Raw genomic sequence first — 56817 nt, 5'->3', positions numbered from 1 at the left:
ACGCCCACGACCTGGCCTTCGGCACCTCCCGCTGGAGCTCGAAGCTGATCCACGGCGGGCTGCGCTACCTCGCCTCCGCGCAGTTCGACGTCGCGCACGAGAGCGCGGTCGAACGGGGGGTGCTGATGACCCGGACCGCCCCGCACCTGGTGGCCGCCCAGCCGTTCGTCCTCCCGCTGACCCCGCTGGTCTCCAGGGCCCAGGCCTCGCTGGCCTGGGCCGGGTTCCGGGCCGGGGACATGCTGCGGCTGGCCGCCCGGACCCCCCGCCAGGCGCTGCCCGCGCCGCGCCGGCTGTCGGCTACGGAGGCCCGGCACCTGGCGCCCTCGGTACGCCCGGCCGGCCTGCGCGGCGGACTGCTGTCCTGGGACGGCAAGGTGACCGACGACGCCCGGCTGGTCACCGCCCTGGCCAGGACCGCAGCCGCACAGGGCGCCCGGGTGCTGACGCGGGTCAGGGTGCTGGAGCTGACCGGCACGGGCGCCCGGATCCGCGACGAACTCACCGGCGAGGAGGGCGAGATCAGGGCCCGCGCCGTCATCAACGCGACCGGGGTGTGGGCGGGTGACCTCGTCGAGGGCATCCGGATCCGGCCGTCCCGCGGCACCCACCTGGTCCTGCGCTCGGAGCGGCTCGGCGCGCTGCCGGCGGGCCTGCACATCCCGATCCCCGGCGAGACCAACCGCTTCGTCCTCGTCCTCCCACAGGGCGACGGGCGGGTGTACGTCGGCCTCACCGACGAGCCGGTCGAGGGCGGCATCCCGGACGTCCCCGACGTGCCCGAGACGGACATCGGCTTCCTGCTGGACGTGCTCGGATCGGCCCTGGACGTGCCGGTGGCCCGGGAGGAGGTCGTCGGCGCCTTCGCCGGCCTGCGCCCCCTGCTGGACACGTCCGCGGACGACGGCCGCGCCGGCGCGCCCGCCCGCACCTCCGACATCTCCCGCCGACACGCGGTACTGACGTCCGCCGACGGGGTCACCACGATCGTCGGCGGCAAGCTCACCACCTACCGGCGGATGGCACAGGACGCCGTGGACGCCGCGACCGCCGCCCGGGGCCTTCCCGCCGGCCCCTCCCCCACCGCCGCACTGCCCCTGGTCGGCGCCGCCGCACCGGCACGGCTGCGCACCCTGCCGGCACCCCGCCGCCTGGTCCGCCGCTACGGCACCGAAGCCGCGGCCGTCCACGCCCTCACGGTGCAGGATCCCGCCCTGGCCGAGCCGGTCCTGCCGGGCCACCCGGTGACCCGCGCGGAACTGCTGTGGGCGGTCCGGCACGAGGGCGCACTGGACGAGTCGGACCTCCTGGACCGCCGCACCCGCATCGGTCTGGTACCGGAGGACCGCGCCGAGGCACACGCCGCGGCACGGGAGGCACTGGTGGAGGCGGCGGCTCCACGTCCCTGAATCCCCCGGCCACCGGCCGACGGCAACGGGAGCCGCAGACCGCCGCTGGCGGCACAGCAGGTCGGCGGTCGGCGGTCGGCGGTCGGCGGTCGGCGGTCGGCGGTCGGCGGTCGGCGGTCGGCGGTCGGCGGGGAGACGCTATCGGAGCCGCCGACCCGCGGCGGCGGGCCATGTGCCGGCGGACCGACGGTGGCTGGGGCAGTGGACCAGCAGGGGCCGGACGGGAGGCAGCCTGCAGCGGAACCGCACGCCTGCGGCGGCGAAGCCGCAGACCGGCGGGCGGGCAGGCGGCAGCACGACCCGCGCAACGTCGGCCAGGCCGCAGCCTGACGGACCGACGACAGCGCGACCCGCAGACCAGCGGCGACAGGGCGACAGGGCGACAGGGCGACAGGGCGACAGGGCGACAGGGCGACAGGGCGACAGGGCGACAGGGCGACAGGGCGACAGGGCGACAGGGCGACCGTAGCGCGAACCACACGCCTGCGGCCGCGACACCGCACACCAGCAGACCGACCGCGGCGCGGCCCGCGCCCCCACGGCCACGAAGCCCCGGCCCGACGGGCCGACCGCCGGCGGGGGCTGCACCCCTGCCGTCACGAGAGCTGTCACAGCAGGCGGCGGATGTCTCCGCGGACGCGGTAGAAGCCGCTCGCCGCCGGGTGCAGAGCGTCCACGACGTAGCGGGCGCCCGGCTGGCGTATGGCGCGCGGGAACTGGACGTTCCAGGAGGCGTCGTAGCCCTCGGACACCACGTGCACCCGCAGCCGGCCGCCCTCCTGCACGCACTCGACCACGACGGCCCCGGAGGGGGCCCGGTCGACGGTGGCCACCGCGGCCACGGCGGTGGCGGGTGCGTAGGTGGGCAGGGCGGCGGCGAGCTTGACGTCCCGTGCCACCGGCACCGTGCCCTGCTGGGCCGCGGAGATCGCCGTCTCGCTCGCGTCGACGCACACCAGCGAGCCGTCGGTGGTCACCAGGTACAACCGCTCGTCGCGGTACTGCATCGACAGCGCCGAGCCGCCACCCGTGCCGAGCTTCCACAGACGCGTGCCGTCCCGGTCGAAGCAGTAGACGGACGACGCGGCGTCCCCGGCGAAGACGAACCGCCCGCCCGGCGACGTGGCACACGAGTAGACCGCGCCGTCGCAGTGGTACGTCGCCTCGATCGCGCCCGTCGCCTTCGACAGCCGCTGGACCACGCGGTGCCCCGTGCCCGCGTACACGGCGTCGTCCTCCTGCCAGCCGAAGAGCACGCTGCCCTTGGTGGCCGTGTGCCACAACTCGCCGCTGCCGTCGGGCGCGTAGGCGGTGACGCCCGTGAGATGGCCGTGGTAGACGGCCCGGTCGTCGGCGCGGACCATCCAGGCGTGTTCGCCCTGGCTGCGGCGGGCCCACTGGTGTTCGTCCTCGTGGTCGATGACGGTGAGCCGGCCGGCGCGGTCCGAGACGTTCAGGATGCCCTCGTGGATGTCCAGCCAGAAGATGTCGACGTCCGCGGCGATGTCGTACGCGGCGAACGGCAGTTTGGAGGAGAGGTCGTAGACCTTGCCGTCGTCGCAGCCTGCGTAGATCCAGAAGTCGTCGGCGACCAGGCACTTCACTCCGTCCGGCAGGCTGAACCGCGCGAGGACGGAGCCGTCGTGGCCGAGGGTGTAGACGTCCCCCGCCTGGTTGCCGACCCAGCAGTGCTCGTCGTCGACATGGATGCCGAACGCGGCGGATCCGGTGCTCAACCGCCACAGGACGGGCGCCACCGCACGGGCGGTGGACGGGGCCGAGCTGACCTGACGCCGGGTCACCGCGCGCGGCGCACGCTGCCCCCGGACGGCCGGGGCATAGCCCTTGCGGACCTTCTCCCCCACCTTCTTCGCGGCCGCCGCCCTGGCCTTCTCGGCGGTCGGGAAGGTCGTCGTCTGGATCTGCCCCGCGGCACCGATCCTTCCGTACCGCACCGTCACCACCTTGCCGTCGACGGTCACTTCGTAGAACTTGTGGGCGCCGCCGCCCTCCTGTGACAGCTCCAGGTACGTCGTCGACACCGCGGCAGCCGTGGTCATGGCAGGCCCCTCCCCAGGACGGACCCGCGGCCGTTCCGGCAGGCCCTCACTGACCGAACCGTAAGGGCGACCACTGACAACGCCCCCGCACCGGGGGCGCAGCCGGCCTCTGCCCGGCGGACAGGCAGGCGCCCGCCGGCTAACCGTCCCCGGCGCTGTCCGGCGTCAACGCGCTCATCCCGCCGACCAGTTGACGCAGACAGTCGACCGCCAGCGCGGCCGGTGAGGCCTCACCGGTGACCCCGGCCTCCGTGGCGGCCCAGGTCTCCAGCGCGATCCGGATCGCATCCGTGGCCGCCGCGGCGACGAGGCGTACCTGCACCGTCTGGAGACGTCCGTCCGCGAGCCGGGCGACGACCGGGACGAGCCGTTCCTCCGACTCCTGGTTGACGCGGTACCACACCGCGCGCAGCGCCGGATCGCCCTCCGCCGCCCGCAGCAGCCCGCGGGTCCGCAGCAGCGCCCGGGCGGCCTGCGCGTCCGGTGCCGCCAGGGACTGCTCCACCGCCGTCTCCAGCGCCCGGGACACGTCCGCGCCCGGCTCCGCCGCCTCCAGCAGGGCCCGCCACCGGTCGGCGCCGTCGGCGAGCAGCGGGCTCACCGCGTCCTGCTTCGAGCGGAAGTAGCGGTAGAAGGTCCGCAGCGCGACGCCCGCGTGCCGGGCGATCTCCTCGGCCGTGGTCGCGTGCGGTCCCTGAGTGGCGAACAGCTCTGCCGCCGCGTGCGCGATCTCGAGCTGGGTGGCGGCCTTGCGGCGCTCGTTCAAGGAGGAGGGCGGCTTGGTGCTCACCCCAGAAGGGTACGGCCCCACACCGGAGAGTGGCATGCACTGCCTGGATGGCAAAATGTGCCACTCCGGCGTAACGTGAAGCGCCGAGAACGTCGGCAGTCAAGCGATCCGGCGTCACGGAAGGCCCCGCCGCACACCGGCGGGGCGGGCAGGAGACCACATGAACCGCTACGAAGGCCGCCGCGCGCTGATCACCGGGGCGGGCTCGGGCATCGGCCAGGCCACCGCGCTGCGCCTGCTCGCCGAGGGCGGCACCGTGGTGGCCGCTGATGTGAGCGAACGGGGGCTGAAGGACACGGCCGGCAAGGCCGGCGCGCACGCGGACCGCCTCACCACGGTCGTCGTGGACGTCGCCGACGAGACCTCGGTGCGCGAGGGCGTCGCCGCCGCGGGCGCCGCGCTCGGCGGACTGGACGTGCTGGTCAACGCGGCCGGGATCCTGCGCTCCTCGCACACCCACGAGACGAGCCTCCAGGAGTTCACCCGCGTCCTGCAGGTCAACCTCGTGGGTACCTTTCTCGTGATCCGCGCGTGCATACCGGCGCTGCGGGCGGGCCGCGACGCGGCGGTCGTCAACTTCAGCTCCACCTCGGCCGAGTTCGCGCACCCCTACATGGCCGCGTACGCGGCCAGCAAGGGCGGCATCCAGTCGATGACGCACGCCCTGGCCGCCGAGTACGCCAAGCAGGGCATCCGGTTCACCGCCGTCCAGCCCGGCTCCATCTCCTCCGGGATGACCGACGGCAGTGGCGCCAGCGGGCAGAGCGCCGGGCCGGGACTGCCCGAGGACGCCGACATGTCCCTCTTCGCCAAGCTGTCCCCGGCCCTCGGGCAGGGCTTCGCCGCCCCCGAGGCGGTGGCGTCGGTCGTCGCCATGCTCGCCTCGCGGGACGGGAGGTTCATCACCGGCACCGAGGTCCGCGTCGACGGCGGCACCCACTTCTGACGGCGCGCCGCCGGGCAGGGGAACCGGGCCGTGCCCGACGGCGGACCAGCGGTCTTCCGGATCAGCCGGTCACTTGAGGTATCCCAGGATGGTCATCATGCCGCTCTCCGAGTGGTACTGGTTGTGGCAGTGGAGCATCCACAGGCCCGGGTTGTCGGCGTCGAAGTCGACGACGAGCTTGCGGTGGGGCAGCACCAGCGCGGTGTCCTTGCGCGTGCCCACCCCGTCGAGGCCGGTGACGGCGAAGGTGTGACCGTGCAGGTGCAACGGGTGCCACATGTCGGTGGCGTTGATGAGGGTGAGCCGTACCCGTTCGCCGGCGCGCACCGGGTGGCGCCTGCGGGGGTCGTAGGGTTGGTGGTCGAAGCCCCAGTCGAACCTCCGCATCCCGCCGGTGAGCCTGATGCGCAGTTCTCGGTCGGGGTCGCGGTCGTCCAGCGCAACGGACTCGTCGGGTACGAGCCGACGTGCGGGTACGACCCTCCCGTCCAGCTCGTCCGGGCGGACGTCGCGGCCCGGAATGCTCCTCCCCCCGTCGGTGCGCAGCACGGCGAGGGCCTGGCCCGGCTTGCCCTCGGCGCGTGCGACCAGGGGGAAGACGCCGTCCTCGGCGGTGACGAGGACGTCGTACCGCTCGGCCATGCCGATGAGGAGGGCGTCGGTCTCCTCGTGTTCCACGGGATAGCCGTCGGTGTGCGTGACGGTCATGGTGTGGCCGCCCAGTGCCACCCGGAAGGCGGTCTCGGAGCCCGCGTTGATGATGCGCAGCCGGACGCGGTCCCCCGGGCGGCACCGGAACACCGCCGGATCCGCGGACAGCCGGCCGTTGACGAGGTAGTACGGATAGGCCACGCTGCCCCCGGGGCTGTCGAGCATGCGGCTGTACGAGGTGCGCAGAACCCGGGAGGGACCGGCCGGCAGGCCACCGCGGGCGGGTCCCATGGCCCTGCCTCCTCGCCCCATGGACATACCCGCGCCGGGCTGGAGCTGGTCGAGCACCCGGTCCGGAGTGGAGCCGTCGACGCCGTCGAGCCAGTCGTCGAGGACGACGACCCATTCCTTGTCGTAGGAGAGGGGTTCTCTGGGGTCGTCGACGATGAGCGGGGCGTACAGCGCCCGGTCGGGCTGGACTCCGACATGGGAGTGCAGGAGGTAGGTGCCCGGGTGGGAGACCGTGAAGCGGTAGGTGAAGTCGGCCCCCGGACGGATGGGGTTCTGCGTGACGTCCGGGACGCCGTCCATGTCACAGCGCAGCCGAACTCCGTGCGCGTGCAGCGTGGTGGCGGCCGGCAGCCGGTTGGCGAGGGTGAGGCTCAGGACGTCACCCGCGGTGACGCGCACCACCGGACCGGGCAGGGTGTCGTCGTAGGCCCAGCTCCGGACGGTGCGGCCGCCCAGGTCCAGTGTGGTCGGGCGGGCCGTGAAGGCGAGGCTGCGCACGGGGCCGGGACGGCGTCTCCGCTCGGCGGCCAGGACCTCCGGACCCGAGGGGTCGACATATTGACCGGTGCCCGACGGGCCGAGGACGGATTCGCCGCGCACGGCCCTCTCGGGACTGTGGGGGGAGCGGGGAACGACGTCGGGCCGGACGGGCAGGAGTCCCGCGCCTGCGGCAGCGAGCGGGGCACGGAGCAGAGTACGCCGCGAAGGTGTGTGCATGGCTGTAATAAGACACAAATTGCGGCGCGATAGGGGGAAATGTGGCGTTCGCGTCGGTGATGTCGGGTTCCGGTGACCCGGTCGGCGGGCGAGGCGTCAGGCCACACCGGGGAACCGGAGCCCCCGGGGTCCGCCGCTTCCCGGACGGCGTCCGGCACCGTGGATCCCGGGCGATCGCCGCCCCCTTGACGCCCGTGACGTCGGCCGGCGGACGCCGACCGGTCACCGGCGCGGTCCGGGGCGGCGGCCCCGGGCCGAGAACCGCGCGCAGGGCCCGGCCGTCGCGCGGCACGGATCGCACCGCGCCGCAACACCCTTCATCCGCCCACGAGTTCGGTGAACCGGCGGGTGTCGACATTGCCGCCGGAGGCGATGACGCCGATGCGGGGCGGGAGGTCGTCGACGCGGCCCGCCAGGAGTGCGGCCAGGCCGGTGGCACCGCTGGGCTCCAGGACGATCTTCAGGCGTTCGAAGGCGAAACGCATGGCGTGCACGATGTCCGCGTCGCTGACCAGGGAGATGGCGTCGACGACATGCCGGTTGATCTCGAAGGTGATCTCGCCGGGCGTGGGCAGGGCCTGTCCGTCGGCGATGGTGCGGGGAACGGGCAGGGTGACACGGGATCCGCTCTCCAGGGAGCGCCTGGTGTCGTCCCCCGCTTCCGGCTCCACGCCGACGACCCGGATGCCGGGGTGCAGGGCCTTGGCGGCGGTCGCGCTTCCGGCGATCAGGCCGCCGCCCCCGACGGGTACGACCAGGGCGTCCAGCGGGCCGGTCTCGTCGAGGAGTTCGAGCGTCGCGGTGCCCTGTCCGGCGATGACATGGGGATGGTCGTAAGGAGGGATGAGGGCCAGGCCGCGGTCCTCGGCCAGCGCCGTACCGAGCGCTGTCCGGTCCTCGGTGTAGCGGTCGTAGGTGACGATCTCGGCGCCGTATCCGGCGGTCGCCTCGCGCTTGGAGCGCGGGGCGTCCTCGGGCATCAGGATGACGGCGGTGGTGCCGAGTTCGCGGGCGGCCAGGGCGGTGGCCTGGGCGTGGTTGCCGGAGGAGTAGGCGGCGATGCCCTTGGCCAGCTGTTCCGGGGAGAGCTGGGCGGCCGCGTTGTAGGCACCACGGAACTTGAAGGCACCCGCGCGCTGGAAGTTCTCGCACTTGATGAACACCTCGGCGCCGACGAGGGCGTTCAGGGTGCGCGAGGTGAGGACGGGGGTGCGGTGGGCGACGCCTTCGATGCGTGCGGCGGCCGCACGGACGTCGTCGAACGTTACGCCTGAAGCGGCGGCGGCCATGGCGGTCTCCTCTTCCTGCCCAGCGTCCAACGGACCTGCCCGCCGGACACTTGGACTGATTTTCCATTCCTGGACAGGAACTCTAGGTAGCCCGGCGCCCGCCTGTCCAGGGGACGACGGGCGCCGAACCGGCTGGGGCATGCCGTGCGGCCGGCCTCAGTGACCGCTGATCCCCCTGGGCGTGTACGGCTCCTCCAGTTCCCGGACCTCGTCGTCGGTGAGCCGCAGGTCGAGCGCGGCGAGCGCGTCCGGGATGTGATGGGCCTTGGTGGCACCGACGATGGGTGCGGTCACCCCGGGGCGGGCGGCGACCCAGGCCAGGGCCACCTGGGCGCGCGGGACGCCACGGCGCGCGGCGATCGCGGCGACGGCGTCGACGATCCGCTTGTCCTCCGGCTGGTACAGGGTCCGGCCGTAGGCGTCCGTCTCGCTGCGGACGCTTGCGGCGTCCCAGTCGCGGGTGAGCCGGCCGCGGGCGAGCGGGCTCCACGGGATCACGCCGACGCCCTGGTCGGCGCAGAGCGGCAGCATCTCGCGCTCCTCCTCGCGGTAGAGGAGGTTGTAGTGGTTCTGCATGGACACGAACTTCGTCCAGCCGTGCCGCTCGGCGGTGTGCTGCAGCTTGGCGAACTGCCAGGCGTACATCGAACTCGCCCCGATGTAGCGCGCCTTGCCCGCCCTGACCACGTCGTGCAGCGCCTCCATGGTCTCCTCGACCGGCGTGTGCGGGTCGAAGCGGTGGATCTGGTAGAGGTCGACGTGGTCCGTGCCGAGCCGGCGCAGGCTGTGGTCGATCTCGGTCATGATCGCCTTGCGGGACAGCCCCGAACGGTTGGGGCGGTCGCTGCGGGCCGCGCCGTTCTCCACCGCGAAGTAGACCTTGGTGGCGATCACGACGTCCTCGCGCCGGGCCATCTCCCCGAGTGCCCTGCCGACGATCTCCTCGCTGGTGCCGGCCGAATAGCTGTTGGCCGTGTCGAAGAACGTGATGCCCGCGTCCAGGGCCTGGCGGATGAGCGGGCGGGCGGCGTCCTCGTCCAGGGTCCACGGGTGCGGCCCCCGGTCGGGAACGCCGTAGCTCATGCAGCCCAGCGCCAGCCGGGAGACCTCCAGGCCGCTCGTGCCGAGCTTGACGTACTCCATGGTGCGTTTCCCCTCGTCGGTGTGGTCCCGCCGGGCGCGCCACAGCCCCGGGGCGGGACCGGACGGGACTGCTCCGTCAACGTGATCATGATCGTATCGGCGCGGGCCCGGCCGCCGCCGCGACGGTCCGGGCCACGCTTCCGCAGGTTCGGGCCATGCCCGCGCCGTGCGGCCCCGCCCCCGAGCTGGCCTGCCGCGTCACCGGTCCTTGGCCAGGGCGACGAGTTCGGCGAAGAGGCCGCCGGCGTGGACGAGGTCGTCGTACCCGCCCTGCTCGATGACACGGCCGTTCCGCAGGACGACGATCCGGTCGGCGAGGCGGGTGTTCTCCAGCTGGTGGGTGACCACGATGGTGATGCGCCGCGCGGCGATGCGCTTGATCTCCAGGAAGATCTGGTGCTCGCCACGCGGGTCCATCTGGGACGTCGGCTCGTCCAGGATGAGCAGCGGGGTACGGCGGTACAGCGCGCGGCCGCAGGCCAGGCGCTGCCACTGTCCGCCGGACAGCTCGGCGCCGCCGAAGATCTCGCGTGCGAGCAGGGTGTCGAGCCCGTGCGGAAGCCGCTCGACCGCCTCCCGCATGCCGACCGCGTCGACGGCGTCCCACACCGGCCCGTCGTCATGGGTGCGCGGCTGGCCGAGCGTGATGTTCTCCCTGACGCGCAACGGCCAGCAGGCGAAGTTCTGCGGGACCAGCGCGGTCCGGCCCCAGACGGAGTCGGGCCGGGCGCGTGCGATGTCGACGCCGTCCCACAGGACGCGGCCCTTGTCCGCGAGCAGGATGCCGGTGATGAGCTTGGTCAGCGTGGACTTGCCGGAGCCGTTCTCACCGACGATCGCGAGGATCTCACCGCGCCGCAGCGTGAGGGAGACACCGTCCACGGCGGGCTCGTCCTTGCCGGGGTACTGGTGGACGACCTCCTCCAGCAGGATCTCCTCGACCTGTTCCGGGATCGTCGACTCCCCGCGTTTCGGGGCCCGTGCGGCGGCCATGTCGAGGAAGGAGCGCATGTCGGCGAGATAGAGGGAGGTGTGGAACAGCGCGGCGCCGTACTGGACGAACTGGGAGAGCGCGGCGAGCGTGGTCTGCACGGCGACCACCGCTGTCGCGGCGACGGGCAGGGCGACCCGCCCGGTCATCGCGAGCCACGCGAGCGCGGCCCAGGTGATGAGCAGGAACGCGCCGCCGAGGGCGGAGGTCGCGAGGACGATCCGGAGCATGCGGGGCGCGGCGGTCAGGGTGCGCCGGTCGATCCGCTCGGACAGCGCGCGGTACCAGTGGACGAGGTAGTCGGTCATGCCGTTGGCGCGGACCTCGTCGCCGTGCCGCGAGAAGGTGGCCCACCAGCGCATCATGCCGCGTACGTTGCGGTCGCCGACGTTGGCGTAGTGCGTCTCGTAGTCGACACGGGCGGACAGCACGGCCCCGAGGCCCGCGGGCAGGACGGCCAGCAGCAACAGGGGGAGCATCAGCCAGTGCAGCGCGGTGATGACCGCGCCGGCGGCGGTCATGCGGATGAGCGAGGCCAGGAACTGCTGCGCGTCCTTGACCATCGTGGTGGTGCGGGTCACGCCGACCTCGGCGGCCTCCTGCCGGTCGGCGAACCCGTCCTCGCCCTGGGCCGCGGCTTCCACCCGGCAGACGGCGGAGACGAGGGCCACGTCGGCCTCGGTCACCAGCCGCGGGGTGATCCGCCCGTCGGCGTAGGACGCCAGGGCCCGGCTGATCCGGCCGGCCGCCGCCGCGGCGGTGACGACCACGAGGGCGGGCAGGGCCCCGTGCAGCCGTTCGGACACAGGGCCCGTGCCGAGGATGTGCCGCATGGCCTGTGCGGTGCAGCCGAGGACCACGGCAGCCGCGAGGCCGGTGAGGAGCTGGCAGCCGAGGAGGAGGACGACCCCGGTCCGGTCGACGGACCAGGCCATGCCCGCGGTGTGGCGCAGCACGGACGGCAGACGCCCGCACATCCCCCGGAAACTGGCCTCTTCCAGGGGGTTCTTGCCGAACTTGCCCTCGTAGTTGATCGCGGCCGGCGGTGGAGGGGGCGGCGGGGCGTCTTCTGTCGAGGCGTCGGTCACGGTCACGTGCATCCCTCCGTCGGGTCGGCACCGCACCTGGGTGGTTCGGCGGTGCCAGGCCCAACGAGGGCGCGGGCGAATCGAACGCACGCGATTCCGGACGAAGAGGAGCCCCGTGAATCCGGGGCGTCTTACGCGCGGTCACCGTGGCCCAAGGCCTCCGCGACGGTGGCAGGTGACCGAAACGCCGGTGCTCGTGACGGCTGCGACCGATGAGGTTCCGCGGTCGACGAGGTGCCGTGACCGAGGGATTTCCGAGCCCGGTGAGGTTTCGCTAGTCGGCGAGCTGCGGATAGAGGGCCGCCAGGTCTTGGGACAGCCCCGCCTTCACGCTCCGGGTGAGGTCGTCGGCCAGCACCTCGTACGCCCCGGCCTCCACACCGTCCAGCGCCAGTGCGGCGACGGCGCCCGGAGCGGACTTGGGTGCGTCGATGCCCGAGGCCATGTCGGTGTCGATGTAGCCGACGTGCAGCCCGGTGACGGCGATGCCACGTGAACGCAGTTCCAGGCGCAGGGAGTTGGTCTGGGACCACAGGGCGGCCTTGGTGGCGCTGTAGGAGCCGGCGACGCCGAGCCAGGAGAGCACGGAGTGGACGTTGAGGAGGTGTCCGCCGCCGTTGCGCTCGAGGACCGGGACGAAGGACCGGGTGACCAACAGCGGTCCGTAGAAGTTGATCTCGAATTCGCGGCGTACGTCGTCGAGGGGGGCGTCGAGGAAGGACCTCGCGCCGAGCGAGACGCCCGCGTTGTTGACCAGGATCGTGACGTCCCGGGCCCGTGCCGCCGCGGCCTCGACCGACGAGGGGTCGGTGACCTCCAGGGCGAGCGGTTCGGCATCGGGGTGGGTCACGGTGTGCGGGTCGCGCGCCGTGGCGTACACCTTGGCGGCTCCGCGCGCGTACAGCTCCTCGACCAGCGCCTTGCCCAGGCCCCGGCTGCCGCCGGTGACCAGCGCGACCGAGTCCTTGATCGAAGTCATGTCCGTACCTCCACAGGGGAAACCGATCGGTTTCCTGGCCACGGTAAACCGATCGGTTTCCGAGCGCAAGCACCTGCCGGGCGGGGAGGACGGAAGGGCGGGGAACGACCTGAGCGCATGGATTCACCGTTCCCCGCCCCGGAAAGCGTCGACCCGCCTCGTCACGGACACGGAGGGACGACTCGACGACCGGTCCGACGAAGCTTCGACTCACCGATCTCGTTGCCCACCCTCCGACGCCGGCCGCCCGCGGGCCACCGGAGCCGGGCCGCCCGGGTGACGCCCCCGCTGCCGCCGTGCCCCGCGGCCACCTGCGGGCGGCGTCCGGGCGACCACCGCTCCCTCACCGGGCGACCACGACCCCGGGAACTACGGGCGCGCGGCCGGTAGTTGATATGGGAAGCTTTGGCCAGCCGTTCGCGGAGCCGAGGCCGTGACGGTCGCCGAGAGGAGCACAGCGTGACACAGGACGGCGTCCAGGCCGTGCACATCGACACCAGCAAGCCGCACCCCGCGCGGATCTACGACTACCTCCTGGGCGGCAAGGACAACTACGAGGTGGACCAGCGGGCCGGTGAAGAGCTGGCCGCCGCCGCACCCGAGGCACGCATCGGCGTGCGGGCGAACCGCGCCTTCCTGCACCGCGCCGTCCGCTACGCCGTCGGCAGCGGGGTGCGGCAGATCCTGGACATCGGCACCGGACTGCCCACCTCGCCGAACGTGCACGAGGTCGCCCAGGAGGTGGCCCCGGACGTACGCGTCGCCTATGTCGACAACGACCCGATCGTGGCCGCACACGGCAACGCGCTGCTCAGCCGCTCCGGTACGACCAGCATCGTCCTCGGCGACCTCCGCGACCCGCGGTCCGTACTGGAGCACCCCCACGTCCGCGAGGTGATCGACTTCGAGCGGCCGGTCGCCGTGCTCCTCGTGGCCGTCCTGCACTTCCTCACGGACGCGGAGCGTCCCGGCGAGATCGTGGCCGCCCTGCGCGACGCGCTGCCGGCCGGCAGCTGCCTGGTGCTCTCGCACGCCACGGGCGACTTCGCCGACCGCACCGCCGCCCAGGCCGTCTACAACAAGGCGACCGCCACCCTGAACCTGCGCCCGCGCGCCGAGATCGAGCGGTTCTTCGACGGCTTCGAGCTGGTCGAGCCGGGCCTGGCCCAGGTCCCGTTCTGGCGCCCGGACACCACTCCCCCGCCCCGCTCCGACGAGATCGGCTTCTGCGGCGGCGTGGCCCGGAAGAACGCCTGAGCCGGAAGCGGGCACCCGGGTCCAGCCCCTTGACCGACCCCCCGTCGGCGGCTCCATACTGACGGCCAAATCGATTTGGCCAAATCGATTTGGCCGCCGTCCACGGCCGGATCGTCGAGGCCTGAACCGAGCGAGCGAACGGAGCCCGCGCGTGTCCAGTCCCGTACATCCCGTCGACCCCACTCCCGTACCTCCCGGCGACCCCGCCGCCGTACCCGCGGACGGAGCCGGTGCCGCGCACCCCGTGGACGAGTCCCGTCCCCGTGGGCGGATCCTGCTCTTCGGCCTGCAGCACGTCCTCGTCATGGCGGCGACGCCGATCTCCGCGATCTTCCTGATGAGCGCCACCCTCCGGCTCAGCCCGGGCACCACCGTGGATCTGCTCTCGGCGGCCCTGCTGCTGTCCGGGATCGGCTCGCTCGTGCAGTCCCTCGGCCCCTGGAAGTTCGGGCCACGGCTGCCGTTCGTGATGCTGCCGGGCGGTGCGCCACTGATCCTGTTCCTGTCGATCGCGCAGCAGCACGGGCTGCGTACGGCGACCGGCGCGGTGCTGCTCACCGCCGCCTTCACCTTCCTGGTGCTGCCGCTGTTCTCGCGCCTGCTGAGGTTCTTCCCGCCCCTGGTCATCGGCACGATGATCGTGATCGTCGGGGTCAACCTGGTGAAGGTCGGCGCGCTGCTGGTCACCGGGCAGCCCGGCACGCCGGGCTTCGCCGATCCGGCCCACCTCGGGCTGGCCTTCGCCACCATCGCGCTGATCGTCGTCTTCACCCGGCTGCTGCGCGGGGTGCTGCGGCAACTCGCCGTGCTGCTCGGCCTCGCGGCCGGCACGGCCCTCGCCTTCGCCCTCGGCCAGGTCCACCCGGGCTCCGCCCTGTCGGGCCGCCTGGTGGGCCTGCCCAGGCCGTTTCCGTTCGGCGCCCCCGTCTTCGACCTGCTCGCCGCGCTGCCGCTGCTGCTGTACACCCTTGCGTCGATGGCGGAGGCGACCGGGCAGACCGTCATCAACGCGGAGGCGGTCGGCAAGGACATCGACGTACGGACCGATGTGCCGCGTACCGTCCGCGGGGACGCCCTGACCTCGCTGCTCGGCGGCTGCTTCGGGCTGCCGTTGATGGTGACCAGCGGCGAGAACATCGGCATCGTCCGGGTCACCGGCGTACGCAGCCGCTACGTCACGGCCGCCGCGGGCGTCGTCCTCGTCGTCCTCGGCTTGGTGACCCCCGTGGCGCGGGCGGTCAGCGTGATGCCGCCGGCGGTGGTCGGAGGCGCCGCGATGGTCGTCTTCGCGGTGATCACCGTCCTCGGCGTGCAGATGCTGGGCCGGGCGCGGCTCCAGGACCACACGGCCACGGTGACCTGTGCGGTGGCGCTCGCGCTGGGGCTGCTGCCGATCCTGGTCCCCGGTGTGTACTCCGGCTTCCCCTCGGGCGTGCGGATCCTGCTGGAGAGCGGGGTCGCCGTGGGCGCCCTCGTCGCCGCCGTCCTCAACGTCGTCTTCCATCATCCGGCGCGGCACACCGCGGACACCGCCGGCGCCGTGCCGGCCGACGCGCCCGGTCCGGCCGCTCGTGTCTGACCTTCCGCGCTTCCCCCCTCTCGAACAACGGAGCAGCATGACCGACCTGACCCCCGACCGGCTCCGCCGTGACGCGCTGCTGCTGGTCCCCGATGTGACGCTGACCCCCGACGGCCCTCTGGGGCTGCACGCGGTGGTCGTGCGGGACGGCGTGTTCCGCGACGTCGGCCCGGTCGAGCGGATCGTCCGTACGCACCCGTCACTGACCCCCGTCCGGCTGCCCGGACAGGTGCTGATGCCGGGCTTCGTCGACGCCCACCACCATCTGACGCAGAGCTTCGGCGGCGCCCTCGCCTTCGGGGAGCCGTCGGAGATCTTCCGCCGGGTGTGGGTGCCGCTGGAGCGCGCCCTGGACGAGGAGTCGGCGTACGTCGCCGCGAAACTGGCCGCGCTGGAGTCCCTGCGGGGCGGTTTCACGACGGTCGCCGAGGCGGGGACCCGGGCCACGGTGGACGTGGACGTGGTGGCCTCGGCCGCACGCGACGCGGGCATCCGCTGTGTGCTGGGGCTCGTCTGCAACGACGCCGCGGACGGCACCGGCGACGACGCGGACCCCCGGCCCGTGCTCAGCGCCGCCGAGCGGCACCTCGCGCGCTACGGCGCCGACGGCCTGGTCCACCCCTCGCTCGCCGTGTCCGTGCCGGAGGCCGCGACCGCGCCCACGCTGGCCGCGACGGCGCGGCTCGCCGCCGAGGCGGGCGCGGTCGTACAGATCCATGTCAACGAACACCTGGTCGCCGTCGAGCGCTCCCTGGTCCGGCACGGGCTGCGGCCACTGGAGTATCTGCACCATGTGGGAGCGCTGGGCCCGCAGTTGCTGGCCGCGCACGCCACGCTGCTCACCCCGGCCGAGGTCACGCTGCTCGCCGACAGCGGAGCGGCGGTGAGCTACAACCCGGTCGCCAGCGCGTGGAAGGGCAACGCCGTCGCTCCCGCGACCGCCTTCGCCGAGCGTGGCATCCGGTTCGGGCTCGGCACCGACGGGACGCGCGGGGACGGCTTCCGGCTGGCGGACGCGGCGGAGTTCGCGCAGCGGCTCACCTACGGCCTGGCCAGCGGCGACTCGTCCTGCGGCGCCGGCTGGACCTGGTGGGAGCGGGCCACGGCGGGCGGCGCGGACGCGGTCGGACTCGGCCGGCGCACGGGACGGGTGGTGCCGGGCGCCGCCGCCGACTTCCTCCTGGTGGACGTCACGGGGCCGGAGATGCAGCCGTCCTGGGACCTGCCGTGGGAGCTGGTCCGGCGCGGCAACCGGGACCAGCTCACCGCCGTGTTCGTCGCCGGGCGGCTGCGCCTGTGGCACGGCTGGCCCCCGGACTGGGACGGACCGGCGCTGGTCCGGCGGGCCGCCGAGCTGGGCCCCCGTGTGGTACGGCGGGCCGGGGTGACACGGGCCCATCCGACATCGGTGACGGCACGGCAACGTGCGGCGACGCCGGACGCCTCCGCGTCCCCGCGCACCACGCCCGCGGTCCCGCCCCCGCACGGCTCGGTCCTCCCCGCGCCGCCTCCCGCCGGGCCCGCTGCCCCTTCCCCCGCCCTGCCCTGTCCCGGTGGCCGGCGGTGAGCGCCGGCACGCTGGCGGTGCTCGCGTTGACCGTGGCCGCCGCCGCGTTCGTGCAGGGCACCAGCGGCCTCGGGTTCGCACTGATCGTCGCGCCGGTCGCCGGCCTGCTCGATCCGGCACTGCTGCCCGTGTTCGTGCTGACCGCGATGATCCCGCTGAACCTGTACGTCGTCTGGCGCGAGCGGCACAGCCTCGACCTGCGCGGCGCCCGGTGGATCACCGCGGCACGGCTGACGGCGACACCGGCGGGGCTGGCGCTGCTGTGGGCGATTCCGGCGGGCGCCCTCGGAGCCGTCGTCGGCGCGGCGACGGTACTGGCGGCGGTGGTGAGCCTCGTCGTGCCGTCGTTCGTGCCCGGGCGCGGGGCCTATGTGGGCGCCGGTGTCGTCACCGGACTGACCGAGACCGCGACCGGCGTGGGCGGCCCGCCCCTGGCCCTCGTCTACCAGCACCGGCCGCCGGGCGAGCTGCGGGCGACGGTCGCCGCCTGCTTCCTGGTGGGCGAAGTCGCCTCGCTCCTCCTGCTGTTCGTCACCGGCCGCGGACGTCCGGCGGACATGGGCTGGGCGCTCCTGCTGCTGCCCGCGCTCGCCGCGGGAGCCTGGCTGAGCCGCCTCGTGCACCACCGAGTCGACGCCCGCCGGATGCGCGCCTTCGTCCTCGTCTTCGCCCTCGTGTCCGGAATAGCACTGATGACGGCGACGTGAACCGGCCAGCCCCCGCACACCGGGCACGGACGTCCGGCGGACATGGGCCGGGCGCTCCTGCTGCCGCCCGCGCTCGCCGCAGGAGCCCGCAGGGACGTGAGCCGGCCGGCCCCCGCCGTGCCGGGTGGGCCCGTCAGACGTGCCCGGCGGGTGGCGGGCGGCGCAGCGAGGAGGCGCGCGGCACGAGCCGGGGCTCGGCGGCGGGTGCGTCGGGTCCGGCCGTGCCGGTGGCCGGTCGCGTTCCCAGCCGGGCGAGCAGCAGTTCCACCGCGTCCGCGGCGGCCCGGTCCAGCCGCAGGTCGACCGCGGTGAGCGGCGGTTCACAGGTGCGGGCGCGCAGCCCGTCGTAGCGGGTGACGACCATGACGTCGTCGGGGACCCGGCGTCCCGCCTCCCGCAGGGCCCGTACGGCCCCGACGGCGAAGGCGTCGACCAGCACGCACAGCGCGTCGATGCCCGGGTGTTCCGCGAGCAGCGCGGCGCACCGGTCGTACCCCGCCTGTTCGCCGCCGTCCTCCGGGGCGGTGGCGACGATCGGCGGCCAGCCGTGTGCGGCGGCGGTCCGTTCGTAGGCCGCGCGGGCGTCCACCGAGGAGTGGCGGGTGCCGGCGCCGACGACGAGTGCCGGGCTGCGGGCGCCCTGGTCGCGCAGGTGGTCCAGGAGCAGTTCGACGACCTTGCCACCGTGCAGGTCCACGTAGGGGGCGTCGTCGCCGGGCGCGGTGGGCCGGCCCAGGGCGACGTACGGCAGTCCGCGCTCGCACAGTTGGGCCGCGGCCGCGTCCTCCGCCTCGGGCTCGACGACGATCGCACCGTCGATGTCGACGGAGTACAGCGCTGATTCGGACTGCACGGGCGGGATCAGCACCAGGGCGTAGCCGTGGACGAGGGCCCGCTCGGCCGCGGCGGCGGCCACCTCCATGTAGAAGCCGAGCCGCGAGGGGCCCCCGGCGACCGCGAACGGCATCGAGGACGCCAGCGCGATGGCCTTGGCCTGGCCCCGGCGCAGCCGCTGGGCGCGCAGGTTGGGGCGGTATCCCAGCTCGGCGGCGATCTTCCTGATGCGTTCACGGGTCCGCGGGTCGACCTTGCCGATGCCGTTGAGGGCGTGGGACACCGTGGTCCGCGACACCGACGCCGCCGCGGCGACGTCGGCGATCGTGGGCCGGCGAGCGCCGTGCGAGGGGGTCATGGGCTCATCTTCGCAATCTCCGCTGCGCAGAGCCACCTCCCCCGGACAACCGGTCGGCACGGGCACAGGAAGGCGGAAGCCTCTCATCGGTGTGAAGGCGGGGAGCGTACGGACAGTCGGGCCGCGCTTGGTGAGGCTCGCGTGATGGTGCGACTCTGGGTGGAGAGGTCTGCGACGAGGGCATTCCTGGAGGGCCGATGGGACGTGACGTCCCGGCGCTCGTCTTCACCCGCGAGGACCGCCGCCGGTACCGGATCAAGATGCACGAGTGCCTCGACGCGCTGGCGCAGATGCTGCGCGAGTCACGGTTCGAGTCGGAGCGGCCGCAGGTCGGCCTGGAGATAGAACTGAACCTGGTCGACGACGAGGCCGAGCCCGCGATGCGCAACACCGATGCGCTGAAGGTGATCTCCGACCCGGCCTGGTCCACCGAGCTGGGCCGGTTCAACCTGGAGATCAACGTCCCGCCCCGGCGGCTGACGGCGGGCGGTCCCGACGCGTGGGAGTCGGAGATCCGCGCCGCCCTGAACCACGCCGACGAGCGGGCCCGGTCGATCGGCACCCGGCTGATCATCATCGGGATCCTGCCCACCCTGCGCCACGAGGACATCGGCGAGGAGACCCTGTCGGAGAACCCGCGCTACCAGTTGCTCAACGACCAGATCTTCGCGGCCCGGGGCGAGGACCTGCGCATCGAGGTGGACGGCGTGGACCGGCTGCGCACCTACGCGGACACCATCACCCCGGAGGCCGCGTGCACGAGCACGCAGTTCCATCTCCAGGTGTCGCCCGAGGAGTTCGCCGGCTACTGGAACGCGGCACAGGCCATCGCCGGGGTACAGGTCGCCCTGGCGGCGAACTCGCCGTTCCTGTTCGGCAAGGAGCTGTGGCACGAGACGCGTATCCCGCTGTTCGAACAGGCCACGGACACCCGGCCGGAGGAGATCAAGGTGCAGGGCGTACGGCCCCGGGTGTGGTTCGGGGAGCGGTGGATCAACAGCGTCTTCGACCTCTTCGAGGAGAATCTGCGCTACTTCCCGGCGCTCCTCCCGCTGTGCGACGAGCAGGACCCGGTGGAGACGCTGGACCGCGGAGACGTCCCCGAGCTGGGCGAGCTGACCCTGCACAACGGCACCATCTACCGCTGGAACCGCCCGGTGTACGCCGTCTCGCACGACCTCCCGCACATCCGGGTGGAGAACCGGGTGCTGCCCGCCGGACCGACCGTCGCCGACACCCTCGCCAACGGCGCCTTCTACTACGGGCTCACCCGCGCGCTGGTGGAGGAGGACCGGCCGGTGTGGTCGCGGATGTCGTTCGCGGCCGCCGAGGACAATCTGCACACCGCCGCCCGGTACGGCATCGACGCCCTGCTGTACTGGCCCGGGATGGGCGAGGTGCCCGTGCCGGAACTGGTCCTGCGGCGGCTGCTGCCGCTGGCCCACCGGGGCCTGGAGCTGTCCGGCATGGACGACGCCTGGCGGGAGCCGCTGCTCGGCATCATCGAGCAGCGCTGTGTGACGGCGCGCAACGGCGCCGTGTGGCAGAAGGAGATGTTCCACCACCTCGACGCCACCGAGCACGCCGGCCGGCACGAGGCGCTGCGCCGGATGACCCAGCTGTACATCGACTACATGCACCTCAACGCCCCGGCCCACACCTGGCCGGTGGACTGAGCCGGCTCAGCGCCCCAGGAGGTCGACGGCCCGGTCGAAGGCCGAGTCACGGTTCTTGGCGAACTCCTCCTTGGTGAAGACCGGTTCGGTCAGCTGCGGCGGGATGCCCGTGCCGTCGAAGGTGCGGCCGGTGCGGGTGAGGAACTCCTCGTTCGGCAGGCCGAAGAGCAGTCCGTCGGGCAGGGACCGCACCATCACGTCCGAGAAGACGCCCTGGGTGGGCTGCCCGATCCGCACGGTCCGCCCGGGCCGGTCCATGAGGGCCTGGGTGAAGGTCTCGCCCGCGCTGACCGTCGAGCCGCCGGTGAGGACGGCGACCGGGCCGGTGTAGCGGGGCGCGTCGGCCGGGACGACGGGCACGGGTTCGGGGCGGGTGTGCCGGGTGGGGTCGGCCGGGTCGTTGCGGGCCCGCTTCGTGTACGCGGTGTACGGCGTGTCGGTCAGCCGCCGGGCGATGCGGATGCCGAGGCGGTCGGAGCCGCCGCCGTTGATCCGCAGGTCGATGACGAGCCCCTTGAGCCGTGCGATGCGGCCCGGGGTGAGCACGGTGTCCAACGCCCGGTCGAGTTCGGCCTGTTCGGCGGTGAACGGCGCGTTCTCGCCGGCGTATCCGCCGAAGCCGGAGATGCGCAGATAGCCGGCGCCGCCGGGCAGGTCGGCGTAGGTGATCCGGCCTGCGGCGAAGTCCTGGCGGTACGGAACGTCCTTGAGGTCGCGGGCCACGATGAACTTCTTGACCTTGGCGTCCAGTTCGGGGCCCGGGTTCTCCGTGCCGGGGCGGACCCGGCCGAAGATGCGGTTGCCGTCCCTCACCGTGACGTGGGCGTCGTACAGCGGACGCACCGTCCGGCCGAGGATGCCGAAGAGCTCGTCCTTGGTGGTGTCCTTGTGCACCAGCGGCCGGTACCGGTCGCGGACGGCGTGCCAGTCGACGCCCTTCCGGGCGAAGAAGGGGTAGTTCTCCTCGAAGGTGTGCCAGAAGATGTCGAAGGCGGTGCGCGGGTCGGTGGCGGCCGGGCGGGTGCAGCGGGCGGGCAGGGCGCTCAGGCGGCGCAGCTTCCGGTGGCCGACCGAGCTGTCCGCGGCGAGCAGCGCGTGGTCGAGGTCGTGCACGGTCCGTACGGTGAGCGCGGACCCGTCCGGGGCCGCGTAGGTACCGGGGCCGGTCTGCGGGGACGTGTCTCCCTTGAGGCAGCTGACGGATGTCGTCTGGTACTCCTGCAGCACTCCGCCGCCGAGGACGAGGACGGTGCCGTAGCCGTCCATGCGCCACACCCCGTCGGTGCCGGGCGGCCCCGGTCGTGCGGCGGCCGCGGCCGGTAAGGCTCCGGCGGCGAGGAGCAGGGTGGCGGCGGTGGCCGTGAGGGTGCGCACGAGCATGTCCTTCCGACGTCGGTGCGGGAAGGACCACCGTCGCCGACGCGCCCTGACCCGCACCATCCGGCAGTCCGGTGGGCCGGGAGGGGGGACAGCCCCCGTACCGTCACCCGGGCCGCTGCGGAGACGTCGTGGCGCGGGGTTCGGCCGGCGTCAGCGCGTCACGCCGGGGCACGTGGGCGCGTCCGGGAGGTGGGACTTCGCCCACTCGGCCAGTTCCCGCAGCGCGGGCTCCAGGGCGGCCCCCGCCTCGGTCAGGCGGTAGGACACCCGCAGCGGCGGACCGGCGTCGACCTCGCGGAGTACGAGTCCGGCCGCGCCCAGTTCCGCGAGCCGGTCGGACAGCATGCGCTCGCTGATGCCGGGGACGGCCCGGCGCAGGTCGGCGAAGTGTGCGGGCTGTTCCACCAGGACGGCCACGATGGGGCCGCTCCAGCGTTTTCCGAGCAGCTGGAAGACACGGGTGATGCCATCGTCCACCCGCTTGCACGCCGCGCTGTCGTGGGTCATGTCCGCCGCCATGCGCACAGGGTACTACCCTGCCGTAGGGGGGTGAAAAAAAGTAAGTCACTGTGCTAGAGATAGTTCTGCACGAAAGTTCAGCCCCTCCGTCAGACGGCGGGCTACCCCACCCCGTACATCCTCTTCATCCCTTTTTCGGAGTCACCATGGCCACCCTGCTGCACATCGACTCGTCCGTGTCCCCGGCCGAGGCCTCCGCCTCGCGCGCCGTGGCGGCGGCCTTCCGCGCGCACTGGCAGGAGCAGCACCCCGACGGCACGGTCGTCTACCGCGATCTGTCGGCCCAGCCCGTCCCGCACATCACCGCCGACGCGCACACCGCCGGCTTCGCCGACCCCGCGACGCACACACCCGGGCAGGCCGCGGCCTTCGCCGAGCGTGTCCGGCTGATCGAGGAGCTGGAACAGGCGGACGCGGTGCTGATCGGCGCCCCGATGTACAACTTCTCGATCCCCTCGACCCTGAAGGCGTGGCTGGACAACGTCATCCTCATCGGCCGTACCGCGGGCGAGGCCCCGTCCGCCAAGGGCACCCCGGTGACCGTGGTGGCCAGCCGGGGCGGCTCGTACGCGCCGGGCACCCCGCGCGAGGGGTACGAGTACGTGCAGAACTACCTCGCGGCCGTCCTCGGCGACGCTCTCGGCCTGGACGTCGACTTCATCGTCCCGGAGCTGACCATGGCCCCGCAGAACCCGGCGATGGCCGAGCTGGTCCCGCTGTACGAGGCCTCCCGCGACCGCGCCCTGGAGGAGGCCGCCACGAAGGCCAAGCAGCTCGCGGAGCGCTTCGCGGCCTGATCCGCCCGCCCCGCCCGGGCGCCGCCACCCACGGGGACGGCGTCCGGGTCGCCGAGCCGGCCCGGCGGGCGAGGCACGGAGAGGGCCGAGGGAACCGGTGACCCGCACGCCATCAAGGATGTACCGTGCAACGACCTGCTCGACGCCCTGGGCGTGAGGACACCGGTGAGGAGAGGCACGCGTTGACCGCCAGCTACTTCGAGCGCAGCGACCGGCATCGCTACAAGCCCACCCCGCACGCGAGCGGCGCGTGGGACCCGGACGAACAGCACTTCAGCCCGCTGGCCGGCCTCGTGGTCCACGCGATCGACCAGTACCGTGCCGAGCGCCCGCCGAGCGGACTGGTCCTGTCGCGGGTCAGCTTCGACATCCTGGGCCGCCTCGCCCTGGCCGAGTGCGAGATCCGGGTGGAGTCGATCCGGCCCGGCCGCACCATCGAACTCCTCGAAGCGGTCGTACACATCGCGGACCGGCCGGTGGTGCGGGCCCGGGCCTGGCTGCTCACCGAGGCGGACACCGGCGCGGTGGCCGGTGGCACCGACGCCCGCCTGCCCCGGCCGGACGGTCTGGCCGGCCGGTCCCTGACCTCCGTCTGGCCCGGCGGCCACTGCGCGTCCGTCGACATACGGCCGGTCGGCACCCCGGAGCCGGGCCGCGCCACGGCCTGGCTCGCCACGGATCTCGACCTCGTCGGCGGCGAGCCGAGCAGCCCTCTCGCGTCCTATGTCGCCCTCGTCGACACGGCCAACGGCATCGCCGTGCGCCGTCCGCCGGCCGAGTGGATGTTCCCCAACGTCGACCTGACGATCCATCTGCACCGGCAGCCGGAGGGCCGCTGGGTCGGTCTGGACACCACGGTCGTCTTCGGTCCCACCGGCCAGGGCCTCACCAGCAGCGTCCTGCACGACATCCACGGCCCGGTCGGCCAGGCCCAGCAGATCCTCACGGTGCGCCCGCTGCCCGGCCGGTGACGACAGGGGCCGGTGTTCCACCGCTCGGGAAGGCCGGCGCGGGACCGGTCGCGGGACACACCCCGTCCCTGCCGCTGACGAAGGTGACGGTGCGGGCCGCGCCCCGCACCGGTGCGGGGCGGGGCGCGGCCCACTCCCCTTTCGCCTGCCGGTGCCCCGCCGGCCGGACCGCGGCCCTCACGCGCTCGGCGGCCTCGGTGTCATCGCGTCCCGGTGGACCGCTGGGCCGATCAGGCCTGCCCTACCCCTCCCGGGCGCCGGCCTCGGCGTGGGCGGTGGCTCGCGCCCCGTCTTCCCGCCCCTCCCCGCGCGTCGCCCCCAGCGAGGCGAGCCCCACCGCCGCCACTCCCGCCCACTGGGCCGCGGCGAGGTGCTGGCCGAGGAAGAGCAGGCCGACCAGGGCACCGATCGCCGGTTCCAGGCTGGTGAGCACGCCGAAGACGCGCGGCGTGAGGCGGCGCAGGGCTTCCAGCTGGAACGTGTAGGGCACGACGCTGGAGAGGACGGCGACCGCCGCGGCCAGGGTGAGTGTGCCCGGGTCCAGAAGGCGGGTGCCCGCCTGGGTGATGCCGCAGGGAAGGCTGAGCAGCGCTGCCCAGGTGACGGCCAGCGCGAGGCCGCCGCCGTCGGGGACGCACAGGGCCAGCCGTCTGCCGACCAGGATGTATCCGCCCCAGCAGCAACCGGCCAGGGTGGCGCAGGCGACGCCGGTGGGGTCCAGGGCCGTACCGGAGCCGCTGAGCAGGAGCACACCCGCGGCGGCGAGGCCTGCCCACAGCAGGTCGGGAGCCCGGCGCGAGCCGCACAGGGCGAGGGCGAACGGGCCGAGGAACTCCAGGGTGGTGGCGGCGCCCAGCGGCAGCCGGGCGACCGCCTCGTAGTACGCGAGATGGTGCACGGCGAGCAGCGTTCCGGCCGCCACCGCGATGCCCAGACCGGCCCGGCCGCCGCGGACCCGGGGCCGCCACAGGCTGGTGAGGACCAGCGCGGCGACGGCGAGCCGCAGGGTCACCACGCCGGCCGGTCCCACGGCGGGGTAGAGACGGGTCGTCAGCGCGGCTCCGCCCTGCAGGCCGAGGATTCCGCCGAGGACGAGCCCCGGGGCGGGTACGGTGCCCAGTCCCCGGACGAGGGCTGGTGCGGTGCGTGCGCGAAGGGTGGGGCGGGGGCTGATGGGTATCGGGCTCCTTGTGCGGCTGGCCTCGCACCCTAGGCGGCGGACCGGTCGGTGATCAACGGGGGGCGGGTGGCACGCCTGTCCGCGCCACCGCCTAGCGTGCTGTCATGCGCGTCGACTACTCACCCGAGTCCATGGGCGCCGGGGCGTTCTACCGTCTGCTCACGGCCGTCGTCGTCCCCCGGCCGATCGCCTGGGTCTCGACCCTGGCTCCGGACGGCGAGACGGCGAACCTGGCCCCGCACTCGTTCTTCACCGTGGCCTGCACCGATCCGCCGGTCGTCCAGTTCACGTCGGTGGGCCGGAAGGACTCGCTGCGCAATGCCGAGGACACCGGCGAGTTCGTCGTGAACTTCGCACCCGAGCCGCTCTTCGCCGAGATCAACGCGACGGCCACCGACTTCCCCCGTGACCGGGGCGAGTTCGACGCCGTGGGCATCGAGCGGGAGCCGTCGCTGCGGGTGCGGCCGCCACGGGTGGCCGCGTCCCCGGTCGCCCTGGAATGCACGCTGCACTCGACGCTGCGCCTGGGCGATTCGACGGTGGTGTTCGGCCGGGTCGTGCACGCCGCGGTCCGCGAGGACGTGCTGGTGGACGGTCGGCCCGACATCGGGCGGCTGCGGCCGCTGTCCCGGCTGGGCGGCAACGAGTGGGGCACGGTCGGCGAGGTCCAGGAGCTGACCCGCGTGCCGTACCGGGACCCGGAGCGCGACTGAGCCGCCCGCCGCGTCAGGCGAGCACCAGCACGAGGGGCACGCCCCGGCACGGCACCAGGCGCATGCCGCCGTACACGCCGGGCCGTGCCGCGCTGAGGAGTGCACCGAAGTCCGGGCCCTTGGTGAGGGAGCCGGCCAGATGGGCGGGGTCGGCGGAGGCGGCGACCCGGCCCCGGGCGTTGACGAGATGGGCGGGGCGGGACAGCCGCCGCAGCAGCGGGAGGACGGCCGTCTCGAAGTGCCGCAGGTAGACGTCGGCGGCGGCCACTCCGGCGAACCCGCCCTGAAGCCGGACGGGTTCGGACAGGGTCAGGCTGTACTCGTCGGAGCAGAGGTAGTCGACGTACGGTCCGGCCACCGCCCGGCGCCCGGTGTCGCGGGGCAGCGCGAACCAGTCCCAGTGCGTGTAGTCGGAGTACGCCGACCGGCCGGGGTCGAGATCGAGCAGGAGCGGGCGTACGTCACCGTGTGCGCCCGACTGCCACCACTCCAGCCAGGCGGGCACGTCGGTGAGCAGGCCGGGGGCCGCGACGAAACCGACGCCGGAGACCAGTTTCTCACGGGTCAGGTGCAGATGCAGTCCGGGGCGCAGGGCGGCGAGGTCGGCGCTGGCGGGCCGCCGGCCCTGGGCGGCCACCCGGTGCAGCAGGGCCTCCGTGTCGGCGCGGGTGGCGGCGACGGTCTCGAAGACGGCTTCCAGCGCACCGCCGACCTGCGTGGCCACCCATGTCTCCGGCTCCGCGCCGAGAGTGGCGAGCCCGGGCCTGACGCCCATGGTGTCCTCCAGCGGACGGGAACCGGACGCGGTGCGGTCAGAGGGCGAGGCGTACGGCGACGAGCCGCGCCGTCGACTCCCGGACGCACCGCTCGGCCAGCGTGCCGGCCGTTTCGTGGGCCCCATCCTGCACGGCGGAGATCACGGAGCGGTGACGGTCCGCAACTTCTTCACGATATGCGCCATCGGCCAGGACGAGGCACAGCAGTGCGCCGATCTCGCTCTGCAGGGCGACCTGTTCGCGGGTGAGCCGGGCGGACTGGGCGGCCGCCGCGAGTTCGACGTGGAAGCGGCCGTACAGCCGGCTGCGTGCCGCCGCGTCCCGGGCCTGCGTCAACTCCTCGGTGGTGCGGCGGAGTTGGCGGAGGTCCTCGGGTTCGGTGCGCTGCGCGGCGAGCCGCGCGGCGGCGCCGGACAGGGCGGCCCAGTGGTCACCCAGGTCGCGCAGCTCCTCGGTGCTCCAGCCGCGCAGCCGGGCCCGCAGCCGGTCGTCGGCGGGGACCTCGGGGAGGGAGACGAAGCTGCCGCCGCCGCGGCCCCGGCGGGTGGTGACCAGGCCCTGTTGCCGCAGGGCCATGAGCGCTTCGCGCAGGGTCACGGTGGAGACGCCGAGGCGTGCGGCCAGCTCACTCTCGCCGGGGAGCTGCTCACCGTCGGCGAGGAGGCCGAGTTCTATGGCGTCGCCGAGGCGGCGGACGACCGCGTCCACGCGGGCCCGGTTGTCCACCGGACTGAAGACGGCCCTGCGGGCCGTCCCGTCGCTCTCCTGCTGTATCACGGTCACCACCTCGTGCATTGACTCAAGCTTTACCTTAAGGGGACCTTGAGCTTAGAACTATGACTTCATATGTTTGCTGTCAACGTACAGCGCGCCAGAAAGGTTCCCGTATGGAGGGAATTGCGATCCGGCTGCAGGACCTGTGGAAGGCGTTCGGCGAGACGACCGCGGTAGCCGGCGTCGACCTGGAGATCCGGGACGGGGAGTTCTTCTCGATGCTGGGGCCCTCCGGCTCCGGCAAGACGACCGTCCTCCGGCTCCTCGCCGGGTTCGAGTCACCGGACCGGGGCCGGATCGAACTCGCCGGCCAGGAGGTCACCGGCCTCGCCCCGTTCGAGCGGGACGTGCACACGGTCTTCCAGGACTACGCCCTCTTCCCGCACATGACGGTCGAGCAGAACGTCGCCTACGCCCTCAAGGTCCGCAAGGTCCCGAAGGCCGAACGGCTCGTCCGCGCCCGCAAGGCCCTCGCCGAGGTCCGCCTGGAGGGCTACGGCCAGCGGCGCCCGGCCCAGCTCTCCGGCGGCCAGCGCCAGCGCGTCGCCCTCGCCCGCGCGCTCGTCGGCCGGCCCCGGGTGCTGCTGCTGGACGAACCCCTCGGCGCCCTCGACCTGAAACTGCGCGAACAGATGCAGGTGGAGCTGAAGGCGATCCAGCGGGAGGTCGGCATCACCTTCGTCTTCGTCACCCACGACCAGGAGGAGGCCCTGACGATGAGCGACCGCATCGCCGTCTTCGAGCGGGGCCGCATCGCCCAGGTGGGCACGCCCGCGGAGATATACGAACGCCCCGCGACCCCCTTCGTCGCCTCCTTCGTCGGCACCTCGAACCTGCTCGACGGCGAGACGGCCCACCGGGTCGTCGGTACCCCGGGCACCTACAACATCCGGCCGGAGAAGATCCGCGTCCTGAAGGAGTCCGCCGAGGCCGACCAGCCGGACCACACCTCCGTGACCGGCACGGTCGCCGAGGTCGTCTACCTCGGCGACGCCACCCGCTTCCTGGTCGACCTCGACGGCGGCGGCCGGCTCACCGCGCTCCAGCAGAACCTGGAGACCTCCTCCGAGGACGTCGCCGCCTACCGCGGCACCCGGGCGCGCCTGACGTGGCACCGCCGGCACGCCGTCCGGCTGCCCTCCTGACCTCTCCCCCGACCTCCCTCCCCCCGGCCTTTCACGTCCCCATGGAGTACGTCGTGCGCCTCAACCGCATCCCCCGGGCCGCCGCCGCGGCCGCCGCGCTGCTGCTCGCCGCCGCCTGCGACTCCTCCGGCTCGGGCGGCTCGTCCGCCACCGGACTCAACCCGCCCGACCTCAAGGCCCCGACCAAGCTCGGCAGGACGGAGGGCCAGGTCGACCTGATCGCCTGGGCCGGCTATGTCGAGGACGGCTCCGACGACCCCAAGGTGGACTGGGTCAGCGACTTCGAGAAGCAGACGGGCTGTCAGGTCCACTCGAAGGTCGCGGCCAGCTCCGACGAGATGGTCAAGCTGATGAAGACCGGTGAGTACGACGCGGTCTCCGCCTCCGGCGACGCCTCCCTGCGCCTGATCGCCTCCGGCGACGCCGCCCCCGTCAACACCGCCCTCGTACCCCACTACAAGGACGTCTTCAGCGGGCTGAAGAACGGCGCCTGGAACTCGGTGAAGGGCCAGATGTACGGCATCCCGCACGGCCGCGGCGCCAACCTGCTGATGTACAACACCGAGAAGGTCAAGCCCGCGCCCACCTCCTGGTCGGCCGTCTTCGAGGGCGCCGCCAGGTACAAGGGTCATGTCACCGCCTACGACTCGCCGATCTACATCGCCGACGCGGCCCTCTACCTCAAGGCCACCAGGCCGGAGCTGAAGATCAAGGACCCGTACGCGCTCGACCAGAAGCAGTTCGACGCGGCCGTGGCCCTGCTGAAGCGGCAGAACGCCGACGTGGGCGAGTACTGGAGCGACTACCTCAAGGAGGTCTCCGCCTTCAAGAGCGGTGACTCGGTGGTCGGCACCACCTGGCAGGTCATCGCCAGCCTCGCCGCGTCCGAGGGCGCCAAGGTCAAAGCGCTGGTGCCCAAGGAGGGTTCGACCGGCTGGTCCGACACCTGGATGGTCTCCGCCAGGGCCAAACACCCCAACTGCGCCTACAAGTGGCTCGACTGGATCGTCTCACCCAAGGTCAACGCCCAGGTCGCCGAGTACTTCGGCGAGGCACCGGCCAGCTCCAAGGCCTGTGCCGAGACCAGTGACAAGAACTTCTGCACGGTGTACCACGCCGCCGACGAGCGCTACTGGAAGAAGATCGCCTTCTGGAACACGCCCATCGAGCAGTGCCTGGACGGCCGCACGGACGTCCGGTGTGTGCCGTACGCGAAGTGGGTGCAGGCCTGGACCGAGATCAAGGGCTGAGGCGTGACGACCGACGCGACGGCCGCCGCCGGCCGGGGTACCGTCCGGCGGCTGGCCGGAACCCTGCACCGCAGGCCCCGCCTGCGGCTGACCCTGCTGCTCACCGCCCCCCTGCTGTGGCTGGCCGTCCTCTATCTCGGCTCGCTGGCGGTGCTGTTCGTCTCCGCGTTCTGGACGACGAACTCCTTCACCTCCCAGGTGGTGAAGGTCTGGTCGACGGACAACTTCCACGAGCTGCTGACCACGCCCGTCTTCCGGCAGGTCGTCCTGCGCAGTGCCGGCGTGGCGCTCGCGGTGACGGTGCTGTGCGCGCTGATCGCCTTCCCGGTGGCGTTCTACACCGCGCGTGTGGCCCGGCCCCGGTGGCGCCCGCTGCTCGTGGTGGCCATCCTCACCCCGCTGTGGGCGAGTTACCTGGTCAAGGTGTACGCCTGGCGGCTCATCCTGTCCCAGGGCGGCCTCGCCGACTGGACGCTCGCGCCGTTCGGGCTGAGCGGTCCCGGCTTCGGGCTGCCGGCCACCGTCCTCACCCTGACCTACCTGTGGCTGCCGTACATGATCCTGCCGATCCACACGGCCCTCGAACAGCTCCCGGCCAACCTGCTCGACGCCTCGGCCGACCTCGGCGCGCGGGCCGGGCGGACCTTCCGCTCGGTGGTCCTGCCGATGGTGCTGCCGTCGGTCGCGGCCGGCTCGGTGTTCACCTTCTCGCTGAGCCTCGGTGACTACATCACCGTGCAGATCGTCGGCGGCAAGACGCAGCTGATCGGCAACCTCGTGTACTCCAACATCGAACTCAACCTGCCCATGGCCGCCGCGCTCGGCACCGTACCGGTCGTCGTGATCGTCCTGTACCTGCTGGCGATCCGTCGCACCGGCGCCCTGCACAGCCTGTAGCCGTCCGGTACGCCGGAACACCCCGGAGAGAAGAGCGCCATGCATCTCAGCCGCACCGCGCGCATCGCCCTGCGCACCGGCGCCGGGCTCGGTTTCGCGGTGATCTACGTCCCGCTGCTGCTCGTCCTCGTGAACTCCCTCAACCCCGACCGCAGCGCGAGCTGGCCCCCGCCGGGACTGACCTGGCACTGGTGGTCGGTGGCCGCGCACAACACCGGTGCCCGGCAGGCGCTGTGGGTCTCCGTCAAGGCGGGACTCGGGGCCACCGCGATCGCGCTCGTGCTCGGCACGCTCATCGCGTTCGCCGTGGCCCGGCACCGCTTCTTCGGCCGCGACACCGTGTCGTTCATCGTGGTCCTGCCGATCGCGCTGCCCGGCATCGTCACCGGCATCGCCCTCAACTCGGCCTTCAGCACGGTGCTGGAGCCGCTCGGCGTGGGCCTGGGGCTCTTCACGGTGATCGTCGGCCACGCCACGTTCTGCATCGTGGTGGTGTTCAACAACGTCGTCGCGCGGCTGCGCCGTACGGCCGCCTCGTACGAGGAGGCGGCCATGGACCTCGGCGCGACGACCTTCCGCGCCTTCGCCGACGTCACCTTCCCGCTCGTCCGCTCCGCACTGCTGGCGGGCGCCCTGCTCGCTTTCGCCCTCTCCTTCGACGAGATCGTGGTCACCACGTTCACCGCGGGACCCGGCATCGAGACCCTGCCCATCTGGATCTTCGAGAACATGACGCGGCCTCAACAGGCCCCGGTGGTCAACGTCGTGGCCGCGGTGCTGGTGCTGCTGTCGGTGATCCCGATCTACGTCGCCCAGCGGCTGTCCGCGGACACGGCGACGTCGAGCCGGGTGTGAGAGCCTGTGAGCCGAGGGACAGGGGGACGCATGAGCGCAGGGGACGGCGCCGGCCCGGCGCGGACGGTACGCGCGGCGTACGAGGCGGCCCGCGCGGCCGTCGCGGGCCTGAGCGACGAGGAGTCCTGGCTGCCGACCGGCTGCACCGGCTGGGCGGTCCGTGACCTCGTCTTCCACTGTGTGACCGACGCCCAGCGCGCGCTCGTGGCCCTGCACACACCGGCGAACGAGCCGGTGGACCGGAACGCGGTGACCTACTGGCGGGACTGGCGGCCGGACACCGTCGGTGCGGCGAACGGCCGGCGCTGGGTGCGGGTGAACGGCAGCATGTTCCTTGACTTCCGTCAGCTCCAGGGCCTGTATCTGGAGACGCTGGCGGCGGCCGCGCACGCGGCGGAGGCGGCCGACCCCGCACAGCCGGTCGCCACACAGGGGCACGTACTGACGGCCGGGGACCTGCTGATCACCCTCGCGGTGGAGGCGACCGTCCATCACCTCGACCTGACCGTCCACCTCCCGCACGCACCGGGCCCGGCCGCGGAGGGGCTGGCGGCGGTGCGCACCACGCTGGACGGCCTGCTCGGGCGGCCGGGCCTGCCGGACTGGTCCGACGAGCACTACGCGCGTGTGGGCACCGGGCGGGCCGCGCTCACCGAGGCCGAACGGGCCGCCCTGGGCACGGTGGCGGACCGGTTCCCCCTGTTCGGCTGAGCCCCGGCCGGCGCCTGGGACACACGCCCAACAGGGGACACACGCCGACGGCACCTGCGCGGCGCGGGGCCCGCCGGCCGGGTAGCTGGAACTCTGCGCCCATGAACAACCCGCCCAGCATCGACGGGTACGTGGACCGGGTCACCGCCGGCCCCGGCGGCGCGCTGACCGACGAGGTCGGCGTCATCACCGGCGACCTGACCGTCGCGACCATCCTGCTGTCCGACGGCCGCAGCGCGCGTGTCGCCGTCCAGCACTCCGGCAGCGACACCTGGTACACCCTCGCCGGCAGTCCCGCCCCGGTGCCCGCCGGCCGCCTCGCGGCGTACCACCGGGACCTGCTGGGCCGCATCCGCCGCGGAGGCGGCACGCGCGCCACCTGACCGTCAACTCCCGGAAGATCCACGGTGGTTGGCTTGTCCCATGAACACGCAAAAGGAAGCTCCCACACCTTGACCGACGTTTGGTCCAGACCAATCATGGCCTAGACCAATAGCCCCGGCCGGGCCGCACCGTGTCGTTCGCTATCCGGGAGTACCCGATGACCCGTCCGAGACCCGTACGCGCCCTGCTCGCCGGCCTGGCCACCCTGGCCGCCTCCGCGGGGATCGCCCTGGGGGCCCAGGGCACCGCGCACGCGGCGACCCCGCTGCCCACGCACGTCTTCGCGCCCTACTTCGAGGCCTACAACGGTGACAGCCCCGCCGCGCTCGCCCAGGCCTCCGGCGCGAAGTACCTCACCATGGCCTTCCTGCAGACCGACAAGAAGGGCTCCTGCACCCCGTACTGGAACGGCGACACCGCCACACCCGTCAGCCCCTCCGTCTTCGGCGCCGACTTCACCACCATCCGCTCGCGCGGCGGCGACGTGATCCCCTCCCTCGGCGGCTACGCGGCCGACAACGGCGGCACCGAGATCGCCGACAGCTGCACGAACGTCGACTCCGTCGCCGCCGCCTACGAGAAGATCATCACCACCTACGACGTCTCCCGGCTCGACCTGGACGTCGAGGACAACTCCCTCACGAACACCGCCGGGATCGACCGCCGCAACCAGGCCATCAAGAAGGTCCAGGACTGGGCCGCCGCGAACGGCCGCACGGTGCAGTTCTCGTACACCCTGCCCACCACGACGACGGGGCTCGCCGACAGCGGCCTCGCCGTGCTGCGCAGCGCGAAGAGCGCGGGCGCCAGGATCGACGTCGTCAACCTCATGACGTTCGACTACTACGACGGCGCCACCCACCACATGGCCACCGACACCGAGACGGCCGCGAGCGGACTGCACGACCAGCTGGCCGAGCTGTACCCGAACCTGTCGGACACCCGGCTGTGGAGCATGGTCGGCGTCACCGAGATGCCCGGTGTCGACGACTACGGCCCGGCGGAGACCTTCACCACCGCCGACGCCACCACGGTGTACGACTGGGCGGTGGCCAAGGGCGTCAACACCCTCTCCTTCTGGGCCCTCCAGCGCGACAACGGCGGCTGCCCCGGCTCCGGCGCCTCCGACACCTGCTCCGGCATCGCCCAGGACACCTGGTACTTCACCCACACCTTCGCACCCTTCACCGGCGGTACGACGACCCCGCCGGCCGATGACTTCTCCGTCGCCCTCTCCCCCGCCGCCGTCTCCGTCGACCCCGGCGGGGCCGCGACCGCGACGGTGCGGACCTCGGTGACCTCCGGCAGCGCGCAGACGGTCGGCCTGACGGTGAGCGGCGCCCCGAGCGGGGCGACCGCCTCCCTCAGCCCGTCCTCGGTCACCGCGGGCGGCACCTCCACCCTCACCGTGAAGACCGGCACCACCACGGCACCCGGCACCTACACGCTGACCGTCACCGGCACCGCGGGCCCGACCCGGCACAGCTCCACGCTCACCCTGACGGTCAAGGGATCCGGCGGCACGGCCGTCCTCGGCAACGGCGACTTCGAGACCGGTTCGCTCACGCCCTGGACCTGCGACAGCGGGGCCGCGGTGGTCTCCTCCCCGGTGCACGGCGGCGCGCACGCGCTGAAGACCACGCCCTCCGCCTCGCAGACCGGCCAGTGCGCGCAGACCCTGGCCCTGAAACCCCACACCTCTTACACCCTGGGCGGCTGGGTGCAGGGGCCGTACGCCTACCTGGGCGTCAGCGGCGGTGCGACGGCCGGTTCCTGGACCCCCTCCTCCTCGTGGTCGAAGCTGACGGTGCCCTTCACCACCGGCGACTCGGGCGAGGTCACGGTGTACGTGCACGGCTGGTACGGCCAGGGCGCGGTGTACGCCGACGACCTGGTCCTGAGCTGATCCACCGCTTCCTCCGGCCCCGCTCGCCGATCCACGGGCGGGGCCGTCCGGCCGTCGGCCTTTGGTGCCACGGGACGCCCTGCCGTCACCCGTCACCCGCCCCCCGGCCCGGCTGACCGGCGCCGTGACCAGGCGTCCGGCCACCGCCGTCCGTAGGCTGAAGGGACCGAAGCTCCTCGCGGAGGCCTCGCGCAGGCAGGAGACGGTCGTGATCGAACTGGCCGCGGTGTTCGCCGTCGCGGGAGCCGCGAGCAACGCCGTGGGCACCGCCTTCCAGCGCAAGGCCGCGTCCGCCAGCAGCCATGGCGGGTTGCGGCTGCTCGCGGAGCTGGTCCGCCGGCCCTTCTGGGTGATCGGCATGTGCGGTGTGGTCTGCGCCGCCCTGTTCCAGAGCCTGGCCCTGGTCAACGGCCCGCTCGCACTCGTCCAGCCGCTGTTCATCCTGGAGCTGCCCTTCGCGCTGCTCGTCGCCGCCCCGCTGATGCACAAGCGGCTGCCCCGTTCCGGCTGGTGGGGCGTCGGCGGCTGCGTGGCGGGCCTCGCCGTCCTGCTGATCGCCGCGGCCCCGCACGGCGCCACCGACCACGCGCCGCTCACCCGCTGGCTCCCGGCCCTGTGCCTGGGCCTCGGCGCAATGGCCGCGGCCGTCCTGCTCGCCCGCCGGAGCCACTCGCCGGCCCGCCGCGCCGCGCTCCTCGCGGCGGCCTCCGCCACGGGCAACGCGCTGACCGCCGCCCTGCTGAAGTCGGCCTCCGGCACGTTCGCCGACCACGGCTTCACGGCGTTCCTGCGGTCCTGGCAGACGTACGGCTTCGCGCTCACCGGTGCCGTGGCCGTGATCCTGCTGGAGAACGCGCTGCAGGCCGGGCCGCTGGCCGCGGCGCAGCCCGCGCTGACCATCGGCGACGCGGTGGTGAGCCTGACGCTCGGCATGACCCTGTTCGACGAGCGGGTCCGCACCGGCTGGTGGCTCCTGCCGGAGGCGTGCGGCGCCCTGCTGATCGTCGTGGGCGTGGTGGTGCTCAGCCAGGCGGTCCAGCACATCACCGTGGCGCCGGTCACGGCCGGGCAACGGCACCCGGCGACATGAGCGGCTCTAGCAGGCCCGGCTCCGCGCGATCCCGTCGATCCAGGCGTGCAGCCGATCGCCCTGGGTGGCCATCAGGCCGGGGTCGCGCAGGGTGTTGGTGAGCACGGACAGCCCCTGGTAGGCGGCGACGAGTTCGACCGCGAGGGCGTCCGCGTCGGCGCGGCCCAGCTGGGTGAACTGGGACTCCACCCAGTCGAGCAGAGCCAGCATCACCTTCGCCGCGGCCCGGTCCAGGCCGTCGTCGCGCTTGTCGAGCTCGGTCGCGAGGGTCCCGAAAGGGCAGCCGAAGCGGGCGGCGGTCTCACGCTGATCGACCCAGCCGGCGACGAGCGCCTTCAGCCGGGCGGCCGGGTCCGGGAGGGCGTCCAGGCGGTCGGTGAGGGCGTCGAGTTGCTCGCAGTGGTCGTCCACCGCGGCTTCGACCAGCTGGTCCTTGGTCTTGAAGTAGTAGTAGACGTTGCCGAGCGGCACCTCGGCCGCACGGGCGATGTCGCCGAGGGTGGTCTTCTCCACGCCCTGTTCATGGAAGACCTGGACAGCCGCCCTCACCAGGCGCTCACGCTTGCCGCCCCGGCCGGAACGCCCGGGGGACCCGGCCCGGCCCGTGGCCGTGGATTCTGAGTCAGTCACCTGACTGAGGATAGACAACCAGCGGCCCGCAGACTAATGTCACTTCTTAGTCAGTCAACTAACTAACTCGATCGAGGAGGGGCACAGCCATGATCGTCGTCACGGGCGCCACGGGGAACGTGGGACAGGCTCTGGTCAGCCGGTTGACCGAGGCCGGGGGGGAGACGGTGACGGCCGTCGCCCGGCACGTCGGGACGGATGACGTACCGGCGGGAGTCCGGGCCGTCGCCGCCGACCTCGGCGACCCGCACAGCCTCACTCCCGCGCTGGAGGGCGCCAAGGCGCTGTTCCTGCTGGTGGCCGGCGAGGATCCGGCCGGCATCCTGCGCCGGGCCGCCGCGGCCGGTGTGGCGAAGGTGGTGCTGCTGTCCTCGCAGGGCGCGGGCACCCGGCCACAGGCGTACACGCACGCGGCGCGCTTCGAGGCGGCCGTCGCCGGGTCGGGGCTGCCGTTCACCGTGCTGCGCTCGGGCGGGCTGGCCTCGAACGCGCTCGCCTGGGCTGAGCCGGTGCGCCGGCATCGCACCGTGGCGGGACCCTTCGCCGACGTGGCGCTGCCGTTCGTCGACCCGGCGGACGTCGCCGCGGTGGCGGCGGCCGTGCTGCGCGAGGACGGACACGACGGCGCCACCTACACACTGACCGGTCCCGAGCCGACCACCCCGCGGCAGCGGACGGCCGCCCTCGCCGCCGCGCTCGGGGAGCCGGTGACGTTCGTGGAGCAGAGCCGCGAGGAGGCCCGCGCGGAGATGATCCGGTTCATGCCGCCCGCCGTCGCCGAGGCCACGCTCACCGTCCTCGGCACACCGACCCCGGAGGAGCAGACGGCCACCGGCGACGTGGAGCGTCTGCTGGGCCGGCCCGCGGCTCCGTTCTCCGCGTGGGCGGCACGCCACGCGGCCGCGTTCCGCTGATCCTCGACACCCCCTCCCGCGGACGGCCCGGCGGTCGCCCCCCACAGGGCCGGCCGGGTGACGTGAGCAGCGCTCGGCCAGGTCGCCGCACGCCACACCGAGCCAATTAACCGTTTTATCCCTTAATCAGCTCTATGGTGCGAGCGGGTAAGAGTGTCGGCTGAGGTGACGCGCAAGGCATCGCGACAGGGCGCGGGTTGGGATGGCGATGAGCGGAATCAGCCGCCGGAGTGTGGCTCGTCTCGGCCTCGGCGCCGGCATCGGTGTGGCCGCCGCCTCGTTGGCCAGGTGCGCGGGCGGTTCGGACGAGGACGGTACGGCGCCGCTGCAGGGGCCGCCCCGGCTGATCGGGGACGGCTCGACGTCGTACACCGGACGGCAGCCTCACCAGCCGGCGTCGCCCGAACCCCTCGAACCCGGCCAGACCCCGCCGCAGTTCGTGGTGTTCTCCTGGGACGGCGCCGGCGAGCTGGGCACCGGGCTGTTCCCGCGCTTCCTGGAACTGGCCCGCACCCACGGCGCCCACATGACGTTCTTCCTGTCCGGTCTCTATCTCCTGCCGGAGGAGAAGAAGCGGCTCTACGATCCGCCGAACAACCCGGTCGGCGCCTCGGACATCGGCTACCTCACCGACGAACACCTCAAGGCGACGCTGAAGTACGTCCGCCAGGCCTGGCTCGACGGCCACGAGATCGGTACGCACTTCAACGGGCACTTCTGCGTGGGTCCCGGATCGGTCGCCAACTGGACTCCGGAGCACTGGCGTTCGGAGATCGAGCAGGCGCGGACGTTCGTCAAGTCCTGGCGGTCGCACACCGGTTGGCACGACGATCCGCCGCTCCCCTTCGACTACGACAAGGAACTCGTGGGCGGCCGTACCCCCTGCCTGCTCGGGCAGTCGAACCTGCTGCCGGTCGTACGGGAACTGGGCTGGCGCTACGACGCCTCCTCTCCCGGCGGGCTGCAGTGCTGGCCGAGGAAGCGGGGAGGCGTGTGGGACCTGCCGCTGCAGAGCATCCCGTTCCCCGGGCACCGGTTCGAGGTGCTGTCCATGGACTACAATATGCTGGCGAACCAGTCCAAGAACTCGACGCGGGGCCCCTCCTACAACTACCCCTACTGGCGTGCCCAGGCAGCCCAGGCGTATATGGCCGGGTTCCAGCGGGCGTACGACACGAACCGGGCGCCGCTGTTCGTCGGCAACCACTTCGAGGAGTGGAACGGCGGCATCTACATGGACGCGGCCGAGGAGGCCCTCAGACAGATCGCGGGCTGGAGCGACGTACGTCTGGTGTCCTTCCGGCAGTTCGTCGACTGGCTCGACGTCCAGGACCCCGGGATCCTCGCGAAACTGCGCACTCTCCAGGTCGGCGAGAAACCGGAGGGCGGCTGGAGCGCCTTCCTGCGCCCGGAGAAGCGCTCAAGGGCCATGACGGCTCCGGCCGCGCAGGGCCGCGCCTAGCGGCTGACGCCCGGACGGCTGCACCCCAGGCCGGTGCACCGGCACGTCCCGGCCCGCGCCGAGTGCGAGGTCCTGGTCGTGGCCGGCCCGCGGCTACTGCCCCGCGAGGCACGGCTTGTGCGCCGGGACCGCCCTGTGAGGAGTGCGGGGCACTGCTCCTGATCGCTTCGCGGACGAAGTCGCTCTCGGGGGCGGCGCGCGGCCGGATGCCCGCGTGCGTTCCCCGCGATCACTTCCACGTGCCGCCCCCTGCATCGAAGCGGCCAGCCGAACCGGGCCGCATCGCACCGGAGCCCACACCCTGCGGAAGCGAACGGAACGACCAGCGGGCGTGAGCCGCCGGCCGCGCGCGGTCGGGCTCGGTCGGGACCGGCTTGGAGAGCCAGGTGGGGCACCTCGGTGTACAGCGCACCGGGCGCTTCGGTTGCTCCGCGAAGCGTACGGAAGGATGGGGGAGGAATCCGTCGACGCCGCCACCGCGCCGCGGGTCGGGCCAGTACCAGCTGAACGGGGCACCGGGCGGGGTGAGCCGGTAGGTGCCGAACCAGCACACGCGGGGATGCCGGCGAAGAGCGATGTCGGTCGCGCAGGCGCCCTCCTCGGTGTTGCACTCGTAGCAGAGCAGGCCGCGGACCAGGCCGGTGACGTGGTCGTGGTCGATGACCTGCGGCGGACCTGAGCAGGTGGCGCAGCGGCCTTCCTGCTGTCCCCACAGCCGCCACCAGACGTACCAGCGGGGCACCCGGCCTGGACGTGTCCACGAAGCGGTCAGCGGCCCGTGAAAAGGCCGTGTCACGGTGTTCGGCCACAGCGGGTTGCCCCCGGGGCACCGGCGATCGCGTGGCACGACCGCCGGATCGACCGGCCCTCCAGCCCACGCGGCACCCTTCGGGGAGCAGGAGTCGCAGTGGCGTCGCTCGGTGTCGTGAGCCGGGTGGTACAGGCCTTGTTCGTCGAGACGGACGAGCGCGGGCCAGCCGAACGGCTCACGCCCGTGGTCAGGCGGCCGGCAGTAGGTGGTGCTGCCCGGTGTCCAGGCGCGGAACCGGAGTTGATCGCGTCTGACCACGCTTGCCTGGAGCCGCGCCGCGACAACGTCCTTGGCCGGGCTGCCCTGGGCGCGCCGCGCCGGCCGAGGCCTGTAGCCCGCTTCTGTCAGCAACGACTGCACGCCCAGGCCCAGAAGGGCGGACCGACGAGGAGGGTTCACGGTCGAATCCTGCCGCTCGTCGTCTCTTTCCGGGAAGCGGTGGGGGCCGCGGACGACGCGTCGGCGGCACTCGGGCTTCTTCGCGGTCCGGCTGTGGCGGGTGAGGCGGGCGCGTGATCGCGGGGCTGGCCGTTCTCCGACCGGCTCGGGCCAAGAGGGAGCGCGGCGGCGCCCCCCGGAGAGCGGGCACGGCGCCCACTCGTGCCGTGCCCCTCCGGGAGCACCACACCCCGCAGCAGAACCCGGAGCGGCTCAGCGGGGCGAAGAGGCGCGTGTCCGGCGCCGTCGGGGCCGGGGACGCCATCAGCGCGGCAGTGTGACGAGCCCCATCTCATAGGCGTTGATGACGAGCTGGACCCGGTCCCGGGCGCCCAGTTTGGTGAGCAGCCGTGAGACGTGCGACTTGGCGGTGGCCACCGTGATGAAGAGGTCCTCGGCGATCTCGGTGTTCGACCTGCCGCGTCCGACCAGGGTCAGCACTTCCCGTTCCCGCTCGGTGATGCCCTCGACCGGCCGTGGGGAGCGCTCCGGGGCAGCCGCGGGGCGCCCGATGAAGTCCGCGATCAGACGGCGCGTCACAGCCGGCGCGATCAGTGCGTCGCCGGCGGCGACCACGCGGATCGCCGCGAGGATGTCGTCCAGTGCCATGTCCTTGACCACGAAGCCGCTTGCGCCGGCCCGGAGTGCGCCGTAGACGTGTTCGTCCTCGTCGAAGGTGGTCAGGACGAGGACGCGTGTGGTTGCCGGACCGGCCGTGATCAGGCGGGTGGCCTCGATCCCGTCCATGCCGGGCATCCTGATGTCCATGACCGCGACGTCGGGGCCGGTATCCGTGACCAGTTGGACGGCCTCGGCGCCGGTGGCGGCCTCACCGACGACCTCCAGGTCGGGGTGATCAGCCATGATCACCCGTAGACCGGACCGCACCAGCGGCTGGTCGTCGGCGAGTACAACCCGGACGGTCATCGGTTCTCCCCCGTAACTCCGACAGGTGCGGGCAGCGGCAGCCTGGCCGCTACCCGGAAGCCGCCCGCGGGGCGGCTTCCGGTGCTGAGGTGGCCGCCCAGCAGGCCGACCCGCTCCCGCATGCCGATGATGCCGAAGCCGTGGGGCGAGCCGTTCTCGGTGGCGCCGCGCCCGTCGTCGACCACCTCCACGGACAGTTCCTCGTCTCCGTAGTCGATGGCCACCCGGCAGTACCGGGCGCCTGCGTGGCGGACCACGTTGGTCAGCGCCTCCTGCACGATGCGGTAGGCGGACAGGTCGATGTCGGCCGGCACAGGGCGCTGCTCCCCGCTGCAGCGCACGTCGACGCGTATCCCCGCGTCCGCGGTCGCTGCCGCGAGCCGTTCGACTTCCGCCAGCCCCGGCGTGGGTACGAGCGGTGCCTGCCGCGATGTGGTCGCGTCCTGGTCGGCCCGGCGGAGCGACACCAGCGTGCGCCGCAGGCCCGCCAGGGTCTCTCTGCTGGTGGCCTCGATGGCGTGCAGGGCCGCGCGTGCCTCCGCCGGCTGGGTCTGGATGACCCGGTTGCCCACGCCGGCCTGGATGGCGATGATGCCGATGCTGTGCGCGACCATGTCGTGCAGCTCCCGTGCGATCCGCAGCCGTTCGGCGGTCACGGCCTCCGCCACCTCCTGTGCACGCAGCGCAACCGCGTGCTCGCGGCGCTCGCGACTCAGCAGAGCGGCCATGCAGGACGCGGCCATCGCCAGGAGGGCGATCACCGCGTTGACGGTCAGGCTGTCCCCGTGCGCGAAGCCGCCGATCACCAGGAGCTGCACCGCGGCGGACACGGCCACGGCAACCGTCGAAGCGCGCCGCGCGCAGGTGCCGACGATGAAGCCCAGCACGAGGTCCACCGCCAGATACGACAGGAACTGCCCCTGGTACGACGGCGCCAGGCTCTCATGGACCGAACCCGGAGTGCCCACCACCACAGCGGTGGATCCGCAGAGTGCCATGGCCAGAGCCAGCAGCGGCACCCGTCGCACCACGCCGCCGAGCAGGCTCACAGCCAGCAGTGCCCCGACACCGTGGACCGTGCCCGACGCCCGTGGCGCGCCCCCCACCAGCAGACCCACCACAAGGAGGTAAGAGGAACCCCCCGCCCAGGCCATGGCCTTGGTTCTCGTCATCGGCGGCATTCCCTCCCGGGAACGGCACCGCGGTGCGCGACGCGTGGGGAACGACGTGATCGTCAGGGGGTTCACGCCGCGAGACTAACCCGCCACCGCCGGCGCGGCATCGGCCCGGGGACGTACGCCCACGGACCAACCCGGCCGCACGATTGCCGCCCATGGCACCATGCCCGGACGGGGGTCCTCTCGGCAGTGTGGGTGCCGTGATCGAAGTCAGCGAACTCACCAAGCGTTACGGCGGCAAGACCGCGGTCGACCATCTGTCCTTCACCGTGCGGCCGGGTCAGGTCACGGGATTCCTCGGCCCCAACGGCGCCGGCAAGTCCACCACCCTGCGGATGATTCTCGGCCTGGACGCGCCCACCACCGGCGCCGCCACCGTCAGTGGCGTCCCCTTCCACCGCCACCCACGCGGACTGCGGCACGTCGGTGCCCTCCTCGACGCCGGACAGATCCACGGCGGACGCAGCGCCGCGGCCCATCTCTCGGCTCTGGCCCGCAGCAACGGCATCCCACGGCGCCGGGTGGACGAGGTGCTGCAGGAGGTGGGGCTGGCCGAGGTGGCGAACCGTCGCATCGGCGGATTCTCGCTCGGCATGAAGCAGCGGCTGGGCATCGCCACCGCCTTGCTCGGCGACCCACCCGTGCTGATGTTCGACGAGCCGGTCAACGGGATGGACCCGGAGGGCGTGCTCTGGGTCCGCCGGCTCTTCCGGCGCCTGGCCGCCGAAGGGCGCACGGTCTTCCTCTCCAGCCACCTGATGTCGGAGATGGAGAACACCGCCGACCAGCTGGTCGTCATCGGCCGGGGCCGCCTCGTCGCCGCCGAGCCACTGCGGGACTTCGCGGTCCGCGGCACCCGTCGCAGCGTCGCGGTCGCGACCCCGCAGGCCGCTGAGCTGGCAGCCGTGCTGACCGCGGCGGGCGCCTTCGTCGAGCCCGAGGGCTCGGTGGGTGCCGGGAAGCTCGCCGTGACCGGGCTCACGGCGGACCGGATCGGGGCGCTCGCCTTCGAGAACGGTGTCCGGCTGGACGAGCTGACGCCCCGGAGCGCCTCACTGGAGGCGGCCTTCATGGAACTGACCGCCGACAGCGTCGAATACCTGGCAGGAGAGTCCCGATGACCACACTCGCCTCCGGCTCCCCGGCCACTCCCGTCACCGGACCGCCCGCCCGCTTCCGCGACCTGCTCGCCTCCGAGTGGATCAAGGTACGGTCCCTGCGCTCCACCCCCTGGACGGTCGGACTCACCCTCCTGTTCGTCGTGGGGTCCGCAGCCGTGGCCACGCTGGCGGACAAGGCTGCAGGTTCCGGCCCCGCCGAGTTCCTGCCCTTCGACGCCTACCCGGCGGCCGGATACTGGACGCTGATGCTTGTCGCCGGCAGCATGGGCGCCCTCACCGTCGTGAGCGAGTACAGCAGCGGGCTGATCCGCACCACGACCGTGGCCGTCCCGGCCCGCGGCTCGGTCGTGCTGGCCAAGTCGGCCATCACCGGCGCGCTGTGGGCCGCGGTCGGCACGGTCGCCTCCACCGGTTCCTTCCTGGTCTCCCAGGCCATCCTGGACGGGCACCATGCCGGCGTTCCGATCACCCACCCCGGGGTGTTCCGGGCGCTGGTGGCATCCGCGTTGCTGGCTCCGGTCTGTGCCCTGGTCGGTCTGGGCCTCGGCGTCCTGCTCCGGCATGCCGCCGGGACCATGGTCACCAGCGTCTTCACACTGCTGATGCTGCCCACCATGTTCTCGGAGACCGACCGCTGGTCCGCGGACGTCAAACACGCGCTGGTGGCGGGAGCGTGGAATCGCCTGGTCCAAACCTGGGAGCCGGAGCCCGCGTCCCTGGGCTACACCGCCACGGTCCCCGGCTCCTGGATCGTGTACGCGCTCTGGCCGCTGATCACGATCGCGCTCGCCGTGCTCGTCGTGAGGCGCCGCGATGTGTGAGCGTGTCTCCAGGGCGCCGACACCGCGCCCTGGAGACACGTGTCGCGCGTGCTGTGCGCTCTCGGCGTCGGCGGACCGGCCCGCCCATGTCTCCCGTATCGGCCTGCTGAAGCACCCCAGGCCGGCAACCAGGCCTGACATACGGGGCGGACCCACGCCGCTTGTGCCGAGGGAGCGGAGGTTTCGTCACAGGCGCGCAACGAGCGTGCCCGTGCCATGTGATGCCCGCCTAAGGTCCCGGTCATGAGCATGCCTGTCACCACCCCAAGGTCCTTCTCGTCCACCGACGTACTCGCTCTGGGCGGCCGACGGGGCGGCGGGTACCACAGCAGCTATCACGGCGGCTATTCCAGCGGTTACCACCACTACGGGAGCTCCGGATCCGGCGGCGGCGCCGACATCTGGGTATGGGTCCTCATCCTGATCGTCGCGGTCGTGGCGATCCTGGTCTGGAACGCCAAGCGCAACCAGTGACAGGACGGCCGCACCCCCGAAGTACCCCGAGCGACAGCCCGAACGGCCGTGCACACGGTGGCTACGGCTGCTCCCACTGCTCCTTGGTGATCTCGTACCGCACGCCGCCGAACTCGGAGCCCTCGATCATCTCCATGTCGGGGGGAGTAGGGCTGGTGGCCGCGAGCGTCATTCGGAGCTTCTCCATGATGTTGCGCGAACCGTGATTCACGGACATCGTCTCAGCCCAGACCATGCGGACACCGAGTTCCGTGAACGCCTTGCCCAGCAAGGCCCGCGAGCCCTCGGTGGCATAACCCCTCCCCCATGCCGCCTGTCGCAGCCGGTAGCCGAGTTCGACCTCGTCCAGCGGGCCCTCCGGCTCGGGACGCAGGATGAACCAGCCGATGAACGCACCGCCGTCCTTCTCGTGCGCGGCGAACAGTCCGAGGTCGCCGCCCCACTTCTCGTAGCCGGCGAGGATGTTCGGCAGATGGCGCTCGCGGACGATTTCCGGCGCGGTCGGATCGCCGCCGGTCAGGTAGCGCATCACCGCCGGGTCGCTGTCCAGCTCGATCAGCAGGTCCGCGTCCTCGGCGGTGAACCGGCGCAGGGCCAGTCGGTCGGTCTCCAGGTAGATGTCCACGAGTCGATCATGCCCGAACCAGGCCGGGCATCCCAAGAGTTCGACATGCCGGGCACGCCCAGGGACTTTCCCAGCGACTGCCCGCAGACGCTGGGCCTGAGCGACCGCGCCGACCGATCGGCCACTCAGCCATGGCACGGTCGGCGACCGCCCCGGCAGCCCGGCAGCCGCGCCGCCGCATGGCCGCGTTCGCGCGGCCCGGGAAGTGCCTGCAGTCCGAACGGCCCGCCCCGGCCACCCGGCCTCTCGATGTCACGTCGACCGTGCCGAACACGGCCGTCACCGCCTCGATGAACGGATCGGGGATCCCGTCGGACACCAGCGAGACCCGGAACGATGCGCCGGCCTGCATGCCCAGCACAGTCACAGCCCTCCGAGATGCACCACACATGCCACGGTGAGAACCTGGTCACGAGGGCCGTCACATAGTGGCCCGGTGCGTCAGGCCTGAGGCCCGCGAATCAGTGCGACGAAACCCAGGTCACCAGCAGGCCCCTTCATGGCGTGAGACGGCGAGTTCTGGAGCCGGTGCCGATGTGGGTCCGCTCCGACGCGGGCGGGCACGGCGGCCGCAGACTCCACTCAGCTGGAAGGACGGTGGGAAAATGGCTGCACTGAAGCTGCGCCGGATGGCGATGGCGCTCTCCTCCTGCGCCGTTGCCGCCGGAACTGTGACAGCGCCGGCGGTCACCGATGCCGCTGCGCAAGGGTGCTACGTGGACGCCTTCCCGCCTGGTGGCGGCACGAACATCGGCGGGTCTCCGAACAGGTATAAGTGGGATAACACGCCTTACATAGGAGCGCGGTACGACCGGTGCAACGGGTACGTCTATGTCATATACGGCGGGTACAACGCCACGCACTACAACGTCCGCTGGGTCGCGCCGGGTGGTCCTTGGGAGCAGGGTGAGCTGAACGCGGGGAAGGGATTGTGGTCGTGGCCGGCTCGCCACGGCGACTACAACCTCGTGGTCCAGGCGTGCAACCGCGGCGGGTTCCTCTCGCGGTCGAAGTGCACCAACTGGTCTCCGCAGCTCTACCTCAACACGCGGTGAGGGCACAGGCGTTGTCGGCGAGGCCGGCCAGGTGTGCACCCTCGCCGACCCGAACGGCCAGAGGTCCGAACCGAGTCCCATGAGCCGGTTGTTCCATCAGCCGAACTCGGCCGCATGGTCGATGGCCCACCTCGCGAAGGTCCCAGCCGGTCGGCCGGTGAGGCGCTCGACATGATCGGTGGTGCGGTGTGACTCCGGCCGGCGCATCGAGGCGGCGACCAGCGCTTCCACCAGCCGCTCGGGACGCCCGTCTGCGAGCATCCGTGACCGCGCGAGGTCAGCGGTGACCGCTTGGAAGCGCAGGCGGCGCCGGAGCGCGGCACCAAGGAGGGCGACCTGGTCCGTGCGACTCAGTACCTCAGGTCCTGTCAACAGGTGCGGTTCGTGACCGAGTTGGTCGTGCTCGGCGAGCAACACGGCTACGGCCGCACCAGCGACATCGCGCTCGTCGACGACGGCTGTGCGCGCCATGTCCGGGCCGGACACCACGTCGCCGGCCCGCAGTTGTGACGCCCAGCCCCGCGCGTTGGACGCCAGTGTGTCGCTGCGTAGCACCAGGAGGCGCAGACCAGCGTTGCGGAGCAGGGCTTCCATGTCCGCGTGCACCTGAACGATGGGATCGCTCTGGTTGGCGGCCTCGTCGTCTATGGCTGTCGAGGACAGGTAGACGACACGGGGAGCCGCTGCGACGAGTTCCGCAACCAGGTCGTGGGCGGGGGCCGCATCGAGCAGTGGCCAAATGAGAAAGACGGCGTCGATGCCCACGAGCGCCGCGCGCACCGCGGCGGCGTCGGTGAGGTCGCCGACCACCCACTCGACTCCGGGGCGCGGACGCATCCGCTCGCGCACAAGGCCTCGTACGAACGCACCGCGCGCTTGGAGACGGTCGACGACCTCACGGCCGAGGTTGCCGGCTGCGCCGGTGACCAGGATCGATGAACGGCAAGAGGTGCCCACGGGGCCAGGGGTATCAGGCATGATCGAGACGCTAGGGGTTCAGGTCGACATGAAGGCAAGGCGCCCATGGTGAAGACGATCGGAGAAGTGGCCGCAGAACTCGGGATCGAAGCCCACGTGCTGCGGCATTGGGAAGACGTCGGGGCGCTCACCGTGCGTCGCGATCACCATGGCTACCGCGTCTACGACGACAAGGCCGTGGAACAGGCACGCACGGTCCTGAAACTGCGGCGCGTCGGTCTCTCGTTGCCCGAGGCCACCGCCGCCATGGCGCCGAAGAAGTCGTCGGCACAGGCGGCCGTGAGGGCGAAGATCGCTGAGCTCGCAGGCGAAGTCGTCCAGAGACAGGAGGCAATCACCTTCCTGCAGCACACCGTTGAGTGTCGGCATCGCTACCTCGACGACTGTCCGGAGTGCGCGACTTTCGTCCGTGAGGCCTGAGCCGTCCGACGAGCGGGTCCGACCGGCGGCCTCTCACATCTCTCTTATGTCCGGTCGCGAGAGTCACGGCCGTGAAGGCGAGGAAGCTCAAGAAGACCAGGACACAGACGAAGATCATCGCGGTGAGCGGTGCGCTCCTGATGGTCGGTGTGATCGGCACGGCCGCCGCGTTCGGCACCGCCCCGCAGGAGGGCCGCCGCGTCGAAGCACACGGCGACCGACTCGACGTACCGGTCGACGGCGGCCGCGCCACAGTGGACATCAGGTCCCTGGCGGTGCGGGCCCGCGCGGACGACGGCCGCACATGGCAGCTCTCGGCCCCCGCGTCCGGTGGTCTCGGCGCGCCCGGGAAGGTCACCGTCCGCGGTGGGACCGCCAGTTGGCGCTACGGCGACCGCGGCCTGGCCGTCACCGCGTCCGCGCGGGACGGGCGCCTGGCCGTCACCGTACGCTCGGCTCGACGGTCGAGCCTGACCTGGCCGGTCTCCGGCACGGACCGGACGACCCAGGAACTGCAGGTCCCGCGCGGCGAGGGCCTGGCCGTGCCGGTCGCCGACCGGTGGTGGAACTCCGCGGCAGGGGGCCTCGCGGGAACCGAGGCCGACATGGCCGGCGGCCTGACCATGCCGTTCTGGGGCACCAGTCAGTCCGGGCGGCACGGCACGAGCTACATCGTCGAGTCGGACATCGGCACGACGCTCCGGTTCGTCTCCGCCGGCGGTCGTCTGCACACCGAGGCCGCGCACGCGTTCTCGGCGCAACAAGCCACGGGAAGCTACACGGTGACGTTCGCCCTCACCGACGGATCCCCCGTGTCGGCGGCGCGCGACTACCGCGCCTGGCTCCAGGACCACGGTGGCATCACGACACTGCGGCAGAAGATCGCACGGAATCCCGAAGTCGCCAAGCTGGTGGGCGCGTTCCACGCCTACACCTGGGGCCAGGCACGTACCGCCGAGGGCGTGCGCCGGCTGCGCGGGCTGGGGATCGACCGGATGTGGCTGGGCTACGACGCCGACGACGCCCCCATGGACCGGAAGGCCACCCGCCTCGCCCGGCAGGCCGGATATCTCGTCGGCCCCTACGACTCCTGGGCCAACGCGCAGGACCCGTCGTCGGCCGACACACCCGTGTCCGCCTGGCCCGCCCCGGTGTGGCAGGCCGCCTGTGTACGCCACGCGGACGGCACGATCGTCACCGGATTCGGCGACCGCGGTTGCTATGTGAGCTCCGAAGCGCTCCGGCACGCCGAGCCCTCCCGGCACTACCTGTCCGACCGCACCAGGAAGATGACCGCGGACGGTGCGAACAGCTACTTCCTCGACGTCGACGCCGCGGGTGAACTGTTCACCGATCACTCTCCGGCGCACCCGATGACCAAGGCCCAGGACCGCCGGAACCGGCTCGCGCGCATGGCGTGGCTGTCCGGCGACCGCCGCCTGGTGCTCGGTTCGGAGAGCGCGGGTTCCTGGGCGAACGGAGTGCTGGCCTTCAGCCACGGCTCCGGCACCCCGGTCGACGACCGGCTGTGGAAGCTGGAGCGGGACCGCGCGGCCTGGGGCCGTTACGCCCCCGCCGCCGCGCCGGGGGTGTTCTTCCAGCCCGCGCACCTGCCCGCCGACCTCGCGAAGGCGATGTACGACCCCAGGTACCGGGTGCCGCTCTACCAGACGGTCCTGCACGACTCGGTGATCAGCACCGAGCGCTGGGAGCTGTCGTGGTCCAAGCTGCCGGACCAGAGCCGCACCCGCGCCCTGCTGGCGATGCTGTACAACGTGCCACTCAACCTGGTCCTCGACCAGTCCGAACTGGACCGCCACGGCACACGGATCGCCCAGGTGCAACGGTACTTCGAGCCGCTGCACAGGGCCGCGGCCACACAGCCGATGACCGGCTTCCGGCGACTGACGCACGACGGTCTCGTCCAGCGCACCACCTTCGGCAAGGGGGTGCTGACCATGACGGCCAACTTCTCCACCAGGTCCCATGACGGACTGCCCGCCGGGTGCGTCGACGCGGTGGTCAACGGTGGTGAGAAGCACCGGCTGTGCCCCGCGGGTCTGTGACGCGCATCCGGCTCCTCGCAGCGGAGCACGGGCTCATCGGAGCCGGCCACCGGCTCCCGGCACGGGCCGCGGGCTCCCGGGGAACCCCTACGGATACCCCGAGAGACAAGATCGGGGGCTTCCCCGGATGTGGGGGGAGCCGACGGCCCGTCAGGCTTGGTCCATGACGAATCATCTCCCGCGCGCTCGTCGCAGGGGCACCCCGCGACGAGCGCTCACCGCCTGCGCGGTCGCCGCGCTGTGCACGCTGACCGCCGCTCTCCCCGCCGCCGCGTCCGCCCGCGCCGCCCCCACCGGTCCGACCGCGTCGTCGTCCTCCCGTCCGCTCGCCCTGCCCGCCCCGACCGGCCCGTACCGGGTCGGGGAGGTGGACCTGCACCTGGTGGACCACTCACGGCCCGATCCCTGGCGGTCCGGGCAGGACACGCGCGAGTTGATGGTCAGCGTGTACTACCCCGCGACACACACGGCCGGCCGTCCGGCCGCCCCGTACATGCTGCCCGCGGCGGCCGCCCATTTCGACGACGTCACGGCTAACGGGTACCTCGGGTTGCACGTGCCGGCCGGCCGGGCGGACTGGGCGCGCACCGTCACCCATGTGACCCGGGGTGCCCCGGTCGCCGCCGGGCGCCACGGGCGGCTCCCGGTGGTGCTCTACTCCCCGGGACTGGGCGAACCGCGCACCTGGGGCACGACGTCGGCGACCGATCTGGCCAGCCGCGGTTACGTGGTCGTCACCATCGACAACACCTACGAGTCGCCCGAGGTCCAGTTCCCGAACGGCTCCCTGGCCACTCTGTCGCTGCCCTCGGGCGGTACCGACTCCTTCCTGCGCAAGGCGCTGGCCGTCCGGGTCACCGACACCCGCTTCGTTCTGGACCAGCTCCGGGAGCTGAACAGCGGCCGGAATCCCGACGCGGACGGACAGCCGCTGCCCCAAGGCCTGACCGGGGCGGTGGATGTGGCCGAGGTCGGCATGTTCGGCCATTCGATGGGCGGCACGGCCGCCGCGCTGGCGATGGACGCCGACCACCGGATCACCGCGGGCATCGACATGGACGGCAACCTGACGAACTACGACGGCTCGCTGATGCCGGTCGCCGAGCACGGCCTCGACCGCCCCCTGCTGCTCATGGGCAAGGACGGCGACACCGACACCGGACCCGGCTGGCAGGCGTTCCGCGCCCACACCCCGGGCTGGAACCGCCAGCTGACCCTGCTCGGCTCGGAGCACGCCTCGTTCACCGACGCCGAGGCCCTCGTGCCGCAGCTGCGCCTGTCGCCCTGCGAGCGGACCGACGACATCGGCACCATCGATCCGGCCACCGCGATACGCACCAACGAGGCCTATGTGTCCGCCTACTTCGACCACTGGCTGCGCGGGCGCAGCGGACGGCTGCTGGAACGCCCGTCCGCGAAGTACCCGGACATGGTGTTCGTGAAGTGATCGCGGCGGCCGCGGGTGCGAGCGGAAGCGGTCCGAGGACTAACAGGAGGGGGAGGTGAAGTGTGTCAGCTGGTCCTTGACCCACGGGTCGTACACTGCCAGGCGGTGCCGAGCGGCCGGGGCGAACCACTCCAGCTGGCCGGCGACCCACGGGTCGATCCGCGGTTCGGGGCCGCGTCGGCAGGGCGTGCCATGAGCGGTGTGCACCACGGCCGTGGTACCGACGGTGCCGTGTCCGCTCGGCACCGCGGGGGCCGCCGCAGCGGAGCCGCCGGCGGCGAGCAGGGCACCTGCGGCCATCGCGGTGGCCGCGCCGGCCGCCCCGGCGCTCCGTATCAGCTTCTTCATCGGCCTTCTCCTTCCGGTAGGGCCCATGACCGTGCGTGTGCGGTCCATGGCTGACGGTCCCGTTCCGCCATGGCGGCGGACCGTCGCCATGGCCGGTAGGGGCGTCTACCCAGGAGGACACGCTCCACTCGTCTCCCGTGCCCATGCCCGTGCCCGGAAGCGGCCGGCGCCCGCCGGTGCGCCGACGGAAGAAACCGGGTGCAGAGCCCGGTGCCGGGGAAGCGGGGCCGTCGGCACCGGCAGGCCCGTGTGCGGCACAGCAATCGCGGGTGCCTGCCGCGGAACGGTCGTCGATGACCTGGGGCCTCGGCTCCGGTACCGACGACTCGGGCGGTCGGCGCGGCTCAGGGGCCACACGCTCGGCGGAGGGCATGAGGACGGTCCTCGACGCGGTGGGTCCGGGCGCGGTCGTGCTCGACGGCGCGCCCGGAAGCGCCGGCACCGACGCCCCGCCGAGCAACCCACCGACGCCCCACCGAGCAACCCCGACCATGGCCGCCGCCCGCTGCCGACGAGGTGCCGGCCGTACCCGCGCCGCACCCGATGGCCTGAACGCACCGGTCGACGGAAGCCGTACCACCCCACGCCGTACGCGAATCGCGGCGGCGGACGCTGTGCTGCCCGTTGCCGCGGGCTTATGGTGGGCCGTCACCTGCGGCCGCCGTGAGGGGAACTGATGGGACCCGGGACCAGGATCGCGCGATACGCCGCCGTCGCTGCGGCAGCCCTGCTGCTGTGTGCCGGCCTCACCAGCGCGGCATCCGCCGACGGCACCACGGCCGGCCCGAACCCGCTCGCCGGCCGCCTCGACGCCTACTGGACCCCGGCCCGCATGGCGGCCGCGCTGCCCGCCGACCTCGTCAGGGGGAGCAAGGGGGGTACGGCGGCGCGCGACGGGTCCCCCGCGGTGGACGGGCCCCGGCCGGGCGAGTACATCCCGCCGAGTGCGAGCTTCGACGGCATCCCCCAGGCCGGCACCTTCTTCTGGACGGACGCCACCGGCACCGGCCGCACCTGCAGCGGGTCCGTCGTACGCAGCCCCGGTCGCGACCTGGTCCTGAGCGCCGGCCATTGTCTGAAGGGCTATGCCGGCGGCTCCGAGCGTCATCTGGCCTTCGTGCCGCAGTACCACGACGCCCGCAAACCCTTCGGGATCTTCCCGGTGCGCACCGACGGCGTCTACGTCCCGCAGGAGTACTACGACCTGGGTGAACACGCGGGCGCCCGCTACGACTTCGCCTTCGCGGTCACCGAGGCCGACCAGGACGGCACCCGCATCGAGGACGCGGTCGGCGGGGTGCGGCTGCTCACCGGGACGGGCTACTTCCACGCCCCGGTCCGGATGATCGGCTATCCGGCGGGGGCGGAGAAGCCCCTGGAGTGCTGGAGCTGGACCACCAGATGGGACAGCGACGACCCGGCCGACCCCGGTACGTTCCCGCGCATCGCCTGCGACGCCTTCGTGGGCGGCACGAGCGGCGGCCCGATGCTCGTGCCCGAGCCCGACGGCTGGGCGGTCGTAGGGGTGATCGGCGGCTACCACACCGGCGGCAACACCCCGCAGGTCTCCTACAGCGCGTACTTCGGCACCGCCACCCAGGCCCTGTACCGCGCGGCGGTCGGCGGGGACCCGCCGGCCGGCCCCGGCCCCACCCCCGGCTCCTAGGTGAACCCACGCCCCGGAGTTCGCGCCTGCCCGTGTCCCGGAAGTTCGTGCGTGCACGTCCACTGCCAAGACAAGGTCACCGTGGCACGATAGGGGTGAATATCACCCCATCGAGAGGGTGTGGACCATGGCCGTGTCAGACACTGCACCCGGTCCGAAGACCCACAAACCCGGTCTCCGGCGTGAGATCGGCTTCGTCGGTCTCATCTGGGCCTCGGAAGGCTCGATCATCGGTTCCGGGTGGCTCTTCGGCGCACAGGGCGCCCTGGCGGCCGCCGGTCCGGCCGCGATCATCTCCTGGGCCATCGGCGGCCTGGCGATCCTGATCCTGGCGCTGGTACACGCGGAACTCGGCGGCATGTACCCGGTCTCGGGCGGCACCGCCCGCTTCCCGCACTACGCCTTCGGCGGCGCCGCGGGCGCGTCGTTCGGCTGGTTCTCCTGGCTGCAGGCGGCCACCGTGGCACCCATCGAGGTGCTCGCGATGATCACCTACGGCCAGCACTACTCCTGGGCGAGCGGCTGGGAGAAGGTGGAGGGCGGCGAGCACGTGCTGACCCCGCCCGGCATCGCCGTCGCCGTCGGTCTGATGGCGGTCATCACGGCCATCAACTTCCTCAGCATCCGGCTGCTGGCCCGCACCAACAGCGCGGCGACCTGGTGGAAGGTCGGCATTCCGCTGCTGACGATCTTCGTGTTCGCCATCGCCCAGTTCCACACCGGCAACTTCACCGCGGCCGACGGCTTCAACCCGTACGGGGCCAAGGGCATCCTGTCCGCCGTCTCCACCAGCGGCATCATCTTCGCGCTGCTGGGCTTCGAACAGGCCGACCAGCTGGCCGGCGAGAGCGCCAACCCCAAGCGGGACATCCCGCGCGCGGTGATCGGGTCGATCATCCTCGGCATCGTGATCTACATCCTCCTGCAGGTCACCTTCCTCGCCGCGCTGCCCGCCTCCCAGATCGGCAGCCACTGGGCCAACTCCGCGTTCACCGCGCTCAGCGGACCGTTCGCGCAGGTCGCCACGCTCATCAGTCTGGGCTGGCTGGCAACGGTCCTCTATCTCGACGCCGTGGTCTCCCCCGCCGGCACCGGCCTCATCTACATCACCGGTTCCTCGCGGGTCTCCTACGGCCTCAGCCGCAACGGTTACGTGCCCACCGCCTTCGAGACCACCAACCGGCGCGGTGTTCCCTGGGTCGGCCTGATCACCGCCTTCGTGATCGGCTGCGTCTGCTTCCTGCCGTTCCCCAGCTGGCGTTCCCTCGTCGGCCTGATCACCAGTGCCAGTGTGCTGATGTACGCCGGTGCCCCGCTCTCCTTCGGGGTGTTCCGCAACCGGCTGCCCGAGGCCCACCGCCCCTACCGGCTGCCCGGCGGCGGCTGGCTGTCGCCGCTGGCCTTCATCGTCGCCAACCTGCTGATCCTGTGGTCGGGTTGGACCACCGACTGGAAGCTCGGCGTCGCCATCCTGCTCGGCTACGTCATCCTGATCGCCAACCGGGTGTTCAAGATGAACCCCATCACCCCCCAGCTCGACCTGCGGGCCGCGCAGTGGCTGCCGGTCTACCTGGTGGGCATGGGGCTCATCGTCTACCTCAGCGACTTCGGTCCGCTCAAGCATCCCTGGTTCCCGCTGTGGTGGGACATCGGCGTCGTGTCCGTGTTCAGTCTCCTCGTCTACTACTGGGCCATGGCGGTCGCCCTGCCCAGCGAACAGATCCAGCGGCTGATCGACCAGGTCGTCGTTCCGGAGGAGGAAGAGATCCACTGACGTCCCGCCAGAGGGCGCGGCGGCTCGGGGGAGGCGGCGCGCGCCCGGCGGCGGCCTGTTCTAAGAGGCTCTTAAGAGCGCCTTTTGGCAGGCTGGACCCCATGAACGACGCAGCTCAGGATGTGTCCCCCGCCGGTGCCTCGCGCGTGCTGGTCGTGGACGACGACCCCGAGGTACGCGCCGCCCTGGAGGACGGCCTCGCCCTGGAGGGCTTCACCGTCCAGGGGGCGGCGGACGGACACGCGGCCCTGGCGGCCGTGGCGCACTGGGAGCCGGACGCACTGGTGCTGGACGTGATGATGCCGGTGGTGGACGGGCTCGCGGTGTGCCGGCAGCTGCGGGCCCTCGGCGACCGTACGCCGATCCTGGTGCTGACCGCGCTCGACGCGGTCAGCGACCGCGTCGACGGACTGGACGCGGGAGCGGACGACTACCTGGTCAAGCCGTTCGCGCTGGACGAGCTGGCGGCCCGGCTGCGGGCCCTGCTGCGCCGCGCCGGCCCGGCCGCGCCGGCCCCGTCCGCACAGCTGCGCTTCGCCGACCTGGTCGTGGACCCGCAGAGCCGCACAGGGCAGCGCGGCGGGCGGCGGCTGGAGTTCACCCGCACCGAGTGGAGCCTGCTGGACCTGCTGCTGCGCCACCCCGGGCAGGTGCTGGAGCGGGAGACGATCATGCGCTGGGTGTGGGGCCGGGACCTCGGGCCCGACTCCAATTCCCTCGCCGTCTACATCGGCTACCTGCGCCGGAAACTGGAGGCCGACGGCGCTTCGCGGCTGGTGCACACCGTGCACGGCGTCGGCTACCGGCTGGACGAGCGGTGACGCGGCTCCGCCGGCACCGGCGCCCTCCGCTGCGCCGCCGGCTCGCCCTGACCGCGTCGGCCGCGGTGGCCGGCGTCGCGCTGGCGGTGTGCGCGGGCGCGTACGCCGTCACCGTCTACACCCTGCACCGGCAGTTCGACCTGCAGCTGACGCAGGCGGCCACGCTGGCGCTGCAGCAGCACCGTCAGGAGGGGCCCGGGGTGCAGGCGGGCGAGTGCCGGTACCTGGCCGCGCCCGCCTGTGCCCAACTGGTCCCCGCGTCTTCCGCCGCCGACCCCCGCCGGGCCTATCTGCTGCCCGTCACCGGCGCGGTGCGCGAGGTCGCCGCCCGCCGTCGGGCCCCGTACTTCAGCACGGCCTCGGTGGACGGTCATCCGGTGCGGGTGCTGACCACGCCGGCCCGCCGAGGGCTGGCCATGCAGGTCGCGCTCCGCTCGGACGGGGTGCGGCACGCCGAGCGGCAGGCCGCCGGACTGCTCGCCGTGATCGGCGGGGCGGGGGTGCCGGTCGCGGCGCTGCTGGGCTACTGGGTGTCCCGGTCGGGTCTGGCTCCGGTCACCCGGCTGACGTCGACCGCGGAGCGGATCACCGCCACGCGTGACGCGGGACTCCGTATCGAGCTGCCGCCCGAGGCACGAGGCAGCGAGGACGAGATCAGCCGGCTCGCCGTCTCCTTCAACACCATGCTCGACGCCCTGGAGGAGTCGCTCGCCGCGCAGCGGCGCCTGGTCGCCGACGCCTCGCACGAACTGCGGACGCCGCTGACGGCGTTGCGCGCCAACGCGGAGATCCTGCTGCGGGCCGATCAGCTGACCGCCCGCCAGCGGGAGCGGGCGACCGGCGCCCTCGCCCGCCAGCTGCGGGAGGTGACCACGCTGGTCAACGACCTGATCGACCTGGCCCGCGACGAAGAGCCCGAGCAGGCCCTGGAGTTGGTGCGGCCGACGGCACTGCTGGAGCACGCGGTGGCGGCCGCCCGCGATCACTGGCCCCACGTCCCCTTCACCCTCGACACCGGCCCCTTGGCGGCGTCCGCCCTGACCGCCGCGGTGCCGAGCCGGCTGACGCGGCTGTTCTCCAACCTGCTGGACAACGCGGCGAAGTTCTCCCCGCCGGGCGGCCCCGTCGAGGTGGCGGCGCACCGGCCGGCGGACGGCGAAG

Annotated in this window: 51 protein-coding genes (2 of these 51 cut by a window edge); 31 read left to right on the top strand and 20 right to left on the bottom strand. The window is 72.5% G+C overall.

Annotation, left to right across the window (positions count from 1 at the left end; all coding sequences use genetic code 11):
* Positions 1 to 1409, top strand: partial view of a glycerol-3-phosphate dehydrogenase/oxidase gene (locus tag IE244_RS18225; RefSeq protein WP_191874573.1) — the 3' portion only. The gene continues 175 nt to the left of window position 1, outside the view; only the last 1409 of its 1584 coding nucleotides appear in the window; the start codon falls outside the window, past its left edge; the stop codon is at positions 1407 to 1409.
* Between the two features lie 608 nt (positions 1410 to 2017).
* On the opposite strand, the gene IE244_RS18220 is transcribed toward IE244_RS18225, so the two are convergent.
* On the bottom strand, positions 2018 to 3469 hold the full coding sequence (locus IE244_RS18220) for a WGR domain-containing protein (protein WP_191874572.1): 1452 nt from the start codon (positions 3467 to 3469) through the stop codon (positions 2018 to 2020).
* 139 nt (positions 3470 to 3608) lie between these two features.
* Positions 3609 to 4259, bottom strand: a complete 651-nt coding sequence (locus IE244_RS18215; RefSeq protein ID WP_191874571.1) for a TetR/AcrR family transcriptional regulator — start codon at positions 4257 to 4259, stop codon at positions 3609 to 3611.
* 160 nt (positions 4260 to 4419) lie between these two features.
* On the opposite strand from IE244_RS18215, the gene IE244_RS18210 reads away from it, so the two are divergent.
* Positions 4420 to 5205, top strand: a complete 786-nt coding sequence (locus IE244_RS18210; protein ID WP_191874570.1) for an SDR family NAD(P)-dependent oxidoreductase — start codon at positions 4420 to 4422, stop codon at positions 5203 to 5205.
* 69 nt (positions 5206 to 5274) lie between these two features.
* Here IE244_RS18210 and IE244_RS18205 read toward each other — a convergent pair whose 3' ends face one another.
* From IE244_RS18205 to IE244_RS18185, 5 genes are all read right to left on the bottom strand, one after another.
* Complete coding sequence (locus IE244_RS18205; protein WP_191874569.1) at positions 5275 to 6864, bottom strand: multicopper oxidase family protein; 1590 nt, start codon at positions 6862 to 6864, stop codon at positions 5275 to 5277.
* A gap of 317 nt (positions 6865 to 7181) precedes the next feature.
* Positions 7182 to 8153, bottom strand: coding sequence for a threo-3-hydroxy-L-aspartate ammonia-lyase (locus IE244_RS18200; protein WP_191874568.1), 972 nt, complete (start codon positions 8151 to 8153; stop codon positions 7182 to 7184).
* A gap of 156 nt (positions 8154 to 8309) precedes the next feature.
* Positions 8310 to 9296, bottom strand: coding sequence for an aldo/keto reductase (locus IE244_RS18195; protein WP_191874567.1), 987 nt, complete (start codon positions 9294 to 9296; stop codon positions 8310 to 8312).
* Between the two features lie 198 nt (positions 9297 to 9494).
* On the bottom strand, positions 9495 to 11387 hold the full coding sequence (locus tag IE244_RS18190) for an ATP-binding cassette domain-containing protein (protein ID WP_191874566.1): 1893 nt from the start codon (positions 11385 to 11387) through the stop codon (positions 9495 to 9497).
* Positions 11388 to 11649: 262 nt separating this feature from the next.
* Positions 11650 to 12354 (bottom strand): SDR family oxidoreductase, encoded by a 705-nt coding sequence (locus IE244_RS18185; protein WP_191874565.1) that lies wholly within the window; start codon positions 12352 to 12354, stop codon positions 11650 to 11652.
* A gap of 459 nt (positions 12355 to 12813) precedes the next feature.
* Between IE244_RS18185 and IE244_RS18180 the strand changes: the two genes are divergently transcribed.
* The 4 genes from IE244_RS18180 (at position 12814) to IE244_RS18165 (ending at position 17464) form a co-directional block, all read left to right on the top strand.
* A complete protein-coding gene (locus IE244_RS18180) occupies positions 12814 to 13611 on the top strand; it encodes an SAM-dependent methyltransferase (RefSeq protein WP_191874564.1) in 798 nt (265 codons plus the stop codon).
* A gap of 151 nt (positions 13612 to 13762) precedes the next feature.
* Positions 13763 to 15190, top strand: a complete 1428-nt coding sequence (locus IE244_RS18175) for a uracil-xanthine permease family protein (RefSeq protein WP_229854184.1) — start codon at positions 13763 to 13765, stop codon at positions 15188 to 15190.
* Between the two features lie 37 nt (positions 15191 to 15227).
* The gene (locus tag IE244_RS18170; RefSeq protein ID WP_191874563.1) at positions 15228 to 16757 is read left to right on the top strand and encodes an amidohydrolase family protein; all 1530 of its coding nucleotides are present in this window, start codon (positions 15228 to 15230) and stop codon (positions 16755 to 16757) included.
* Entirely contained in the window at positions 16754 to 17464 is a 711-nt protein-coding gene (locus tag IE244_RS18165) for a sulfite exporter TauE/SafE family protein (protein WP_191874562.1), read from the top strand. Before IE244_RS18170 ends, IE244_RS18165 begins: the two co-directional genes overlap by 4 nt.
* 133 nt (positions 17465 to 17597) lie before the next feature.
* Here the strand turns inward: IE244_RS18165 and IE244_RS18160 are convergent, their stop codons facing one another.
* Entirely contained in the window at positions 17598 to 18656 is a 1059-nt protein-coding gene (locus IE244_RS18160; protein ID WP_191874561.1) for a substrate-binding domain-containing protein, read from the bottom strand.
* Between the two features lie 197 nt (positions 18657 to 18853).
* Between IE244_RS18160 and IE244_RS18155 the strand changes: the two genes are divergently transcribed.
* Positions 18854 to 20332: a glutamate-cysteine ligase family protein gene (locus IE244_RS18155; RefSeq protein WP_191874560.1), complete on the top strand. Its 1479-nt coding sequence runs from the start codon at positions 18854 to 18856 to the stop codon at positions 20330 to 20332.
* Between the two features lie 6 nt (positions 20333 to 20338).
* On the opposite strand, the gene IE244_RS18150 is transcribed toward IE244_RS18155, so the two are convergent.
* Entirely contained in the window at positions 20339 to 21706 is a 1368-nt protein-coding gene (locus IE244_RS18150) for a S41 family peptidase (protein ID WP_191874559.1), read from the bottom strand.
* Between the two features lie 156 nt (positions 21707 to 21862).
* Positions 21863 to 22231: a winged helix-turn-helix transcriptional regulator gene (locus IE244_RS18145; RefSeq protein ID WP_191874558.1), complete on the bottom strand. Its 369-nt coding sequence runs from the start codon at positions 22229 to 22231 to the stop codon at positions 21863 to 21865.
* Positions 22232 to 22377: 146 nt separating this feature from the next.
* Between IE244_RS18145 and IE244_RS18140 the strand changes: the two genes are divergently transcribed.
* Both IE244_RS18140 and IE244_RS18135 read left to right on the top strand, forming a co-directional pair.
* Entirely contained in the window at positions 22378 to 23028 is a 651-nt protein-coding gene (locus IE244_RS18140; protein ID WP_191874557.1) for an FMN-dependent NADH-azoreductase, read from the top strand.
* Between the two features lie 182 nt (positions 23029 to 23210).
* Complete coding sequence (locus IE244_RS18135) at positions 23211 to 23999, top strand: thioesterase family protein (protein WP_191874556.1); 789 nt, start codon at positions 23211 to 23213, stop codon at positions 23997 to 23999.
* 241 nt (positions 24000 to 24240) lie between these two features.
* Here the strand turns inward: IE244_RS18135 and IE244_RS18130 are convergent, their stop codons facing one another.
* A complete protein-coding gene (locus IE244_RS18130; RefSeq protein ID WP_308436270.1) occupies positions 24241 to 25014 on the bottom strand; it encodes an EamA family transporter in 774 nt (257 codons plus the stop codon).
* Between the two features lie 269 nt (positions 25015 to 25283).
* On the opposite strand from IE244_RS18130, the gene IE244_RS18125 reads away from it, so the two are divergent.
* The gene (locus IE244_RS18125; protein WP_191874555.1) at positions 25284 to 25892 is read left to right on the top strand and encodes a flavin reductase family protein; all 609 of its coding nucleotides are present in this window, start codon (positions 25284 to 25286) and stop codon (positions 25890 to 25892) included.
* A gap of 13 nt (positions 25893 to 25905) precedes the next feature.
* Here the strand turns inward: IE244_RS18125 and IE244_RS18120 are convergent, their stop codons facing one another.
* Complete coding sequence (locus IE244_RS18120) at positions 25906 to 26667, bottom strand: cache domain-containing protein (RefSeq protein ID WP_191874554.1); 762 nt, start codon at positions 26665 to 26667, stop codon at positions 25906 to 25908.
* Between the two features lie 37 nt (positions 26668 to 26704).
* Positions 26705 to 27463: a FadR/GntR family transcriptional regulator gene (locus IE244_RS18115; RefSeq protein WP_229854183.1), complete on the bottom strand. Its 759-nt coding sequence runs from the start codon at positions 27461 to 27463 to the stop codon at positions 26705 to 26707.
* Between the two features lie 92 nt (positions 27464 to 27555).
* Between IE244_RS18115 and IE244_RS18110 the strand changes: the two genes are divergently transcribed.
* The 8 genes from IE244_RS18110 (at position 27556) to IE244_RS18075 (ending at position 35680) form a co-directional block, all read left to right on the top strand.
* Entirely contained in the window at positions 27556 to 28587 is a 1032-nt protein-coding gene (locus IE244_RS18110; RefSeq protein ID WP_191874553.1) for an ABC transporter ATP-binding protein, read from the top strand.
* 41 nt (positions 28588 to 28628) lie between these two features.
* A complete protein-coding gene (locus IE244_RS18105) occupies positions 28629 to 29837 on the top strand; it encodes an ABC transporter substrate-binding protein (protein WP_191874552.1) in 1209 nt (402 codons plus the stop codon).
* 3 nt (positions 29838 to 29840) lie between these two features.
* Entirely contained in the window at positions 29841 to 30734 is an 894-nt protein-coding gene (locus IE244_RS18100) for an ABC transporter permease (protein WP_191874551.1), read from the top strand.
* Positions 30735 to 30773: 39 nt separating this feature from the next.
* Complete coding sequence (locus IE244_RS18095) at positions 30774 to 31589, top strand: ABC transporter permease (protein WP_191874550.1); 816 nt, start codon at positions 30774 to 30776, stop codon at positions 31587 to 31589.
* Between the two features lie 30 nt (positions 31590 to 31619).
* Positions 31620 to 32300, top strand: a complete 681-nt coding sequence (locus IE244_RS18090; RefSeq protein WP_191874549.1) for a maleylpyruvate isomerase N-terminal domain-containing protein — start codon at positions 31620 to 31622, stop codon at positions 32298 to 32300.
* 101 nt (positions 32301 to 32401) lie between these two features.
* Positions 32402 to 32683 (top strand): hypothetical protein, encoded by a 282-nt coding sequence (locus tag IE244_RS18085; protein ID WP_191874548.1) that lies wholly within the window; start codon positions 32402 to 32404, stop codon positions 32681 to 32683.
* Positions 32684 to 32841: 158 nt separating this feature from the next.
* The gene (locus tag IE244_RS18080; RefSeq protein WP_191874547.1) at positions 32842 to 34590 is read left to right on the top strand and encodes a carbohydrate binding domain-containing protein; all 1749 of its coding nucleotides are present in this window, start codon (positions 32842 to 32844) and stop codon (positions 34588 to 34590) included.
* Between the two features lie 208 nt (positions 34591 to 34798).
* Complete coding sequence (locus tag IE244_RS18075) at positions 34799 to 35680, top strand: DMT family transporter (protein ID WP_191874546.1); 882 nt, start codon at positions 34799 to 34801, stop codon at positions 35678 to 35680.
* A gap of 6 nt (positions 35681 to 35686) precedes the next feature.
* On the opposite strand, the gene IE244_RS18070 is transcribed toward IE244_RS18075, so the two are convergent.
* The gene (locus IE244_RS18070) at positions 35687 to 36310 is read right to left on the bottom strand and encodes a TetR/AcrR family transcriptional regulator (protein ID WP_191874545.1); all 624 of its coding nucleotides are present in this window, start codon (positions 36308 to 36310) and stop codon (positions 35687 to 35689) included.
* Positions 36311 to 36399: 89 nt separating this feature from the next.
* Here IE244_RS18070 and IE244_RS18065 point away from each other — a divergent pair, with 89 nt between their 5' ends.
* Positions 36400 to 37224: an NAD(P)H-binding protein gene (locus tag IE244_RS18065; RefSeq protein ID WP_191874544.1), complete on the top strand. Its 825-nt coding sequence runs from the start codon at positions 36400 to 36402 to the stop codon at positions 37222 to 37224.
* Positions 37225 to 37432: 208 nt separating this feature from the next.
* A complete protein-coding gene (locus IE244_RS18060; RefSeq protein WP_191874543.1) occupies positions 37433 to 38686 on the top strand; it encodes a polysaccharide deacetylase family protein in 1254 nt (417 codons plus the stop codon).
* Positions 38687 to 38915: 229 nt separating this feature from the next.
* Here the strand turns inward: IE244_RS18060 and IE244_RS18055 are convergent, their stop codons facing one another.
* The 3 genes from IE244_RS18055 to IE244_RS18045 all read right to left on the bottom strand — a co-directional run bounded on the left by IE244_RS18055 (position 38916) and on the right by IE244_RS18045 (position 42034).
* A complete protein-coding gene (locus tag IE244_RS18055; RefSeq protein WP_229854182.1) occupies positions 38916 to 39428 on the bottom strand; it encodes an endonuclease domain-containing protein in 513 nt (170 codons plus the stop codon).
* A gap of 771 nt (positions 39429 to 40199) precedes the next feature.
* The gene (locus IE244_RS18050; RefSeq protein ID WP_191874542.1) at positions 40200 to 40862 is read right to left on the bottom strand and encodes a response regulator; all 663 of its coding nucleotides are present in this window, start codon (positions 40860 to 40862) and stop codon (positions 40200 to 40202) included.
* Positions 40859 to 42034, bottom strand: a complete 1176-nt coding sequence (locus IE244_RS18045; RefSeq protein WP_229854181.1) for a sensor histidine kinase — start codon at positions 42032 to 42034, stop codon at positions 40859 to 40861. The genes IE244_RS18050 and IE244_RS18045 overlap by 4 nt, the downstream gene beginning before the upstream one ends.
* Before the next feature lie 206 nt (positions 42035 to 42240).
* On the opposite strand from IE244_RS18045, the gene IE244_RS18040 reads away from it, so the two are divergent.
* From IE244_RS18040 to IE244_RS18030, 3 genes are all read left to right on the top strand, one after another.
* Positions 42241 to 43161 carry an ATP-binding cassette domain-containing protein gene (locus tag IE244_RS18040; RefSeq protein ID WP_191874540.1) on the top strand — a complete coding sequence of 307 codons (921 nt, stop codon included), beginning with the start codon at positions 42241 to 42243 and terminating at the stop codon, positions 43159 to 43161.
* Positions 43158 to 43982, top strand: coding sequence for an ABC transporter permease (locus IE244_RS18035; RefSeq protein WP_191874539.1), 825 nt, complete (start codon positions 43158 to 43160; stop codon positions 43980 to 43982). The genes IE244_RS18040 and IE244_RS18035 overlap by 4 nt, the downstream gene beginning before the upstream one ends.
* 243 nt (positions 43983 to 44225) lie before the next feature.
* The gene (locus IE244_RS18030) at positions 44226 to 44456 is read left to right on the top strand and encodes a hypothetical protein (protein WP_191874538.1); all 231 of its coding nucleotides are present in this window, start codon (positions 44226 to 44228) and stop codon (positions 44454 to 44456) included.
* 61 nt (positions 44457 to 44517) lie between these two features.
* Here IE244_RS18030 and IE244_RS18025 read toward each other — a convergent pair whose 3' ends face one another.
* Complete coding sequence (locus tag IE244_RS18025) at positions 44518 to 45081, bottom strand: GNAT family N-acetyltransferase (protein WP_191874537.1); 564 nt, start codon at positions 45079 to 45081, stop codon at positions 44518 to 44520.
* Positions 45082 to 45686: 605 nt separating this feature from the next.
* Here IE244_RS18025 and IE244_RS18020 point away from each other — a divergent pair.
* Positions 45687 to 46136, top strand: a complete 450-nt coding sequence (locus tag IE244_RS18020) for a hypothetical protein (RefSeq protein WP_191874536.1) — start codon at positions 45687 to 45689, stop codon at positions 46134 to 46136.
* 96 nt (positions 46137 to 46232) lie between these two features.
* Here IE244_RS18020 and IE244_RS18015 read toward each other — a convergent pair whose 3' ends face one another.
* Positions 46233 to 47114, bottom strand: a complete 882-nt coding sequence (locus tag IE244_RS18015) for an SDR family oxidoreductase (protein WP_191874535.1) — start codon at positions 47112 to 47114, stop codon at positions 46233 to 46235.
* 45 nt (positions 47115 to 47159) lie between these two features.
* On the opposite strand from IE244_RS18015, the gene IE244_RS18010 reads away from it, so the two are divergent.
* The 3 genes from IE244_RS18010 (at position 47160) to IE244_RS18000 (ending at position 51047) form a co-directional block, all read left to right on the top strand.
* Positions 47160 to 47534, top strand: coding sequence for a MerR family transcriptional regulator (locus IE244_RS18010; protein ID WP_229854180.1), 375 nt, complete (start codon positions 47160 to 47162; stop codon positions 47532 to 47534).
* Between the two features lie 71 nt (positions 47535 to 47605).
* Complete coding sequence (locus IE244_RS18005; RefSeq protein ID WP_229854179.1) at positions 47606 to 49600, top strand: glycoside hydrolase; 1995 nt, start codon at positions 47606 to 47608, stop codon at positions 49598 to 49600.
* A 163-nt stretch (positions 49601 to 49763) separates the two neighbouring features.
* On the top strand, positions 49764 to 51047 hold the full coding sequence (locus IE244_RS18000) for an alpha/beta hydrolase family protein (RefSeq protein WP_191874534.1): 1284 nt from the start codon (positions 49764 to 49766) through the stop codon (positions 51045 to 51047).
* Positions 51048 to 51086: 39 nt separating this feature from the next.
* On the opposite strand, the gene IE244_RS17995 is transcribed toward IE244_RS18000, so the two are convergent.
* Complete coding sequence (locus IE244_RS17995) at positions 51087 to 51395, bottom strand: hypothetical protein (RefSeq protein ID WP_191874533.1); 309 nt, start codon at positions 51393 to 51395, stop codon at positions 51087 to 51089.
* 676 nt (positions 51396 to 52071) lie between these two features.
* Between IE244_RS17995 and IE244_RS17990 the strand changes: the two genes are divergently transcribed.
* From IE244_RS17990 to IE244_RS17975, 4 genes are all read left to right on the top strand, one after another.
* Positions 52072 to 53061 (top strand): trypsin-like serine peptidase, encoded by a 990-nt coding sequence (locus tag IE244_RS17990; protein ID WP_191874532.1) that lies wholly within the window; start codon positions 52072 to 52074, stop codon positions 53059 to 53061.
* Positions 53062 to 53188: 127 nt separating this feature from the next.
* Positions 53189 to 54835, top strand: coding sequence for an APC family permease (locus tag IE244_RS17985; RefSeq protein ID WP_191874531.1), 1647 nt, complete (start codon positions 53189 to 53191; stop codon positions 54833 to 54835).
* Between the two features lie 101 nt (positions 54836 to 54936).
* Positions 54937 to 55656: a response regulator transcription factor gene (locus IE244_RS17980; RefSeq protein ID WP_191874530.1), complete on the top strand. Its 720-nt coding sequence runs from the start codon at positions 54937 to 54939 to the stop codon at positions 55654 to 55656.
* Positions 55653 to 56817, top strand: partial view of a sensor histidine kinase gene (locus IE244_RS17975; protein WP_229854178.1) — the 5' portion only. 239 nt of this gene lie beyond the right edge of the window; only the first 1165 of its 1404 coding nucleotides appear in the window; it begins with the start codon at positions 55653 to 55655; its stop codon lies beyond the right edge, outside the window. The genes IE244_RS17980 and IE244_RS17975 overlap by 4 nt, the downstream gene beginning before the upstream one ends.

It is taken from the genome of Streptomyces filipinensis (assembly GCF_014649495.1).
Classification (GTDB): Bacteria; Actinomycetota; Actinomycetes; order Streptomycetales; family Streptomycetaceae; genus Streptomyces; species Streptomyces filipinensis.
The sequence above is the reverse complement of the archived record's forward strand: the minus strand, read 5'-3'. Positions and strand labels throughout refer to the sequence as shown.

Bases quoted from the DNA above. Each gene is read 5' to 3' on its own strand.
- IE244_RS18220 (WP_191874572.1), bottom strand. From the start codon at position 3,469: ATGACCACGGCTGCCGCGGTGTCGACGACGTACCTGGAGCTGTCACAG.
- IE244_RS18210 (WP_191874570.1), top strand. From the start codon at position 4,420: ATGAACCGCTACGAAGGCCGCCGCGCGCTGATCACCGGGGCGGGCTCG.
- IE244_RS18090 (WP_191874549.1), top strand. From the start codon at position 31,620: ATGAGCGCAGGGGACGGCGCCGGCCCGGCGCGGACGGTACGCGCGGCG.
- IE244_RS18115 (WP_229854183.1), bottom strand. From the start codon at position 27,463: ATGCACGAGGTGGTGACCGTGATACAGCAGGAGAGCGACGGGACGGCC.
- IE244_RS18185 (WP_191874565.1), bottom strand. From the start codon at position 12,354: ATGACTTCGATCAAGGACTCGGTCGCGCTGGTCACCGGCGGCAGCCGG.
- IE244_RS18145 (WP_191874558.1), bottom strand. From the start codon at position 22,231: ATGGCGGCGGACATGACCCACGACAGCGCGGCGTGCAAGCGGGTGGAC.
- IE244_RS17990 (WP_191874532.1), top strand. From the start codon at position 52,072: ATGGGACCCGGGACCAGGATCGCGCGATACGCCGCCGTCGCTGCGGCA.
- IE244_RS18080 (WP_191874547.1), top strand. From the start codon at position 32,842: ATGACCCGTCCGAGACCCGTACGCGCCCTGCTCGCCGGCCTGGCCACC.
- IE244_RS18140 (WP_191874557.1), top strand. From the start codon at position 22,378: ATGGCCACCCTGCTGCACATCGACTCGTCCGTGTCCCCGGCCGAGGCC.
- IE244_RS18125 (WP_191874555.1), top strand. From the start codon at position 25,284: ATGCGCGTCGACTACTCACCCGAGTCCATGGGCGCCGGGGCGTTCTAC.
- IE244_RS18050 (WP_191874542.1), bottom strand. From the start codon at position 40,862: ATGACCGTCCGGGTTGTACTCGCCGACGACCAGCCGCTGGTGCGGTCC.
- IE244_RS18020 (WP_191874536.1), top strand. From the start codon at position 45,687: ATGGCTGCACTGAAGCTGCGCCGGATGGCGATGGCGCTCTCCTCCTGC.
- IE244_RS17995 (WP_191874533.1), bottom strand. From the start codon at position 51,395: ATGAAGAAGCTGATACGGAGCGCCGGGGCGGCCGGCGCGGCCACCGCG.
- IE244_RS18035 (WP_191874539.1), top strand. From the start codon at position 43,158: ATGACCACACTCGCCTCCGGCTCCCCGGCCACTCCCGTCACCGGACCG.
- IE244_RS18045 (WP_229854181.1), bottom strand. From the start codon at position 42,034: ATGACGAGAACCAAGGCCATGGCCTGGGCGGGGGGTTCCTCTTACCTC.
- IE244_RS18060 (WP_191874543.1), top strand. From the start codon at position 37,433: ATGAGCGGAATCAGCCGCCGGAGTGTGGCTCGTCTCGGCCTCGGCGCC.
- IE244_RS18200 (WP_191874568.1), bottom strand. From the start codon at position 8,153: ATGGCCGCCGCCGCTTCAGGCGTAACGTTCGACGACGTCCGTGCGGCC.
- IE244_RS18190 (WP_191874566.1), bottom strand. From the start codon at position 11,387: ATGCACGTGACCGTGACCGACGCCTCGACAGAAGACGCCCCGCCGCCC.
- IE244_RS18170 (WP_191874563.1), top strand. From the start codon at position 15,228: ATGACCGACCTGACCCCCGACCGGCTCCGCCGTGACGCGCTGCTGCTG.
- IE244_RS18205 (WP_191874569.1), bottom strand. From the start codon at position 6,864: ATGCACACACCTTCGCGGCGTACTCTGCTCCGTGCCCCGCTCGCTGCC.
- IE244_RS18095 (WP_191874550.1), top strand. From the start codon at position 30,774: ATGCATCTCAGCCGCACCGCGCGCATCGCCCTGCGCACCGGCGCCGGG.
- IE244_RS18160 (WP_191874561.1), bottom strand. From the start codon at position 18,656: ATGACCCCCTCGCACGGCGCTCGCCGGCCCACGATCGCCGACGTCGCC.
- IE244_RS18010 (WP_229854180.1), top strand. From the start codon at position 47,160: ATGGTGAAGACGATCGGAGAAGTGGCCGCAGAACTCGGGATCGAAGCC.
- IE244_RS18085 (WP_191874548.1), top strand. From the start codon at position 32,402: ATGAACAACCCGCCCAGCATCGACGGGTACGTGGACCGGGTCACCGCC.
- IE244_RS18000 (WP_191874534.1), top strand. From the start codon at position 49,764: ATGACGAATCATCTCCCGCGCGCTCGTCGCAGGGGCACCCCGCGACGA.
- IE244_RS18065 (WP_191874544.1), top strand. From the start codon at position 36,400: ATGATCGTCGTCACGGGCGCCACGGGGAACGTGGGACAGGCTCTGGTC.
- IE244_RS18155 (WP_191874560.1), top strand. From the start codon at position 18,854: ATGGGACGTGACGTCCCGGCGCTCGTCTTCACCCGCGAGGACCGCCGC.
- IE244_RS18110 (WP_191874553.1), top strand. From the start codon at position 27,556: ATGGAGGGAATTGCGATCCGGCTGCAGGACCTGTGGAAGGCGTTCGGC.
- IE244_RS17985 (WP_191874531.1), top strand. From the start codon at position 53,189: ATGGCCGTGTCAGACACTGCACCCGGTCCGAAGACCCACAAACCCGGT.
- IE244_RS18030 (WP_191874538.1), top strand. From the start codon at position 44,226: ATGAGCATGCCTGTCACCACCCCAAGGTCCTTCTCGTCCACCGACGTA.
- IE244_RS18015 (WP_191874535.1), bottom strand. From the start codon at position 47,114: ATGCCTGATACCCCTGGCCCCGTGGGCACCTCTTGCCGTTCATCGATC.
- IE244_RS18195 (WP_191874567.1), bottom strand. From the start codon at position 9,296: ATGGAGTACGTCAAGCTCGGCACGAGCGGCCTGGAGGTCTCCCGGCTG.
- IE244_RS18120 (WP_191874554.1), bottom strand. From the start codon at position 26,667: ATGGGCGTCAGGCCCGGGCTCGCCACTCTCGGCGCGGAGCCGGAGACA.
- IE244_RS17980 (WP_191874530.1), top strand. From the start codon at position 54,937: ATGAACGACGCAGCTCAGGATGTGTCCCCCGCCGGTGCCTCGCGCGTG.
- IE244_RS18105 (WP_191874552.1), top strand. From the start codon at position 28,629: ATGGAGTACGTCGTGCGCCTCAACCGCATCCCCCGGGCCGCCGCCGCG.